Origin of the sequence: Brevibacterium sp. FAM 24630 (genome assembly GCF_049804075.1) — a bacterium.
Taxonomy (GTDB): Bacteria; Actinomycetota; Actinomycetes; order Actinomycetales; family Brevibacteriaceae; genus Brevibacterium.
In genome coordinates this window covers 1-56060 of record NZ_JBNBZD010000015.1, presented here as the reverse complement: position 1 = coordinate 56060, position 56060 = coordinate 1, and the positions used below count along the sequence as shown (strand labels likewise).

Genomic DNA, 56060 nt, shown 5'->3' with positions numbered 1-56060 from the left:
CGGTGGAAACTGAGATGAGCACCGAGGCGGCCCACAGGTTCGCAATCGGCATCGACATCGGCGGGACCGGGATCAAAGCGGCACTCGTCGACACCACGACCGGAAGACTGCCGTTCAAACGACTGCGGGTGCTCACCCCGAAGCCGGGCACCCCGACCGCAGTGGCTGAGACGATCGCCGTGCTGCTCGAGGACCTCACTCAGCAGGCCCTCGATCTCGAACTCGTCACCGATCGGGCAGAACTCGACTCTCTGCCCGTGGGCTGCGGCTTCCCCGGCGTGATCCGGCGCGGTCGCGTCGAATACACCGCGAACCTCGATCAGAGTTGGATCGGTTCGCACATCGACGCGGTCATCGGCGACCGCACTGGCAGGACTGTGTACTTCCTCAACGATGCCGATGCGGCCGGACTGGCCGAGATGATCTTCGGCGCCGGGCGCAGCCACCGGAAGAAGACCGTGCTCCTGACCACCCTGGGCACGGGCATCGGCACCGCACTGTTCACACAGGGACGGCTCGTGCCGTATACGGAGCTCGGTCATATCGAGATGAATGGTGCGGATGCGGAGACGCAGGCGGCCGAGTCGGTCAAGACCCGCCTGGGGCTGTCCTATTCGGAGTGGGCGGCACGCCTGCAGCAGTACTACTCGCTCGTCGAGCTGTTTGTGGCACCGGACGTCATCATCGTCGGCGGTGGGGTGTCGAAGTCGCATGCGCAGTTCCTGCCGCTCATCTCCACTCGCGCCAAACTCAAACCAGCGAAGCTGTTCAACAACGCCGGAATCGTCGGTGCGGCGATGATCGCCGTCAACGGCGGGCAGGCGAAGGTCAAGCGCGTTCGGTCCGAAAAGATGTGATGAGGACAGGCCACCGATACGCCGGGTTCTGTCGACGAGTCGGTCACCCTTCTCGCCTGACGGCCATCTGTCTGGGACCGATGTTGCCACCGGCCTCAAGCAATCCACCCGACAGCTCGGCGAGCCGCCTCGAACGCTGTCTGTCTGATCTTGCTCCGGATGGGGTTTACCCAGCAGCGTCGGTCACCCGACACTCTGGTGGTCTCTTACACCACCGTTTCACCCTTACCCAGTCGGAACTGGGCGGTCTGCTTTCTGTTGCACTGGCCCGCGGGTTGCCCCGGGTGGGTGTTACCCACCATCCCTGCTCTGGGGAGCCCGGACGTTCCTCAGCCCTCTGACGAGAGCCGCGGCCGTCTGGTGACCTGTCCTCAAGCAACCCAGTCTAGCGTCTTCGACGGACTCCGTGGCACAGCGTCTCTCCCACCTCCCCCGGGTCGAGGCGAACGTGACGAAGCTCATCCGATACCGCCTGCGATCGTGTCCGCTGGTGCTCCTACGATGGAAGGGTGAAGATCCTCCTGCCGCCCTCCGAGGGCAAGACGCCGGCCGCCTCCGGACCGACTCTCGACCTCGACGGTCTCTCGGCTCCGGACCTCACCAGCAAGCGCAAGCGCGTGCTCTCCGCGCTGCAGAAGACGTCGAAGAGCCGGGATGCACTCGAGTGCCTCGGCGTCGGCAGATCCCTGGCCGCAGATGTCGAACGCAATACGGTTCTCGACTCGATCCCGTGTGCCCCGGCCCTGCTCACCTACTCTGGTGTCCTCTATGAGGCGATGGGCTCGGACGAGTTGGTGGCTGCGGCCGAGGACGACGAGGCCCTGAGTGAACGTCTGCGCCACGTCCAGGTCTTCTCCGCCCTCTTCGGCCGGGTTCACGGCCTCGATGTCATCCCGGCCTACCGGCTGGCGATGAAGACCGAGCTGGGAACGCTGGGTCGGCTGACCTCGTACTGGAAGCCGATCCTTGCGAAGTCCTGTGCCCTCGAACCCGACGAGGTGGCCCTCGACTGCCGTTCGAGCGATTATCGGGCCGCGTGGCCCGGGCCTCATGACCGGGTCGTGCTCATGGGGGCGGTGACCGACAGCGACGGCAGACGTCGTGTCGTCTCCCACTGGGCGAAGTTCTATCGCGGGCAGTTCGCCGGCCGTCTCCTCGCCGACGAGCGCCCGCTGCCGCAGACGATCGAGGAGCTGGTGGCCCGTGCCGAAGAGTTCTACGAGGTCGAGTTCACTGCGCACACTGCGTCGAAGCCCGCGGCTCTGACAATCGTTCTGCGTGACTGAATCGCTCTGAGCGTGCAGCGCCGGGGCAGTGTGCAATGGCGCGGCAGCGGTCAGCTGCGCCGCAGCAGCACCGCTTCGCACTCCTCGCATGCGTAGGTTTCGTTCACATCGGCGCCGAGCATCGCGTTCCACGCGGCTCCACCGATCTCCTGCCCGCAGGCCTGACAGTTCGGCCCCGTGAGCAGTGCGGCTCCGGGGCCGCCCTGGCGCACATTCGCCTCGAAGGCCGTCACCACCTGCTGCGGAAGCTCACGTCGAGGCTGTTCGGATTCCGCTTCATTGACTGTGAGAAGTTCGCTCAGCTCGGCCTGCCGATTCTTGACGGCCGTTTGCACTTCGCGTCCGGCCGCCGTGACCTCGGCAAGCCTGTCATCGATGGCGGCGAGTCCCGCCTCGGCGGCTTCGAGCCGTTCCATCTCCTCGAGTTCGGACTCCTCGAGTTCGCCCACGCGCTGTTCATGCCCGGCGATCTCGTCCTGCAGATTCACCAGGTCCCGGCTGGTCAGTCCTGTGCCGTCGTTGAGTTCGACGCTCTTCTTCTCGATCTTCGCCCGCTGGGCCTCGATGAGCGCATTCGTCTCGGCGATCGCAGCACGGTGGGTTTCGACGACTTCGTTCGCTTGGGCCCGCTCATCGCCGAGTTCCTTGTGCTTGCGCACGAGCTCCTGCAGTTCCCCGGCTCGTTTCGGGTTCTCATGTTCGTGGCGCAGGGCGCGGCCCTGGGCAGTGAGTTCGATGAGGGTCGTCAGCGCGGCGCGCTGAGCATCGGTGATGAGCATCAAGTGTCTCCTCGTCAGTAGCGTTCGACCCAGGGGTCGGTGTTGACGGCCGAATGCTGCAGGGAGACGGTGAAGCCACGGGCGGCGAACTCCGCTTCGAGTGCTTCGGCCGCGGCGTTGAGCCAGACGGTCTCGGACGCCCAGTGGGAGACGTCGATGATTTCGAGTCCGCCTTCGCGCCGGTTTGAGGTGTCGAGCGCTTCGGTTGCCGGGTGGTGGCGCAGGTCAGCGGTGACGTAGACCTCGGCGCCATGGGCGCGAACCTCGTCGAAGAGGGAATCTCCGGCACCCCCGCAGACGGCGACTCGAGTCACTGTCGCAGCGGGATCTCCGGCGATGCGCACTCCTGTGGTGGTGCGCGGAAGCTGCGCTGCCAGACGTCTGGCAAGCTCTCTCACCGGGGTCGGCTGAGGCAGGTCACCGACACGTCCGATGCCCGTAGCAGGAAGGTCAGGCTCGGCGGAGGCGGCGATCCCAGCGGTGTGCGGTGTCAGGGGTTCGGCGTCGGTGATGCCGAGCAGAGAGATGAGGACATCGGAGACACCGCCGCGAGCGGAATCGGCATTCGTGTGCGCATTGAACAGTGCGATGTCGTTGCTGATGAGCGTGTGCACGGCCCCGCCCTTGAGCGTGGCGGCGTTCACAGATTTCACCGGTTTGAGCATGAGCGGGTGGTGGTTGAACACGAGATCGGCTCCGAGCACCACAGCCTCGGCGATGACCGCGTCCATCGGGTCGAGCGCCAGGAGGATCGAACGCACCTCGGAGTCGGGATCCCCGACCGCCAGGCCCACCGAATCCCAGGACTCGGCCAGGGCCGGCGGCCACAGCGCATCGAAGACGTCGACGCAGTCACTCACCTTCGGATGTCTCATGGCTCCACACTATTACATTCCCCGAGCGGGAATCCTCCGAGCTGGGGGCCCGGCAATGAGATCAACTTCACACATCGTCGAATTCGCCCATATATTGGAACCATGTCAGTTTCAGATACCGCAGCCGCCTCTCCGACCTCCAGCAACACTTCGACGATCTCCGATCTCATCCGTCGCAGCGCCGGCCGCTTCTCCGCGGCCACGGCGATCGAATTCTCGGATCGGAGGTGGACATACGCTCAGCTCGACGAAGCTGTCACGGCCGTCGCCCGGGAGCTTGTGCGCCTGGGCGTGACGAAGGGCGACCGAGTGGCCGCCTATGGCAAGAACTCGGATCTCTACGTCTTCCTCTACCTCGCCTGTGCCCGCACGGGTGCCATCCACGTGCCGGTGAACTATCAGCTGAAGAACGACGAGCTCGACTACATCCTCGACAACGCCGGAGCGAAGATCGTCTTCGCCGACGGCGACCTGCTCGACACCGTCACGGCCACTCCGACGGGTGGGAGCGCTCAGGTCATCGACTTCTCGACTCTCGTGCCTGTCGCCACCGCAGGTGACATCGCCCCGGTCGGCGCCGGTGAGTTCTCGGTCACCGATGCCGATGTCGCACAGCTGCTCTACACCTCCGGCACCACCTCGGCGCCGAAGGGAGCAGTCATGACACACCGCGCACTGATCCACGAATACCTCTCGGCGCTGCTGTCGCTCGACTTCACCGCGGATGATCGCTGCGTCCATGCGCTCCCGCTCTACCACTCCGCGCAGATGCACGTCTTCCTCATCCCGCTGCTGTCCGTCGGCGCCCACAACATCATCGTCCCCGCACCGGTTCCCGATGAGCTGCTGGCGATCTTCGAAGAACGCGAGATCAGCACATTCTTTGCCGCGCCCACGGTCTGGGTGGCACTGGCGAACAGTCCCGAGCTCGAGACCCGCAATCTCGACAGCCTCCGCAAGGCCTACTACGGCGCCTCGATCATGCCCGGACCGATCCTCGACCGACTCCGGGCACGCTTGCCTGAACTCGGGTTCTACAACTGCTTCGGGCAGTCCGAGCTCGGCCCCCTGTGCACGGTGCTGCGCCCGGAGGAGCACGACGATCATCCGGGCTCCGCCGGACGCCCCGTCATGTTCGTCGAGACCCGCGTCGTCGACTCGGCCGGCAACAACGTCGCCCCGGGCACTGAAGGCGAGGTCCTCTACCGCTCACCGCAGCTGTGCGAAGGCTATTGGAATCGTCCCGACGCCACCGCCGAGGCATTCGACGATGGCTGGTTCCACTCCGGCGACCTCGTCAAGGTCGATGAGGAGGGCTTCATCGAAGTCGTCGACCGTGTCAAGGACGTCATCAACACCGGCGGAGTCCTTGTCGCCAGCCGGCAGGTCGAAGACGCGATCTTCGAGCTGGCTCCGGTCGCCGAGGTGGCAGTGGTCGGCGTCGCCGATGAGAAGTGGATCGAAGCGATCACGGCCTTCGTCGTCCTCAGATCGGGACAGCCGGAACTGAGCGCTGACGAGGTCATCGCCCACGTCAAGAACCGTCTGGCGGGCTTCAAGGTGCCCAAACGAGTGGAATTCGTGGCCGAACTTCCGAAGAACTCTGCCGGCAAGATCCTCAAGCGCAGCCTGCGCGACGTCTGAGGACGTCTGCCGGTCGAGCCCACACGGCTCCGATTCGACGCAGACGGATTCGGCCTCGGAAAAGAGGGACGATCCTCAGACGTTCGCACCCTGAGCCGTGCCGGCCCCGCGCCTGCGGATGACTGGATCGCTGCGATCGGCACCCGCGGCGATGTCCGTGCCTGCATCGCCCTGCTGGTCCGCGGTGTCGTCCTGGCCGAGGACCGTGAAGCCGTTGTCACGGATCATCGCGAGGTCGTCGGCGGCGGCCTGCCCCTCGGCGGTGAGATAGTCGCCGAGGAAGATCGAGTTCGCCAGGTGCAGTGCCATCGGCTGGAGAGATTTGAGGTGGATCTCGCGCCCGCCGGCGAGACGGATCTCGCGATCGGGGCAGACGAAGCGTGCCGTTGCGACGATCTTCATGCACTGTGTCGGGGTGAGGTTCCATTGGCCTTCGAGCGGGGTGCCGTCGAAAGGCACGAGGAAGTTGATCGGAATGGAATCGGAATCGAGGTTCTTCAACGCGAAGAGAGCTTCGATGATCTGTTCGTCGCTCTCGCCGAGGCCGACGATGAGTCCGCTGCACGGCGAGAGTCCGGCGGATTTGGCGAGCTCGACGGTGTTCGTCCGGTCTTCGTAGGTGTGGGTCTTGACGATGTTGTCGTGGAAGGACTCGGCTGTGTTGATGTTGTGGTTGTAGGCATCGGCACCGGCATCTCTCAGTGCCTCGGCCTGCCCTTCGCGAAGGATGCCCAGACACGCGCAGACCTCGACGTCGGGGTTCTCGCCCTTGAGCCGTTCGACGATCTCGCCGACGCGGCCGACATCGCGGCGGCTGGGCCCGCGACCGCTGGCGACGAGACAGACACGTGCGGCTCCCCCGCCGATTCCCATGTTCGCCTGGTCCATCGCCTCCTCGGTGCTCAGCCACGAGTATTTGAGGATCTCGGCCGTCGATCCCAGCGACTGCGAGCAGTACGCGCAGGACTCCGGGCACATCCCCGATTTGAGATTGACGAGGTAGTTGAGCTTGATCGTCATCGCGAAGTACCGGCGGCGCAGCCGGGATCCGGCGGATACGAGTTCGAGGAGGTCTGCATCGGGCGTGGCCAGGAGGGCGAGTGCTTCAGACTCGGTGATCTGTCCTCCGTCCAGAATGGAATCGGCAAGTCGGTGGGGAGTCATGGTCATCATCGAATGGTCCTTTGCCTGACTGGAAGAAATCCTGGTTTGAAATCTGCCCAGGTCAACAGTCCTGAACAGTGTTCAATACGATAGCAGAGATGCCCTTCCTGCCACGTCTCCGGCCACTCACCCCCGGCGCCCGGACACCCCAATTGTCAGTGAGCGCATAGAATTCTTCCGGCGGCTGAGGCCACCTCCCGGACTCGGCGATGAATACGGAACAAGGAGCGCAATGACGGACTCGGAGCAGACGGGCACTCGGCAGCAGCCCGGAAGACAGCGCGGTTGGCGGCTGCACGGCGACGGGCGGACCATCCGCCCGGGAGAGCGTGTGCTGCCCGAAGAGCGTCTGAGCTGGCCGCGGACGATCAGCGTCGGTGCCCAGCATGTCGTCGCGATGTTCGGTGCGACGTTCCTCGTCCCGCTGCTCACCGGCTTCCCGCCGTCGACGACTCTGTTCTTCACCGCGATCGGCACCCTGCTCTTCCTGCTCATCACCAAGGGGATGATGCCGTCCTACCTCGGGTCCTCGTTCGGCCTGCTGGCACCGATCGGTGCGGTCACCGGGTTCTCGGCGACCGCCGGCGAGGACCTCGAACCGCACGCCATGGCCTTGGCGCAGGGAGGAATCATCTCTGTGGGAGTCACCTTGGCGCTCGTCGGGCTCGTCGTCCATTTCGTCGGGGTGCGGTGGATCGAACTGACGATGCCACCTGTCGTGACCGGTGCCATCGTCGCCCTCATCGGGCTCAACCTCGCACCGGCCGCGTGGGATTGGGTGCAGGAGGCACCTCTGACAGCAGTCATCACCATCGTGGCCATTCTGCTGGTCACCGTGGCGTTCCGGGGCATGTTCGGGCGACTGTCGATCCTCATCGGGGTGCTCATCGGCTACGCGGCGGCGTGGCTGCAGGGCGAGATCGACTTCACGACCGTCGACCAGGCCGACTGGGTCGGACTGCCCGCGTTCCATGCTCCGGCATTCGATCTCGGATACCTCGGCCTCTTCCTGCCCGTCGTCCTCGTTCTCATCGCCGAGAACATCGGGCACGTGAAGTCGGTGGCGGCCATGACGGGACGAGATCTGGACAAGCTGACGGGACGCACACTCTTCGCCGACGGATTCTCCACGATCCTCGCCGGCTCCGGAGGCGGTTCGGGAACGACGACCTATGCGGAGAATATCGGCGTCATGGCCGCTACTCGCATCTTCTCCACCGCGGCCTACCTGTGCGCTGCGGTCATCGCACTCATCCTCAGCCTGCTGCCGAAATTCGGCGAGATCATCGCCACCATTCCCCCGGGCGTCCTCGGCGGTGCGGCAACCGTCCTCTACGGGATGATCGGCATGCTCGGTGTGCGGATCTGGGTGGAGAACAGGGTCGACTTCGCCAATCCGATCAATCTCAACACCGCCGCGGTGTCCCTCATCGTCGCGATTGCGAATTTCACCTGGACTCCCGGCGGTCTCCAGTTCGAAGGAATCGCACTGGGCTCCGCCTCGGCGATCATCGTCTACCAGGTGATGAAGGCGATCGCCCGGTGGCGCGGAACGGATCCCGATGCCCTCGTCGAGACCTTCGCCGAGGCCGAACCGAGCGCGCAACCATCAGCGGACTCGGACCCAAGCTCGGGGGACGGTTCGTCAGCGGGCTCGGATCCGAGTTCGGGAGCTGCTCCATCGTCGGGCGTGGAGGCGAGCGATGAGCGGGAGTAGAGGCCCTCGAGCCGCTTTTCGTGCACTCCGCCATCAGGTTTCGTACCAGCCATCGGTTCGCAACCCGATGGCTGGTACGAAAAGTGATGATCACCACTTCCGGCTGCCGGAGACGACCTGCGGCACTGTGTCGAGCTGGAGATGCAGAAAGTGCCGCAACCTCGCCTGAGCGATGCTGCGGCACTTTCCCGTGGTCGGGATAGCGGGATTCGAACCCACGACCTCCTCGTCCCGAACGAGGCGCGCTACCAAGCTGCGCTATATCCCGTGACCAGGAACTACTATAGCGAGGGGAACGCGATCTGAAAAATCGGGACGAGCCCCAGACGAAGAATGAAAGGTATGTCTCATTGGCACTGACCGCCGAAAGCATCACGCACACCGCTTTGGACATCCTTTCGCGCTACGGTCTCGGCGACCTGTCCATGCGCCGACTGGCCCGTGAACTCGGGGTTCAGCCCTCTGCTCTCTACTGGCACGTCAAGGACAAACAGTCTCTTCTCGTCCTCATCTCGAAGAGCCTCAAAGCCGAGGTCGATGCCCGTTGCCCTGTCACGGCCGACCCTCTGGCCGCGGCACTGTCCATGCGCGAGATCCTGCTGAAGTATCGCGACGGTGCCGAGATCGTCCTGCTCGGCTATTCGATCGCCGCCGAGGATGTCGCTCCGCAGGCGCTCAACGCCCAGCGGCTGGGACCCGACGTCTCCCAAGGGGTCCTGACCCAGACTCTGGGTGCAGTGGCCGTCGAACAGAGTCGCGCACTGTTCGATATCGACCCTGCCGACGTGGCAGAGAATTTCGCGGCGAATGTCGCTCAGATCCTTCAAGGTTCGCCACCACGTCCCTGAATGCCGATCCTGCTGCCGAGACGACCGCGCCCCTGATGAGCCGCGGTTGCGATTCGTCGGAGCCCCACGGGTGTGGCATACTGATCAGGCGTTCTCGGAGTCTCCGATGACGCAGTGGGGCCTATAGCTCAGTTGGCTAGAGCATCTCGTTTACACCGAGAGGGTCGGGGGTTCGAGTCCCTCTGGGCCCACCAGCACAAACACTTACCCAGACACCATCGGCGCACGTCGATCCACTCCCCCGGTGCCCCCGAGCCCTCAACGTCTCATGTTCATCCTACGGGGCTTCGGATTGGCACCGAGACAATAACCGGCATAGACCAAGCCGAATTTCGCACCCCCTGGAGGAATCGACAGTGTCGCGCCCGTCTGCGGGCTGAGGACTCGTCGACAGCCACTGGAGCAGCTCACGATCGGAATCCTTGAGTCACATCCTCACTTCAGCTGATGTCCATTCTGATGGTGAGAATGAAGGCGGCGTCCTCGAGCGCGGTGACCGCGTGCCTCTCGGCTGGGATGGCGATGTGATCTCCGGTCGACAACTCCCATGACTCGTCCGTCGTCGTCAGACGCACAGAACCCTCGAGAACCTGCAATGTCGCTTCGGGCGGGGAATCGTGCTCGGCGAGTTCGGAGCCGGCAGCGAGGGCGAGCAGCACCTGCCGCAGATAGGTGCCGGTGAATATTCCTTTGGCTGCTCGACCGCTGCCGGCGCGGCGAGCTCTGCTGAGCAGTTCGCGGCTGAGTTCGGCAAGATTCTCGGACGTGAGCTTCTCGGTCATGGTGGTGCGGTTCCTTTCACATTGGTGAGTGGTGCTCGTGGTCCAGGGTCCAGATCAGCGTCTGCGCAGACGGGCGCGGCAGCTGGTCGGGGTGGCGAAGGGCTCGAGCGATTCGACGGCATTCGATGACTGTGCGGCTTCGAGGAAGCCGGTCATCATTCCGCGGTGGATCGCACACACCAGGCTCCCGTGCGTGCCGAGGAACTCGCGCAGCGGACAGTTGTGGAGGTCGATCTGATTCCCGTCGAGGCGGGCCGGCGCGAACCCGGCCGCATCCAGCGTGTCGATGAGTCCGTCGACGGCGGAGTCGGCCCGACTGCCCGCGCCTGCGGCTGCACCGCTCCCCCACTGATACCCCGCCTCCTCGGCCTCGCCCGCGGGATCGGGCGCGGACGCGACGCGCGAAAGAAGGATACGAGCGAGCAGATCGGCTCGGTGCGGCCCGGAGTCCGTGGCCGGCGTGAGGAAGTATCGGACCTCGGGCCGTCCGGGCCCATGAGCGGGCCGCGTGTGACGAACGACGTCACCGTCGCGTTCGAGGACTCCGAGGTGAAAGCGGACCGTGTTCGGGTGAACTCCGAGACTCTCGGCGAGTTCGACCGCTGTGGCACTGGATCGTCCTCGCAGCTGTCGAAGGATTTCGGCGCGCCGACCCCCTCGCGCAGCCGTCGAATCCGGCCGGCCGAGGGAATCGCCGCGTGGTCCCAGTCGAGTGTCCATGATGATAGTTTATCCAAGAGATATTCAGAACAAACCAGAGGAGCTTTCGTGTCCGAAGAAGCCGTCATCGACGTTCGCACCATCCCCAAGCCCGAACGCCACCCACTCATCATCGACGCCTACGAGAAGCTCGACGTCGGTGCTGGGCTGATCCTCGTCAATGATCACGTCCCCGAGGGCCTGCGCGTAGAGATGGTCCGCGAGTTCGCCGATGCCGTCGGATGGGAGCCGCTGGAGAGCAGCGAGGACGCCGTGCGGGTGCGCATCGTCAAGCAGGCGGCGACTCCGACTCCGCGGGTCGTCCTCGACGTCGCCGAGGTGGCCGGCACCGAGGCAGAGTCCGGTTCGGTCTGGCAGCTGCCGACTCAGCAGCGTGATCTCGACGCGAATGTCATCGCCCTCGCCCCGGGCGGAGAGATCCGCGAGCACACCGGACCGAACCTCGACGTCCTCATCCATATTCTCGACGGCGCCGGAACGCTCGAGACCGAAACCGGCACGATCGACCTGTCACCTGGCCAGATCGTATGGCTGCCGCGCCTCTCACGTCGCCGGTTCACCGCCGACGCCGAGAACGGGCTCAAGTACTTCTCCGTCCACCAGCGCAAGCAGGGCCTGACGATCTCCGCCCGGCCCTGAGCCTCCCCTCGTGGGCATCGCCGATGCCGACATGACGCGACTCAGATGTCCTCAGGCATCCACGCCGAGCCCTCCTCGACCCGATAGATGAGGTTCGTGCGCGTATGCGCTACCGCTGGATACCGGGTGAGGTAGTCGAGGACGAACGACTGCACCGCCTCGGTGTCGGCGGCGACGATGTGCAGCAGATAGTCATCCGCCCCAGCCATGTGGTACATCCGCACCACCCCGGGGAACTTCAGCGCTGCGGCCGTGAAGGCGTCGATATCGGCCCGGTCGTGCTTGGCCAGTCGGATCGAGACGAGAGCGTGCAGGCTGACACCGAGGGCACCGGGATCGACATCGAGCCGGAAGCCGCGGATCACGCCGAGGGACTTGAGGCGCTTGAGTCGCAGAGACACCGTCGACTCGGAGATGCCGACTTCCGCGGCCAAGGCGGCGCCCGAGGCGCGCGCATCGGCGTTGAGCGCCCGCAGGAGGCGGTGGTCGGTGACATCGAGTGAGACATTCTGCGACATGAGTCACATTCTTCCAGAGATTCTCGCAGGATTTCCATCACTGACGCCGATCATCGAAGTCTCTTGAGAATTCCTTGCGCGCAATAGGAGAACCATATTGAATGCGAGTATGACCTCAATGCATCCGGAGACCCGAATGGTCCATGGCGGAATGGAGGGTCTGGCGGAGGCCGGCGTCCATGTTCCTGCCATCGACCTGTCCACCACCAACCCGGTCAATGACGTCCGGACCGGAGGGGACTCATATGAGAACCTCGCGTCAGGGCACCGGCCGGGCGCCGGCGACTCGGCCGTGTACCAGCGGCTGTGGCAGCCCGGCGTGGCACGCTTCGAAACAGCACTGGCAGACCTGGAGAACACCGAGGAGGCCGTTGCCTTCGCCACAGGCATGGCCGCACTCACCGCGGCCCTCCTCGCCGCGGTCCAGGCCGGCACCCCTCACATCGTGGCCGTCCGCCCGCTCTACGGCGGCAGCGACCACATCCTCGAATCCGGCCTGCTCGGAACATCGGTGACCTGGGCCGAGGAAGACGGAATCGCCGAGGCCATCCGTGAGGACACCGGGCTCGTCATCGTCGAGACCCCGGCCAACCCGAGCCTCGACCTCGTCGACATCGGGGCCGTCGTGACAGCAGCCGGTGGGGTACCCGTCCTCGTCGACAACACCTTCTGCACCCCGGTGCTGCAGAGGCCCGTCGACCACGGTGCCGCCCTCGTGCTCCACAGCGCCACGAAGTACCTCGGCGGCCACGGTGATGCGATGGGCGGAATCATCGCCGCGAACTCCGAATGGGCCACCCGGCTGCGCCAGGTCCGCGCGATCACCGGCGCCCTGCTGCATCCGATGGGTGCCTATCTCCTCCATCGCGGACTGCGCACGCTGTCGGTGCGGATGCATGCGGCCCAGGACACGGCCGGAGAGCTCGCCCGCCGCCTGCAGTCGCGTCCGGAAATCGCCCGCGTCCACTATCCCGGCCTATCCGGGGGCGACCCGCGCGGACTCGTCGGCCGGCAGATGGACGGCGGCGGCGCGATGATCGCACTCGAACTCGCTGGGGGCTTCGAGGCCGCCCGAACCCTGGTCGAACACTGCGACCTCATCGTCCATGCCGTCTCACTCGGCGGTGCCGACACACTCATCCAGCACCCGGCCTCACTGACGCACCGCCCCGTCGCGGCCACCGCGAAGCCCGGCGACGGACTGGTACGGCTGTCGGTCGGGCTCGAACATGTCGATGACCTCGCACGCGACCTGTTCACCGCACTCGATGCGATCCGGAGTGCCGCCTGAGGCCCACCGGAGCACCGGCGCCCCTCGTGCCCGCCCCGGACGATCCCGGGGCGGGCACAGTCGTCTCAGTTCTGGCTTGACCTTGACGTCGCGTCAACTTCTAGGCTGTCAGGCATGGACTGGTCCATTCAGGAAACAGCACGGCTGACGGGAACGACGAGCAGGACTCTGCGTCATTACGACGCGATCGGTCTGCTGCCGCCGACGTACATCGCCGCCAACGGCTACCGCTGCTACGACGAAGCGGCTCTGGTGCGCCTCCAACGCATCCTGCTGCTCAAAGAACTGGGGCTGTCGTTGACGACGATCGCCGAGGTGCTCGACCGCACCGAGGACCCGGTCGAGGCGCTGACACGCCATGTGCTCTCGCTCGGACGCGAGCGGGATCGCATCGACCGGCAGATCGCATCCGTCACCGCGACGATCACGCATTTGAAAGCAGGTGAACCGCTCATGGCGGAAGAGATGTTCGATGGCTTCGACCATCGGCAATACGAAGAAGAGGTGACCGAGCGTTGGGGCGCCGACGCGTACCGACGCTCCGATGAATGGTGGTCCCGGAAGAGTCACACGGACAAACAGGTGTGGAAATCGCGGGTCGCCGTGCTCTCCCAGGATTGGATCGCCGCCGCAGAGGCGGGGGCGCGGCCCGAATCGGACCGCTGCCAGGAACTCGCCCGCCGTCATATCGAATGGCTGAAGGCGATTCCGGGCACCCCGGCCCATGATCCCGCAGGGGATCTCGCCGGCTACGTGCGCGGCCTCGGCCGAATGTACGTCGACGACCCACGACTCGGTGCGAACTACGGCGGGACCGCAGGCGCCGAGTTGGTCAGGGACTCACTCGACCGCTGGCTCGAGGCCCATCGGATCTGAGACGGCCCGCGACGGACCTCATCTGGTTCAGGGCAGTTCGGAGAGTGCCTGACGGATCTTCTCTGCAGGCACCTCCAACTGCTCCGGGGTCTGCATCGGAGCTCGATCGGAGATGTCGAAGTCGTCCATCGAGTTCGTCGGCAGCACGTGGATGTGCAGGTGGGGCACTTCATAACCGACGATGAGCAGACCGATGCGCTCGCAGTCGAGGGCCCTCTTCTGCGCTTCACCGAGCCTCTTCGCCACGGTCATGAGATGGTTCATCAGCTCCTGGTCAGCATCGATCCAGTGCGAGATCTCCTCACGCGGGACCACCATGAGATGACCTTCTGTCATCGGAGCAACGTCGAGGAAGGCGACGCACTTCTCGTCCTCATGGACGAAGGTGCCGGGAATCTCGCCATTGATGATCTTCGTGAACAGCGTGGCCATGTGGAGTCCTCCTTGCAGTCCCCGCGGAGCGTGGACCCGCCCGCGGAATGTGGCTCGAATTTCACAGGCAGGAGACGGCCGCAGCGAAATCCGCGCCGAAGTCGCGGGTCTCGGTGCGAGCGACCTGCCTGCCACTGACGATCGTACCTGTCGGGGCGATCACGAAGACCCCGCGCTCGGCGACGCCGTGGATCGGGTCGAAGACGCCGAAGGCACGGGCCGACTCACCGTGCGGCCAGAAGTCCGACAGCAGCACGATATCGGTGTCGGCGTGCCGGGCCCAGGCGGCCAGGGTGTACTTCGAGTCCACGGACACCACGACCACCTCGACAGCCCGCCCGCGCTCGCGCATCCGCTTCTGCCACACATCGAGTGCGGCGAGTTCGTCACCGCAGATCGGTGAGAACGCAAACGGGACGAAAACGAGCACGACCACGCGAGGTCGGGCCGCCTCGGTGAGGGTGAAGACCGATCCGAACTGATCGGGAAGGGCGAGATCCGGGGCCCGGTCACCGGGCCTGAGGATCATGAGAAGTTCTTTTTGCCTACGAGTCGGAAACCGGCCCAATCATCGGCGGCACTGACCGTCGACGTCACGTGCATCCCGGCGGTCGGAGCCGCCTCGGAGATGTCGGCTGGGCTGATGTGGCCGGGGCGGTTCGCCTTCGGGCTGAGCAGCCACACGACTCCGCCCTCCTTCAACGTGGCCTGGGCGTCGACGAGGCCGTCGATGAGATCATCGTCGTCCGATCGCCACCACATGAGGATCACGTCATAGACATCGTCCTCTTCGCCGTCGGCGATCTTGTCTCCGATGATGCTTTCGATCGCCTCGCAGAGTGCCTGGTCGACATCGTCGTCATAGCCGATCTCTTGCACATAGTCGCCCTTGCTGAAGCCGAGGTTGTGTCCCAGCTCGTTCGCGAGGGTCGAAGTGGAGGATGTCCTTTCAGAAGCGGAGTTGCTCATGCCTGTATTGTTCCGTCAACAGTGGTCAAGGTGCAAATGATGTCCGCGCCCGCGCGCCGCAAGCGCAGTCAAAGGGCATCTAAGCACGCATTTCCGTCAGGGAGATCACAAGTGAACGGCACAGCGAAGTTTGCCTGCCCGTACTAGGCTGACCTGTGTATCGGGTGGACCCTGGGCTCAGACATCCTGCGGACCACACTCCATCTGATGGACATGATCTCTACACCAATGAAGATCGTGGAGCTGAAGAGAGGACCACATCGTGGACAATCGGAATCAGGGCGGCCCCATTCTCAACGGCCTGCCCAGCCAGGTGCCCGACATCGACCCGGAGGAGACCGAGGAATGGCTGGCCTCCCTCGATGGCCTCATCGATGAGAGCGGTCGAACACGAGCACGCTACATCATGCTGCGCATGCTCGAGCGCTCACGGCAGAAACAGATCGGTGTCCCCAGCCTCACGGCCACCGACTACGTCAACACCATCGGACCCGAGAACGAGCCATGGTTCCCCGGCGACGAAGAGGTCGAGCGCCGCTACCGCCGTTGGAACCGCTGGAATGCCGCCATGCTCGTGCACCGGGCCCAGCGTCCCGGCGTAGAGGTCGGCGGACACATCTCCACCTACGCCTCGTCCGCGACTCTCTACGAGGTCGGGCTCAATCACTTCTTCCGCGGCAAGGACCATCCCGGCGGCGGTGACCACATCTTCTATCAGGGTCATGCCTCCCCCGGTATGTACGCTCGTGCCTATCTCGAGGGGCGGATGAGCGCCGAACAGCTCGACGGGTTCCGTCAGCAGCAGTCGCACTTCATCGACGGCAAGCCGCAGGGGCTGCCCTCCTACCCGCACCCGCACCAGCTGCCTGACTTCTGGGAGCACCCCACGGTGTCCATGGGTCTGGGGCCGATGAACGCGATCGCGCAGGCTCAGTTCGACAAGTACCTGCACAACCGCGGCGTCAAGGACACGTCCCAGCAGCAGACCTGGGCGTTCCTCGGCGACGGCGAACTCGACGAGCCCGAGAGCCGCGGCATGCTCCATGTCGCCGCTTTCGAAGAGCTCGACAACCTCAACTTCGTCATCAACTGCAACCTGCAGCGGCTCGACGGCCCCGTCCGCGGCAACGGCAAGATCATGCAGGAGCTCGAATCCTACTTCCGCGGTGCCGGCTGGAACGTCATCAAGGTCGTCTGGGGACGCGAGTGGGACGCCCTGTTGGCCAAGGACCGCGACGGTGCGCTCGTCAACCTCATGAATGTCACGCCCGACGGTGACTACCAGACCTACAAAGGCGAGTCCGGCGGGTTCGTCCGCGACAACTTCTTCGGCCGTGATCCGCGCACGAAGGCGATGGTCGAGAATTACAGCGACGAGCAGATCTGGAACCTCAAGCGCGGAGGCCACGACTATCGCAAGGTCTACGCCGCTTACAAGGCAGCCCTCGAACACACCGGTCAGCCGACGGCGATCCTCGTCAAGACCGTCAAGGGCTACTCGCTCGGACCTCACTTCGAGGCCCGCAACGCAACGCACCAGATGAAGAAGATGACCGTCGACGACCTCAAACTCGCTCGCGATCACTTCCAGATCCCGATCTCGGATAAGGAGCTCGAAGAGAATCCGCAGCTCCCGCCGTACTACCACCCGGGTGTCGACGCCCCCGAACTCAAGTACATGCAGGAGCGTCGTGCCGAGCTCGGCGGATACTCCCCCGAACGTCGCAGCACCCACATCGACCTCAAGATGCCTTCCGAAAAGGCCTTCGAGGCCGGGCGTCGCGGTTCGGGCAAGCAGCAGATCGCGACCACGATGGGCTTCGTGCGCGTGCTCAAGGACCTCATGCGGGAGAAGGAGTTCGGTCACCGGATCGTGCCGATCATCCCCGATGAGGCCCGCACCTTCGGCATGGACTCGTTCTTCCCGACGGCGAAGATCTACAACCCACACGGTCAGAACTACATTTCTGTCGACCGGGACCTGTTCCTCGCGTACAAGGAAGCCACTGACGGTCAGCTTCTGCACGTGGGCATCAACGAGGCCGGCGCGACCGCAGCACTGACTGCGGCGGGCACCTCGTACGCCACCCACGGCGAGCCGATGATCCCGTTCTACATCTTCTACTCGATGTTCGGCTTCCAGCGCACCGGCGACTTCTTCTGGGCCGCCGGCGACCAGATGGCCCGCGGATTCGTCCTCGGTGCCACCGCAGGACGCACGACACTCGTAGCCGAGGGCCTGCAGCACGGCGACGGCCACTCGCATCTGCTCGCCTCGACGTACCCCTCGGTCGTGTCCTACGACCCGGCTTACAGCTACGAGATCGCCCATATCGTCAAGGACGGCATCCACCGGATGTACGATCCCGCCGATGAACGCGACCCCGACGTGCTCTACTACATCACCATGTACAACGAGCCGATGGTCCAGCCGGCCGAGCCGGAGGGCCTCGACGTCGAAGGCGTGCTCAAGGGCCTCTACCTGCTCAAGAAGGGTGCCGACAACGGTGGGCCGAAGGTTCAGCTAATGGCCTCCGGTGTCGGTGTCCAGTGGGTCCTCGAGGCTCAGGAGCTGCTGGAGAAGGACTGGGGAGTCTCGGCCGATGTGTGGTCGGTGACTTCGTGGACCGAGCTGCGTCGTGACGGCCTCGACGCCGAGAACGAGCGGCTCAAGCACCCCGACGCCGAATCGCGTGTGCCCTATGTCAGCGAGAAGATGGCTGAGACCGAAGGCCCGGTCATCGCGACCTCGGATTACATGCGAGCCGTGCCCGACCAGATCCGCCAGTACGTGCCCAGCCACTTCACCTCGCTCGGCACCGACGGCTACGCGATCTCGGACACCCGTCCCGCGGCTCGTCGCTACTACCTCGTCGACGGTCCGTCTGTGGTCACCCAGGCGCTCATCTCCCTGGCCGACACCGGGAAGATCTCGGCTGAGAAGGCCGCCGAGGCGGCGAAGAAGTACCAGCTCGACGATGTCCGAGCGGGCAGCTCGGGATCGACCGAGGGAGCAGGAGCCTGATCTCCTGAGATTGCTCACGCGTTGAGCCCCGATATGGCCGGAGTCTCCAAGACTCCGGCCATATTTGTCTCAAATTCCCACTGGTTGTATGTCGCTGACAACGTATTTGTGAGTAATCATCTAAAGTCGTACTCATGATGTCTGATGCCGAGTCCGTGCGCCGTCGCGCCGAAACCGCCCGTCGACTGCGGGCGGGAGTCGGGGTCCTGTCGTCGGTGACGCTGCAGCGGCTTGAGACGCAGCTGCCCTGGTACCGCACGATGTCGTCCTCTGACCGGTCCTGGGTAGGCTTGCTCGCCCAGTCGGGCATCTCCTCATTCGTCGACTGGTACCGCAAACCCGATAAGAACCTGCGCGTGGTCTCCGACCTGTTCAAGACCGCTCCGCGCGACCTCGTCCGCGCCATCAGCCTGCAGCAGACACTGCAGCTGCTCAAGATCGTCGTCGAAGTCGTCGAGGAGCGCGTTCCGGACATCGCCCGTCCTGTCGAGCAGCCGGCCCTGCGCGAAGCCGTGCTCGTCTATTCGCGCGAGGTGGCCTTCGCCGCCGCCGATGTCTACGCCCGCGCCGCCGAAGCCCGCGGCAGCTGGGACGCCCGACTCGAGGCTATGGTCATCGACGCTCTCGTTCGCGGAGACTCCGTCGATGAGCTCGCCAGCCGCACCGCTGCCTTCGGCTGGCAGTCAGACGGCCCAGTGTGCGTCATCGTCGGGCGTGCCCCGCAGCGCTCGGCGAACAAGGGCCTCGACGGAATCCGGCGCAAAGCCAGCAGGTGGGCCGACGACGCCCTCGTCGGCATCCACGACAACCGGCTGCTCATCGTCCTGGGCGGGGTCACCGAAGTCGATGAGGCCGTCGAGGATCTGTCCGACTGCTTCGGTCCCTCCGAAGTCATCGTCGGACCCACGGTCCCGGCGCTGGCCGAGGCGGCCACCTCGGCGAAAGCGGCGATCCGCGCACTCAAGGCCGCCACAGCACGCCCTGACTCCCCGCGGCCGGTCAAGGCCGATGACCTGCTGCCCGAAAGGGCACTGGCCGGAGACCGGATCGCCTTGGGCGAGCTCATCGACCGCTATTACGCACCATTGACGTCGGGCACCGGGCAGCTGCTGAAGACCGTCAGCGCGTATGTCGAATTCGGATCCTCGCTCGAAGCCACGGCCAAGGCGCTGTCAGTGCATCCGAACACCGTCCGCTACCGTCTGCGCAAGATCACCGAAGCCATCGGACTCGACCCGACGACGTCTCGCGATGCGTTCGTCATCCACATCGCATTGGTCTATGGGCGACTGTCAGAAGACGGCGTATTGTCGAACAGCGACAAATCTCATTGAAATCGGTCCGACGTCCATTAGATTGGCATCTGGAACCCAACGAAAAGAGAACTGAGTGCTAGCAATCACCTGCCCGGGCCAGGGGGCCCAGAAGTCCGGCTTCCTCAACTCCTTCCTCGAGCTCGATACCTTCTCCGCACAGATCGACGTGCTCTCGACCGCCTCGGGGATCGACCTGCGCCTGCACGGCACCGAATCCGATGACGAGACGATCAAGGACACGGCGCTGGCACAGCCGCTGCTCGTCGCCTCGGCGATCGCCTGCGCCGCCGAGCTCGGTGTCAGCCCCGACGTCGTGGCCGGACACTCGGTCGGTGAGATCGCGGCCGCACAGCTCGCGGGTGTCTTCTCCCCCGCCGATGCCATGCGGTTCGTGTCGGTGCGTGCCACAGGCATGGCCGCCGCCGCTGCCGCCACGCCCACCGGTATGGCCGCCGTCGTCGGCGGACAGCCCGAAGACGTGTTCGCCGCCATCGAAGCCGCCGGTGCCAGCCCGGCCAATGTCAACGGCGGTGGACAGACCGTCGCCGCCGGTTCCCTCGCTTCGCTGCAGACCTTGTCGGAGAACCCGCCCGAGCGAGCACGCGTCATCGCGCTGCCCGTCGCCGGCGCCTTCCACACCGAGTTCATGGCTGCGGCGACCGAGGACCTCGCCACCACCGCCTCGGCGCTGGAGGTCACCGACCCGCAGGTGCGCATCCTCAGCAATTCTGACGGCAGCGCTGTTGCAGACGGCCGCGAATACGTCGACCGCCTCGTCAAGCAGGTCACGAACCCGGTCCGCTGGGACCTGTGCCAGGAGACCCTGCTCGACTCCGGAGTCACCGGAATGATCGAACTCGTGCCCGGTGGCACCCTCACCGGCATCGCTCGACGCGCCATGAAGGGCGTGGAGACATTCCCCATCAAATCAGCCGCCGACCTCGACGGCGCGCGTGAGTTCGCGGCAGCTCACGCCTGAGAATCGAAGGACAACACAATGCCAACACTGCAGACAGCCGAGCTCGGCACCTTCTCCCGCATCGCCGGGATCGGCGCCTACCGGGCAGAGAACCTCGTCACGAATGACGATATCGCCGGGCCGATCAACTCCTCGGACGAATGGATCCGTCAGCGCACCGGTATCGTCACCCGCCGTCGTGCCAGCAAGGACGTCGGCGTTCTCGACATGTGCGAGGAAGCCGCACTCGAAGCCATCGCCTCGTCCGGTCTCAAACCCGAGGACATCGGCGCGATCATCATCTCCACGGTGACCTTCCCCTACATGACCCCCTCGGCTGCCGCCGCCCTCACCGATCGCCTCGGCACCGGCCCGATCCCCGCATGGGACATCAGCGCCGCGTGCGCGGGCTACTGCTACGGCATCGGCCAGGCCGATTCGCTGGTGCGGTCCGGAGCCATGGACAACATCCTCGTCATCGGTGCTGAGAAGCTCTCGGACATCATCGATCCTGAGGACCGTTCGATCTCCTTCATCCTCGGTGACGGTGCCGGTGCGGTCGTCGTGACCTCGTCCGACGAGCCCGGCATTTCGAAGACCGTGTGGGGCTCGAAGGGCGAGAACTGGTCGACCATTCGGATGACCGAATCGCTCATGGATGTCCGCGACGACCGTGATCTTCCGTTCCCGACCCTGCGCCAGGACGGTCCGACCGTCTTCCGCTGGGCCGTGTGGGACGGCGCCGAGGTGGCCAAGGAAGCCCTCGCCGCTTCCGGTGTCGCAGCCGAGGATCTCGCAGCGTTCATTCCGCACCAGGCGAACATGCGCATCATCGATGAGCTCGCCAAGCAGCTCAAGCTGCCGGACTCGGTCGTCATCGCCCGTGACATCGCCGACAACGGCAACACTTCGGCAGCGTCGATCCCGCTGGCCACCGAACGTCTTCTGCGCGAACAGCCCGAACTCAGCGGCGGGCTCGCCCTGCAGATGGGCTTCGGCGCGGGCCTCGTCTACGGCGCGCAGGTCGTCCGCCTGCCCTGAGACACACCATTCACGGAAAACTCTCCGTGAATGTCCTAAGATATTCGGCGGGACACTCGTCGAAACGTTCCTCAAACGGTCGAAAAACCCTCGGCCGAAATCAGAAAGTAGGAAAGAAATGGCATTCACCGAAGCTGAAGTCCTCGCTGGGCTCGCAGAGATCGTCAACGAAGAGACCGGCCTGGCCGTTGAAGCAGTCGAAGCCGACAAGTCGTTCACCGATGACCTCGACATCGACTCGATCTCGATGATGACCATCGTCGTCAACGCTGAGAAGAAGTTCGGCGTGAAGATCCCCGATGACGACGTCAAGGATCTCGTGACCGTTCAGGACGCTGTCGACTACATCAACAAGGCGCAGGAAGCCTGAACCACAGCAGCCGAACACGGCCCGTCCACCGACGGGCCGTGTCCACACTATCGACGAGGTTTGTACCATGACAGCTAAAGTTGTCGTCACCGGCATCGGTGCGGTAACCCCCCTGGGCGCAGACGCCGAGGCCACGTGGCAAGCCATTCTGGCAGGCACCTCAGGGGTCCACACGATGGACAATGATTGGTCGGAGAAGTACGGCCTCGCCGTGGACTTCGCCGCCCAGGTCGACCCACAGGTCGTTCCCGACAATCTCAAGCGAGTCCAGGCGAAGAGACTCGACCCTTCGAGCCAATTCGCGCTGATCTCCGCCCGTGAGGCGATGGCAGATGCCGGCCTCGAAGAGACCGACCCTGAGCGCACTGCCGTCTCCTGGGCCACCGGAATCGGCGGCGTCTGGACTCTGCTCGATGCCTGGGACACGTTGCAGGAGGAGGGCCCTCGCCGGGTCATGCCGCTGACGGTCCCCATGCTCATGCCGAATGGTCCGGCCGCGGCAATCGGCATGGAGTTCGCAGCTCGTGCAGGCGTGCAGACTCTGGTCTCTGCCTGCGCGTCGTCGACCGAGAGCCTCGGCCACGCTTACGATGTGCTCGCGTCCGGCAGGGCCGATGTCATCATCGCCGGCGGTTCCGAAGCGGCGATCCATCCGATCACCCTGGCCGCGTTCAACTCGATGCAGGCCCTTTCACGTCGCACGGACTCACCCGAAGCAGCTTCGCGCCCCTATGACGTCGACCGTGACGGATTCGTCATGGGAGAGGGCGCGGGTGCGCTCATCCTCGAGACCGAGGAGCATGCGCGGGCGCGTGGAGCGAAGATCTACGCCGAGGTGGCCGGTTGGGGCATCTCGAATGATGCCTACCACATCACCGGCGGCGAACCTGAGGGCAAGCATGCGCTGGCTGCCATGCAGCAGGCTCTTGACGCCGGCGGACTGAGGGCAGCTGACATCAAGCACGTCAATGCCCATGCCACGTCGACTCCGGTCGGTGACATTCCCGAGTCGCTGGCGATCACCGAGCTCCTCGGCGACAATGTCGGCGAGGCTTTGGTTTCGGCTACGAAATCGATGACCGGGCACCTTCTCGGTGGCACCGGAGCCGTGGAGGCGATCCTCACGGTCAAGGCACTGCAGACTCGGAAGGCTCCCCCGACCATCAATATCGACGAAGTCGATCCGAAGGTCGTGGGCATCAACATCGTGCGCGACACTCCCGCAGAGCTGCCCACCGGTGACATCGCGGCAATCACGAACTCGTTCGGCTTCGGCGGTCACAACGCCGTTGTCGCGTTCCGCTCCGCCTGAGTCTCTGCCCAGCTGCAGACGGCGGCTACGGCACATTTCAGGTACGGCCTGTCTGCGGTTCAGTACGCTCTAGGTGCGGCTGTCTGAGCTTCGGCACACTCTAGGTGCGACGATCTGAGTTTTGGCACACTCTAGGGTGGATAGCCCAAGTTTGAAACTGGGCTATCCACCCTTAAGTGTGCCGTTTCCATTGGTGCCCGTCTCCGGCGAGGAATCGACACATCAACTCGGCAGCAATATCCGCCGATCCCAGGATGGGCGCTGCTGGTTCCCCGCGTGGAGACTGCGTGGCTCACAGCGCGCGAGCGGCTTTGCTCGCGCAGGTCGAAGGGCACACCCGAGGTAGGAAGGTGTGCCCTCAGACGGGTCGAACTCGATCGGAGTCTTTGCGAACTCCGCACGAACGACGTGTGAGTCGGTTCAGCCGACCTTGGTCAGCCACCGCACGGGTGCGCCCTCACCGGCGTGACGGAACGCGTCAAGTTCCTCATCCCAGGCTTCGCCCAAAGCGATGGCCATCTCTGAGGAGAACTTCGCGGGGTCGCCTGCTGCGCGTTCCATGACGGAGCGGATGCGATCTTCGGGAACGAGGATGTTCCCGGCAGTATCAGTCACAGCATGGTAGATGCCGAGATCGGGCGTGTGGCTCCACCGGCCACCGTCGACACCCGGTGAGGGTTCTTCGGTGACTTCGTAGCGGAGTGAGTCCCAACCGCGCAGTGCTGAAGCAATACGAGCCCCGGAGCCTGCGGGCGCGCGCCAGCAGACTTCTGCGCGCACAAGCCCAGGTGCTGCCGGCTGGGGCGTCCAGTCGAAGCGTGCTTGTGCGCCGATGGCCCCGCCCGCTGCCCACTCGATGTGAGGGCACAGCGCACGAGGTGCTGAGTGGACGAAGAGTACGCCCTGTGTCATATCCATTTCTGCCTCCTACCTCGGATACGTCTTCCCCTACGATCCGCAAGGAGGCACTGCCCACATGATAGTCCATGTTCGACCTGCAGCCAAGCATCGAAGACGCTGGTGGTGGCGGGTGTCTGTCAGTCTCGAGTGAACGGCGTGACGCTGTGGAGACGATCGCAGAGGAAAGGAGCAGAGTCGGCCGGTCCGAGACCATTCGGATGTTCCCCTGACTATGCGCACACCGTAAGTGAAAGCCGAGGCGGGTGGACGGTCTGTGCCCCCGGTCGGACTTGAACCGACGACCAAGGAATTATGAGTTCCCTGCTCTGACCAGCTGAGCTACGGGGGCCAGCCGAGTCAAGATTAGCACCAAGAATGCGCCCAGACCCACTTGTCCGATGCCGCCGCTCCGAGAACTTCGCGGACGTGTCTGTCCGACTCAGACCCCCTGAAACGAGGCCGAGGCGGTCAGTGGGGCAATACGGGTGAGCACGCTCCGAGCTGCGTCCACACAGGTGTAGCGATCTGTGGTGATGTAGACATCGAACACTGTCTGCCCGTCACTGCCGGGGTCATTGCGTTTGGAGGCAGCGACCATGCCCGACCAGTCCGGGCCGACGACAACGACTCCGTGTTCGTTGCGCATGGGATCCGAGGCATCGACGAGTCCGGTGCGCACACCGGGGATGGGCGGTCCGTCGAATCCGCCGGAGAACATCGCGGTCATTCCGACGGTGTCACGGATCTTCTCGTACCGCAGTCTGGTCGCTTCGGAGAAATCCTCGTCCTCCCCGAACACTCCGAGCGTGATCGTCGCCGTCCCGGAGGCCAGGGCACGCTCTTCGAGGGCTGCGATCTGAGCGATGAGGAGCTCTCGATTCATCACCAGCGGCTCCCGGCGCAGCCCCTGCGAGATCGAGTAGGGAGTGCCCAGTGCGGGCAGGTTGCGCGAGTAGTGCGAGACGAGAGCGTCTTCGCTCGGCTCGGAGAACGGCTGCGGCTGTTTCGTGGCCTCACCGAAGTACGGTCCGGACATGAACCGTGCGCCCAAACCCCGCACTCTGTCCAGATCGTCTTCGGTCGCCACACCGTCGGCGAGGATGACTGCTCCTGTGCGCTCGAGGTGGGCGTGAAGCAGCCGGTTGAGTTCAGCAAGGTGCGAGTCGCAGTCGATGCGCAGGACATCCGGGTGGAGTCCGACGACAGAAGGGTTGACCAAGGGAACGAATGAGGCGCTGCGCAGATCGGCCCCGACCGATGACATGCCCACGCCCCAGCCGAGCGACCGAGCCGAACGAACCGAGCGCAGCACCGAGGCGGGAGAGGACACCACGCGATGGGCGTCGAGTTGGAGGATGACGGAACGGTCGGGTTCACCGGTGCGGTCCTCGAGCGTGGCGAACGATTCGGCTTCGGCGTGGAGGAAGAGCCGATTCGACTTCGGCAGTCCGGCGCCTTCGGCCGTCCGCAGAGCCGTATCCCGCAGAGACGCATCGATGTCGCCGGTGATCGTCGATGAGCGCATCGCGCGGCGCAGATTCTCCGACTCCGCACGCCCCAGCTCCGGATCCCCTGTCGGAGCCTGCAGAATCTGATGTCCCACACGATGGAAGGTCAGGGCGTCGACGACGGGCGCGAAGTAGGTTTCGATGCCTCCGGAGCGGACGAGCTCTTCGAGCGCCGAATCGTCCTCGGGTACGGCCAGGGACACTGTGTTTCCTTCCGTGGGCTGTTGTGCGTTCACAGTCTTCCACATTCGCACACAGCGGATTGTCTAAATTCAGTAACATTATTGCGCTGACAGCTGAGGGTTTTCGGCGCTCGGCCGAGCCGCGGGCCGGCCTGTCTCAGCGTCGGCGCGAACCGCCTCGGCGAACCTCGACAAGGCCGACGATCCCGGCGAGGATGACGACGACGGCGATGGCTGCGAAAGCGCCGATCATGCCCATGTGCCAGTTGCTGACCGCGGTGATGGAGAACGCAAGCGCGGTCATGATGGCCAGACCCATCGAGGTGCCGATACGCTGCCCTGTCTGCAGCACACCACCGCAGGAACCCGCGTACTTCAGCGGCACCTCGTGCAGGGTCAGTGTCTGGTTCGGACTGATGACCATTCCCTGCGCCGTGCCGATGAACGCAAGGGTGAACAGCATCCACCATTCGCTGCCGATCCCCTGCGAGAGCAGCACGACGACGGCGATCGTCGCGAGGAGGCCGAACAGGCAGGTGACGATCCCCCACACGACGAGGCGGCGCCCGATCTGGAACACGAACCGACCCGACACGTCGGCGGAGACCGCTGACAGGAGTGCCGCGGGCAGCCCGATCATGCCCGCAGCCAGGGCCGAATGCCCCAGCCCCTGCTGCATATAGATCGCCACGAGGACCCAGACGCTGGTCACGCCGAGGAAGTAGAGGGTGATGATGATCGAGCCGTTGCTGAAGCTGGGAATGCGGAAGAGGTCGAGGTCGACCATCGGCGGTCTGCCGAGGCGGGCATAGCGACGTTCCCATTTCGTCCACACCCAGATCGCCGCCAGTCCCACCGGAAGCGCCAGCCAGATGAACCATCCGAGCGAGGATTCGACGAAGGGCAGGAGAATGAGGAGGACTCCGACGCCGAGTAGGAGCACACCGACAGGATCGAGGTCCTTGTCGTCCTTGGCGTCGGCGGCTCCTTCGGCCACGGCGGGGCGCCAGGCACCGCTGGGCAGCCACGCGCGAGCCAGGAGGAGGGAGACGACGGCGAAGGGCACGTTGACGAGGAAGGTCGCCCGCCAGCCGAGGTCGTTGCCGAACAGAGCGATCAGCGCCCCGCCGAGAACAGGACCGATCGCCACTGAGAGGCCCACGGTGGTGCCCATCATTCCGAACGCTCGGCCGCGCGGAGGTCCCTGGAAGTACTGCTGCAGAAGGCCGACGACCTGCGGGTTGAGCAGTCCGGAGCCGAAGCCCATGACGACGCGCGCGATATTGAGCGTCAGCGGATCCGGCGCGATGCCCGAGACGAGGGAGGACAGCCCGAAGAGTCCGACTCCGGCGATGAACAGCTGACCACGACCGAAGACATCCCCCGCCCGACCGGCGGCGACGAGGACGACACCGAACGAGAGGGCATAGCCGGTGAGCACCCATTGCAGCGCCGAGGTCGAGGCGCCGATGTCCGCGGCGATCGAGGGCAGGACGACATTGATGCTCGACACCGACAGCAGCGACATGAAGAGCGGAACGAGGCCGATGAGCAGGATTCGCTTCTGCGTCTGCGACATTCCCGTGCTCTCGCTCACATGGTCTCCTCTTCGCCCGCGTGGGAGAGGATCACTCGTCGACCACGCGGCTCTCTTCGTCTTTCAAGCTATAGACCACATCCTATGGTGCTCCTCCGAAAGTCTCGTCTGGATCCAGCTGATATGGGATTCGAAGTTCAGGAACGGAGCTGAGAGTTCGGCACCCACCCAAGAGCAGGTGCGATGTGTTCGGCGAAGGATTCGAGGATGTGCAGGTTGTAGTCGACCCCCAACTGGCTGGGAATCGTCAGCATCAGGGTATCCGCAGCCGCGATGGCCGCATCGGCTTTGAGTTCGTCGATGAGGCGATCGGGTTCGCCCGCATAGGTCCGGCCGAAGGTCGAGCGGGTGTCGTCGATGATCCCGATCTGATCGCCCTGGCCGGCACTTCGCCGACCGAAGTAGAGGTCGTCGAGGTCGGTGGTGATCGGGAAGATGCTGCGGGACACGGAGACGCGCGGGTTCCATCCGTGTCCCGCTTCCCGCCATGCCTCCCGATACCGGTCGATCTGCTCGGCCTGCAGGTCTCCGAATGAGGCTCCGGTCGCCTCGGTGAGCAGGGTCGAACTCATGAGATTCACCCCCTGGTGTGCCGCCCATTCGGCGGTCGCCGCGGAACCTGCACCCCACCAGATGCGTCGGTCGAGTCCGGGTGAGTGCGGTTCGACCCGCAGGCTGGCCCCGGGTCCGAACTGCTGCGGGTCGGCCGGAGCCAGCCGTTCACCCCGGACCGCCCGGAGGAAGCGGTCGAACTTCTCCCGGGCCATGTTCGCGGCTTTGGGTTCGCTCGGGTCCTCGTAGCCGAAGGATTCCCAACCGCGCAGAGCAGGTTCGGGCGATCCCCTGCTGATGCCCAGCGCCAGCCGCTGGTCGGAGAGCAGGTCGAGGGCGGCGGCCTCCTCGGCGAGGTAGAGCGGATTCTCATACCTCATGTCGATCACTCCGGTCCCGACCTCGAGGTGCTGAGTCCGGGCGGCGATCGCTGACAGCAGCGGCATGGGCGAAGCCGCCTGCGTGGCGAAATGATGGACGCGGAAGTAAGCACCATTGACACCGATCTCGTCGGCGCCGACGCCGATCTCGACCGCCTGCTGCAATGCCGCCTTCGCTCCATACCCCTCGGGAGCACTGCCGGTGCCGTAATGACCGAAACTCAAGAATCCGAAAGACTTCATACATCCGCCAACCTGGTTGATGCTCGAGGTATTCCCCTGCCCGGGCACGACGAAGGCCCCGTCCGAAACGGACGGGGCCCGGTCTGCTCCCCCGGCTGGGCTCGAACCAGCGACCCTTCGATTAACAGTCGAATGCTCTGCCAACTGAGCTACGGAGGAACGTCGCAGTCTCCTGCGGACGTGTGTTCCAGCTTAGCAAACACCGAGGCAGGCGAACAAAACGGCGATGAGTGCTTTAGCTCACAACCCCTGAGGGAAACCCCACCGCCCCGGTCGGTTAGCCGTACAGTCGTGACGAATACAGGCCATGGGCCCCCTCGCAGCGCAGGTGCACGGTAAACTCGAAGCGATCCTCGCACCTTCTCCATCCGCTCCGAACCCGGAAGATTCACCGTGACCACAGTGGCAATCGCCCTCGCCGTGCTGGCGGCCGTGGCCCTCGCCTATGGCGCTCTGTACCAACACGATGCCATCGCCGGTCAGGATGATTCCCACAACGGACTCAGCTGGGCTCATTTCACAGAACTGCTCGGCAACGGGCGCTGGCTGCTCGGTCTGCTCATCCTCGGTTTCGGCACGGCCGGCAATTTCGTGGCCCTGGCGCTTGCCCCGGTGATGGTCGTGCAGCCGATCGGTGCGTTCTCGCTCATCGTGTCCGTGCTCTTGGGCGTCCGTCACCGCGGGCTCAGGGTCAATCGACGGCTCGTCCAGTCCGTCGTCTGGTGCACGATCGGCGTGACGATCTTCGTCGGGCTCTCGGCCACGACAGCACGTTCGGAGGTCCACCTCGGCGCCGATGCCCTGCCGCTGTTCTGGATCACCGCCGTCGTCGTCGGTCTCGGCCTGGTCATCATGCTCGCTTTCCGTCATGCGCCTCAGCTCGTCCTCATCGTCGCCGCCGGACTCCTCTTCTCGTGCGTCGCCACGAACGCTCACCTCGTCAGCGTTCAATTCCTCCAGGCCGGTCTCGCCGAGGTCACCTGGGTGAATGTGGCAGGACTGCTCGCCGCAGTCGCTCTCGGCTCCTGGTTCGTTCAGAACGCGTACGCCGCCGGCCCTCCCGAAATGGTCATCGCCGGGCTCACCGTCATCGATCCGATCGGCGCCGTGATCCTGGGTACCGTGGTCCTCGGTGAGGCTGCCTCGGCTCCGCTGTGGCTGATCGCCGTCATCACGGTCACTGGATTGGTCGCCTGCGCAGGTGTCGTTGTATTGTCGCGGTATCATCCCGATGTCAAAGATCGAGAAGCTCAGCGCAGGGACGCCCGCCGTTCCAACACCATGACCGACACCGAGGAGAGCTGAATCCTGTCTGCGCACCGACCCACTCCAGCCCGCCGCATCCTCATCCCGGCAGAGACGTACGCGCCCGAGGTCAATGGTGCCGCGAAGTTCGCAGAACGTCTGGCCGCCGGACTCGCCGCGCGCGGCAATGATGTGCACGTCGCGTGTCCCTCTGCCACGGGCAAGCCCTCGGTCAGCGTCGAAGACGGAGTCACCGTCCACCGCCTGACCGCCCACCGTTGGCCGCTGCATCCGACCTGGATGATCTGCATGCCGTGGGAGACGAAACCCGAGATCTCCCGGCTGCTCGACAGCCTCCAACCCGATGTCGTCCATACTCAGGCCCATTTCGTCATCGGCCGCTATGCGTTCTCCGAATCGATCCGACGAGGCCTCCCGGTCGTCGCGACGAACCATTTCATGCCCGACAATGTGCGCCCGTACATCAAGGCTCCGAAAGCCGTCCTCGACGGCGGTACCGCGATCGCGTGGTGGGATCTGCGCCGGAAGTTCCAGTCCGCCGACTTCATCACCGTCCCGACGCAGCTGGCTGCAGATCTGCTCACCGAGAACGGGTTCACCTCCCCGATCCGGGCGGTGTCCTGCGGAATCGACCTCGAACGCTTCGCCCATCTGCGCGAACTCGAACCGCAGGCGCCCCGTTCCACTCCCCCACGGGTGCTCTTCGTCGGTCGCCTCTCCTCCGAGAAACATGCCGCAGATATCGTCGAAGCAGTCGCCAAGACCGACCCCGAAATCGGCCTCGAGGCCGACATCGTCGGCGGCGGTGACCAGGAAGAGCCCCTGAAGCAGCTGGCAGCCGAGCACGGGATCGCCGACCGGGTCCATGTCCTCGGCAAGATCAGCGACAAGGCTCTGATGGACGCCTACCAGCGCTGCACCTTCTTCTGCATGCCCTCGACAGCGGAGCTGCAGTCGATCGCCACTCTCGAGGCGCTCGCCTCACGCAAACCCGTGGTGTTGGCCGACGCCGTGGCCCTGCCTCATCTCGTCCGTGACGGGGTCAACGGCTACCTGTTCCCGCCGCACGACATCAACGCACTGGCCGATCGTTTCACCCGCATCTGCCGAATGGGCGACGCCGAACTCGATGCGTTCTCCAAGGCGTCGCTCGATGTCGTGGCCAAACACGATATCGAATACACCTTGGACACGTTCGAGGCGATCTACGACGGCGTCATCTCCGCGGCTGCGAACTCCTCCGCAGCCTGAGACCCACGACTTCAGGAGTCGGCCGGCGGGATGAAGACCGTCGGCGAGGTCGGCATCTCAGCGAAGTCGACGCCGGAGATCATATCGTCGATGTCCTTCCACCGCGGCCCCGTCATCGTCGGCGCCAAGGACTTCTGCATCCAGGCGAACACATCGGCAGCGGTCCAGCCGAGGCTGCGCAGCTGCTGATAGGTGACTGCACCGTCGCGTTTGGCCAGACGCTGACCGTTGTCGTTGAGCACCAGAGGCACATGCACCCAGTTCGGTTCGGTGATCCCGAGGAGTCGTGCGAGGTAGGCCTGCCGAGGTGCCGAGGAGGCGAGATCGTCACCGCGCACCACCTCGTCGACTCCGCTCGCTCCGTCATCGACGACCACGGTGAGGTTGTAGGCGAAGACTCCGTCGCCGCGTCGCAGCACGAGGTCGTCGACCGGGGCTACCACCCGGCCCAGCAGCGCATCATCGATGTGATGTGCACGGTTGTCGGCTCGCAGCCGCAGGGCCGGCTGCCGCCCGTTGTGTGCGAGTCTCTCCCGCTGCTGCCGCCGCTCGTCCTCGCCGAGGCGGCGGCACGTTCCGGGATAGGCCCCTGGTGGGCCGTGCGGTGCGCTCGGTGCTTGAGCGATGTCCTTGCGCGAGCAGTAGCATTCGAACACCAGCCCGGCGGCATCCAACTCCGCGATGGCTGCGGCATAGACATCATGACGCTGTGATTGGATGAGCGGCTCTTCGTCCGGGGTGACGCCGAGTTCGGCGAAGACGTCGAGCTGCGATTGTGCTGAGCCGGCTCTGACCCTGTCAAGGTCCTCGATGCGCCACAGGAAGCGGCGTCCCGTCTGCCTGGCACGGACATAGGCCAACAGCCCTGAGCGGAGGTTTCCGATATGCAGGTCGCCGCTCGGGCTCGGTGCGAAACGGCCTGCACCGGATGCTGGTTCGGGCCCTGTCACTGTGGGGCCGCGAGGTCACCGTACTGCGGGAACCGCTCGAGGTAGTCCTGGACATAGGAGCAGGTCGGCACGATTCGGCCGCCGCCGCTTCTGATCATGTCGAGGACTCGGGTGACCAGGGTCCGGGCGAAGCCGCGGCGGGAGAAGTCCTCGGAGATGATCGTGTGCTGAAGTTCCACGGTGTCCTCGTCGATCCTCTGATAGGCGAGGAAGCCGATGAACTCTGCCGGGGTGTCATCGGTGAAGAGCTCGAACCTTTCACGATCGATGTTCTTGACGACCTTGACCGGTGTGGGGCTGATTTCGGGCTGCGGCATTCTGCGACTCCTTCGTAGCCGACTCTCACTGTGAACGATACAGGGTGCCGGCAGGGCGGCGCCGCGGCCGCCGCCCTGCCGGCGTTGCCTGCTCTCAGTCGACGATCTGCGTAGTCAGTCCCTCCGCCTCGGTGTTCGCTGTGGTCTTGCGCTGCAGGCGGGCCTCGAGCCAGCGAGCGAACCCGGCGACGATCATATTGATGATGATGAACAGGACCGCTCCGACGATGAATGTCGGCAGCAGGTTGTTGTACTCACGGCCGATGAGGTTCACCTGGTAGAGCAGGTCCTGATAGGTGACGATGAAGCCCAGTGCCGAGTCCTTGAGGAGGACGACGATCTGGGCGATGATCGTCGGCATCATCGCGCGCAGGGCCTGCGGCATGAGCACGAGGCTCATCACCTGCCCGGGACGCAGTCCGATGGCCATCGCCGCTTCCCGCTGCCCGGTCGACACCGCGAGGATCCCGGCGCGGATGATCTCGGCCAACACCATGCCGTTGTAGAGGGTGAGGCCGAAGACGACGGACCAGAAGGGTCCGATCTCGTTGCCGAACATGAGGAACATCGCGAAGATCAGCAGCAGCACGGGCACGCCGCGGAAGAACTCGAGGACGATGGTGCCCGGAACTCTGATGACCCTTTTGCTTGAGAGCCGCAGCAGGGCGAACACGACGCCGACGACCATCGCCAGTGCCGAGGCGACGACGGCGACCTTGAGAGTCGCGAGCATGCCTTGGAGCAGCACCGTCTGGATCTGTGCGAAGGTGAACGGATACCACTTCTCGGGCTTGAGCTGGCCCGCGTCAGCGAACTTCCAGATGACGAACGCCACGAGCGCCAACAGGACGATCGCGGAGATGCCGGAGAGGATGATGTTGTTGCGTCGGGACTTCGGGCCCGGCTCGTCGAACAGCACTTGGGTGGGGGCGCTCATCGCAGGATCACCAGCTTCCTCTCCAGGTAGTCGAAGACACGGCCGAGCAGCAGAGCCAGGATCAGATAGGCCACCGCGGTGCCGAAGAGCAGCGGAATGACGAGGTCACCGCGGACTTCGATGGCATTGCGCATCGCCGAGATCAGCTCCCGGTTGTTGAACGCCGAGGCGATCGACGTGTTCTTGAGCATCGCGATGATGACGCTGCCCAAGGGCGGGATGACCGTGCGGAACGCCTGCGGCAGAACCACTTCGTTCAACGTCTGACCGAAGCTCAGGCCCACGGCTCGGGCGGCTTCGGCCTGCCCGACGGGGATCGTGGCGATACCTGATTTCAGGGTCTCTGCGACGAAGCAGGCGGTGTAGGCGATGAGAGCGATCGTGGCGTAGACGAAGGAGTTGAACGAACTCGTCGAACCGAACCGGATGTCGAGGAACGGCAGTCCGAACGCGCAGAAGAACATCACCAGGGTCAGCGGAGTGTTCCGGACGACGTTGATGTACGTCGATGCGGCGATCCGGAGCACCGGGGTCGGTGAGACCCGCATGGCCGCCAGCACTGTGCCCAGGACCAGAGAACCGACCAGGGCGACGGTGAAGAGTTTGATCGTTCCCCACGTACCGGAGAGGAACATCTGGAGCAGCTCCAGGAAATCCATAGCAGATTCCTTAATCGATGCGAGGACACCGGCTTCGGTGCCCTCGCATCATGTCAATCTGTGGACTGGGTCAGTAACGGTCGATCTCGGGCATATCGACCCCATCGGTGGAACCGAGGGTGTATTCGAATGCCTTCTTCCAATCGCCGTCGTCCATGCCCTTCTCCAGAGCATCGTTGACCGCGTCCCGCAGCGCCTTGTCGTCCTTGGGCAGACCGACGCCGTAGGGCTCCTCGGTGAAGGGCTTGCCGACGACCTTGAACTCACCTTCGAACTGCTGGGCGTAGCCGCGCAGAATCGCGTCGTCGGTGGTCACCGCGTCAACGGATCCCGACTGGAGATCGGTGACACACTTCGAGTAGGCATCGTAGGTGACGAGTTCGGCCTTCTTGTACTTCTCCTTGATGTTCTGCGCAGGCGTCGAACCGTCGACGGAGCAGACCTTCTTGCCGTCGAGGTCCTCGGGTCCGGCGATGTCGGAATCAGCGGCGACGAGCAGGTCCTGGCCCGCCACATAGTAGGGTCCGGCGAAGTCGACGACCTTCTTGCGTTCGTCATTGATCGTGTAGGTCGCGACGATCATGTCGACATTGCCCTGCTGCAGGAACGGCTCACGGTTGGCCGAGACGGTCTCCCTGTATTTGATCTCGTCGGGTGAGAAGCCGAGCTGTGCGGCGACCATCTTCGCGATCTCGATGTCGAAGCCCTCGGGCTCCTTCGAACCGGCCGAGACGTTGCCGAGGCCCGGCTGGTCGTACTTGACGCCGATGGTGATCTCGCCGGAGTCCTTCGCCGCCTTCCACGTCTTCGAATCCGCAACATCCGCGCTGTCGTTGACTTCGTATTCCGGTGCTTCGGCCTTGGCACCATCGCCGTCGGCCGGAGCATCCGGTGTTCCGCCCTGGCCGCAGCCGCTGAGCGCCAACATTCCGACGGCCACCGAGGCGACCGCCAATCTGAGCTTCTTCATTGTCTCTCCTTGTCAGTGAGGTGAATCGGTGTGAAAGGGGTGGGTTCAGTTCGTCAGGATCTTCGACAGGAAATCCTTGGCCCGGCTGCTCTGCGGGTGGGTGAAGAACTCCTCGGGTTCGGCGACCTCGACGATCTCCCCTTCGGCCATGAACACGACGCGGTGTGCGGCTTTGCGGGCGAATCCCATCTCGTGGGTGACCACGACCATGGTCATGCCCTCCTTCGCGAGACCTTCCATGACGTCGAGGACTTCATTGATCATCTCCGGATCCAGTGCCGAGGTGGGCTCGTCGAAGAGCATCACCTTCGGTTTCATCGCCAGCGACCGGGCGATCGCGACACGCTGCTGCTGTCCACCGGAGAGCTGTGCAGGGTATTTGTCGGCCTGATGGGCGACGCCGACGCGTTCGAGCAGGGCCATCGCCTGTTTGTCCGCTTCGGACTTCGACAGCTTCCTGACCTTGATCGGTCCGAGGGTGACGTTCTCGAGGATCGTCTTGTGGGCGAAGAGGTTGAACGATTGGAAGACCATGCCGACGTCCGAGCGCAGCTCAGCCAGCGCCGCGCCCTCGGCCGGCAGCTCCTTGCCGTCGATCGTGATGCTGCCTGAGGTGATCGTCTCGAGACGATTGATCGTCCGGCACAGGGTCGATTTGCCCGAGCCCGAGGGCCCGATGACGACGACGACCTCGCGTTCGGCGATGTCGAGGTTGACATTCTTCAGGGCGTGGAAGTCACCGTAGTGCTTTTCGACGTTCGTCATCGACACCAGTGGCTGTGATTCAACTCTCATGGAATTTGATCCTAGTGAATGCGGGCACACAAACGAAACTCATGCCCGGTCCGGGTTGAACTGCAACCGACTTGTGATCTCCAGTGCGATCCGGCTGCAGCTCATACCGGATCCCATTCGGTACTCAGACGGCGGCGTGCGCGATCTTCTCGCCCTCTTCCCGGAGGTCGACCTTGCGGATCTTTCCGGACACGGTCATCGGGAAGGAATCGCGGACCTCGACATAGCGGGGAATCTTGAAGTGGGCGAGCTTGCCGGAGCAGAATTCGCGGACTTCGTCGGCACTCAGCGAGTCGAAGCCGTCCTTGAGGATCACCCAGGCCATGAGCTCCTCGCCGTATTTCTCATCGGAGACACCGACGACCTGGACGTCGCGGATGGCCGGGTGGTGGTAGAGGAATTCCTCGACCTCTCGCGGGTAGACGTTCTCGCCGCCGCGGATGACCATGTCCTTGATCCGGCCGGAGATGTCGACATAGCCGTCGTCGTCCATGATGGCCAGATCACCGGTGTGGATCCACCGAGCCGCGTCGATCGTCTCCGCTGTCTTGTCCGGCTGCTCCCAGTATCCGAGCATGACCGCGTAGCCGCGGGTGCAGAACTCGCCCTTCTGCCCCCGCGGGACAGCCTGTCCCGTGACGGGGTCCGCGATCTTGATCTCAAGGTGGGGCATCACGCGGCCCACCGTCTGCGTGCGCTTCTCCAGAGAGTCATCGACTCGGGTCATCATCGACACCGGCGCCGTTTCGGTCATGCCGTAGCAGATGGCGACCTCCGACATGTTCATGTCATCGATGACTCGGCGCATCGTGTTCACCGGGCAGGGCGATCCTGCCATGACCCCGGTGCGCAGGCTCGAGAAGTCGAATTCGGAGAACCGCGGGTGTTCGAGTTCGGCGATGAACATCGTCGGCACTCCGTACAGCGAGGTGGCCTTCTCCTCGGTCACGGCGGACATCGTCGCCAAGGGGTCGAATCCGGGAGACGGCAGCACCACGGCCGATCCATGGCTGAGTGCGGCGAGGTTGCCGATGACCATGCCGAAGCAGTGGTAGTAGGGAACGGGAACGACGACGGTGTCGGCAGACGTGTAGGAGAGCATTTCGCCGATGAAGTACCCGTTGTTGAGGATGTTGTGGTGGCTGAGCGTCACGCCCTTCGGGAAGCCCGTGGTGCCGGAGGTGTATTGGATGTTGATCGGCTCGTCTGCCGAAAGGTCGTCGAGCACCTGCCGCAGTCGCACTCCGTACTTCGCATCCGCATCCTCCAGCAGCTGCCGCCCCTGCCCGATGAGGTGGGCAAAGGATTCGCGTTCGTCGATCTTCGCAGCCCCGATGAGGTCGTCGGGCACGGAGTCGAGGAACACGAGGTCGAGGGCGGGGACCTTCGCAGCGACCTCGGTGGCGATGGCGTGGAAATCCGAATGCGGAGGCGCTAAGACCTGCGAGATGAGCAGCGTCATCCCGGACTGTTCGACGACGTATTCGAGTTCATGGCTGCGGTAGGCGGGATTGACGTTGACGAGGATCGCGCCCATCTTCGCGGTGGCGTACTGGACGAGGGCCCATTCCGCGACGTTCTGCGCCCAGATTCCGACTCGATCGCCCTTCTTCACTCCGCGCCGGATCAGACCGATGGCCAGCGCATCGGTGTCGGCATCGAACTCGGCGTACGTCCACCGTCGGCTCGAGTACCGGTCGACGAGAGCCAGGGCATCGGGGTTCGCCTCTGCGATGCGCTTGAAGTGCTCTCCGATGGTGATCCCGAGCAGGGGTTCTGTCGATGTACCCGAAGAATAGGACAGTTCGGCCACGGCGTTGTGCTCCTTGAAATGTCAGTGACTCAATGTGACTGACTGCACACTATTCCGTCACGGTCCATTATGCAAAAGCTGCGCAGGAAGCTCTGCCCCGCGCCCGCTTCCCCGGGATCGACCCGCCCCACCTGGGAGGACAATGCCACAGCCCCATTCTCAATGAGGACGAGCTCGTCGGCCAATGACACGACGTCGTCGATGTCATGGGTGATGAGCAGGGCGCTGCGACCGGCGAGGAGCTCCGCGACCACCTGTCGGGTCTCGACGCGGACGTCCACGTCGAGTGCGGCCAGGGGCTCATCGAGCAGGAGCAGCTTCGGATCGACGAGGAGGGCACGGGCCAAGGCGATGCGCGCCGCCTGTCCCCCGGAGACGGCTTCGGGCCGTCGCTTCGCGCAATGACCGACGCCGAGGCGGTCGAGCATGGACTGCGCGCGTCGTCGAGCGGGACGGTGGGCCATGCCATGGGCGCGCAGTCCGAACGACACGTTGTCGATGACGTTCAGATGAGGGAACAGCAGCGGGTTCTGCGCGAGGTGGACGATGCCGCGCGCGTGGACGGGCGGCCAGTGTCCGGTGTCGAGGTCGAAGATCGTGTCGTCGCCGATGCGCAGGCTGCCGGAATCGGGCCGCATCGCACCGGTCAGTGTCTGGAACAGGCTTGATTTTCCGGCGCCGTTGCGCCCGATGATGGCAGTGGTTGCGCCGGAGGGAACGGCGAAGTCGAGAGCGATTCCGCGCTCAGCCAGACGAATCGATCCGCTCAGGCCACCGCCCTCCCCCGGTTCTGCCGGGGCCCGATCGCCGAGAGCTCGGTCGTGAGCTGTTGCCGGGGGCTCCGCCTCGATGCGGGTGTGTTTGAGTGCTTCCCTCGCGGCGCGGTCGTCGACCGGGCCGCTGGCGCCCGCCTCGGCGGCGGGGACGTCCTCGGAGAGAATTGATGGACCGGGCCGACGTCCGAGAGTGAGGCGGGGTGCGTGCGGCGACCGATAGGCGAGGACGATGATGATCACGGCGATGACGACGAGCAGCAGGGACAGACCGATCGCCGCCTGTGGGTCGGACTCGCGGACGAGGTAGATCTGCAGCGGCATCGTGCGGGTCACTCCGGACAGGGACCCGGCGAAGGTCAGGGTCGCACCGAATTCGCCGAGCGAGCGAGCGAAGCAGAGGACGGCTCCGGTCGTGATCCCATGCCGCAGCAGCGGCAGCGTCACCGTGAAGAACACGCGGTTCGGTCTCGCGCCGAGTTCGGCGGCGGTGAGTTCGAACCGGCGTCCCAGGGCCGTGGCGGCGGTCTCGACCGACATCACCATGAACGGCAGCGAGACGAAGATCTGCGCCATGATCACCGCCGAGGTGGTGTAGGCCAGGCTGAGGCCGAGTGCCTCCAGGCTCTCGCCCAGCGCTGCCGAACGCCCCCAGGTGTAGAGCAGCGCGAGGCCGCTGACCACCGGCGGAAGCACGAGCGGCAGGAGGATGAGGGTGCGCACGATTCGCTGCCCGGTGAATTGCCTGGTCGCGAGCAGGTAGCCCAGCGGGAACCCGAGGAGGACGCTGACGAGCGCCGAGATCACCGATGTCAGCAGAGACAGCCGCATCGCCAGGAGGGATTCCTTCGCGAGGACGACGTCGAGGAGCCCCTGCGGTTCGACGCGGGTGATCATCCCGATGATCGGCACGAGGAGGAAGACGATCCCAACTGCTGCGGGAATCCACAGCCACCCGGGAATCGTCGTATGCCCTCCCCCGGAATGCTTGGCAGCCATATCAGGCAGCGGCGAATCCGGCGTCGCGCAGCAGCTTCTGGGCGCTGTCGGAGCCGAGGAACTTCACGAACGAGTCGGCCTGCTCTTGATGCTCGCTGGCTCTGACGGTGGCGGCCGGGTACTTGTTGATGACCTTGTCCGCGCCGTCGAGGTCGACCTGCTCGACCTGGCCGTCGGCACGGGCGATATCGGTGACGTAGACGATTCCGGCGTCGGCCTGACCGGCGCTGACCTTGCCGAGGACATCGGTCACGGAATTCTCTTCGCTGACCGGGTCGAGTGCGACCTCGTTGAGCTCTGCCCACTTCTGGGTGGCGGCACCACAGGGAACCTGGGGCGCGCAGACGACGAGGTCGAGCCCGGGGAAGTCCGTCGAGCCCTCGACCGACTTCGGGTTGCCCTCGGCCACGGCCAGGGTCAGCGTGTTCGAGGCGAACATCGAAGGGTCTCCGGCAAGCAAGTCGTCGCCCTCCAACGTGTCCATGGTCTTCTCGTCGGCGGTGGCGATGACGTCGGCGGGGGCGCCCTCGGTGATCTGGGAGACGAGGTCCGAGGAGCCTCCGAAGGAGAACTTCACTTCCGGCCCGGCCGGGTCAGAGTTCTGGAACTCATCGGCGATGTCTTCGAACACCTCGGTCAGTGACGCTGCTGCGAAGACGGTGATCTCGCTCGGGGTGCCCGATGCGGACTGCGGATCGGAACCGGAGGAGCAGGCGGAAAGGGTCAGGGCAGCGACGATGCCGAACCCGAGCAGGGTTTTCTTCATACTCCCATTGAAACCGCATCTGCGGCATTATGTCGATCCGAGAGGCGAGATTGAGACATATTTTTCGATTCTTTTCCCGAAATGCGGCTTCAGTCGTGGTCTCGGGGCGATGTTGATCAGCTGTCGGGCACCGTGTCGATGGAGACCATCGTCGCCTTCACCGAGGCGGTCGCAAGGCTGCCCGGTTCGAGTTCGAGCTGGCGGCAGGCCTCCGCCGACATCAGGGACACCACTCGGAAGGGCCCGCACTGCAGGCTCACCTGAGCCATGACGCCGTCGATGACGACATGGGTGACGAGTCCGGCGAACCGGTTCCGTGACGAGCTCACGACTCCGCTGGGGTCGGGCAGGGCAGCTGCGGACGATTGTGCCAGCGCCGCGAGTTCGCTGCCTGAGACCACGGCACGATTGGAGGCGTCCTTGAGCTGAGTGAGACGGCCGTCGGCGACCCACCGGCGGACCGTGTCGTCGCTGACACCGAGGAATCGTGCGGCATCGCTGATGCGCAGCTGCGTCATTCGAGGGCCCCGACCCACTCGTCGCTGCCGTCGGCGAAGTGCTGGTGCTTCCAGATCGCCACCCGCGCCTTGACCTCGTCGATGAGTTCGGAGCAGGCGAGGAATGAGTCCTTGCGGTGGGCGGAGGCGACGACGGCGGCCAGCGCCACATCTCCGATGGTGAGGTCGCCGACGCGGTGGATCACGGAGAGGCGGACCTGCGGGTGGCGGGCGGCGATGTCGGCGGCCACCTCGGCGATCTGTTCCGCCGCGACGGGGTGGGCCTCATAGTGCAGGGACGCCACGCCGCGTCCCCCGTCGTGGTCGCGGATGACTCCGGAGAAGCTCACGACGGCTCCGCAGGTGTCAGTGAGGACTTCGGGTTCGAGCGCGGCGGTGGAGATCTCGGTCTCGACGACCCCGGTGGTGATGACCGTGCCGGGGGCGCTCATGTCTGCCTCGTCCAATCTCCGCTCCTTCCGCCTGACTTCGCGATGACCCTGATCTCGCCGATCACGGCCTGATTGTCCACGGCCTTGATCATGTCGAAGATCGTCAGTGCCGCAGTGGTCACGGCGGTCAGGGCCTCCATCTCGACCCCGGTCTTCGACACGGTCTTCACTGCGGCGGTGATGGTCACCGACTCGGCACCGAGTTCGAATTCGACATCGATTCCCGTCAGCGGCAGCGGATGGCACAAGGGGATGAGGTCGCTGGTGCGTTTGGCCCCCATCACAGCGGCGATGCGCGCCACGGGCAGGGCATCGCCCTTGGGCAGCCCCGCCTCGGCGATGAGGTCGATGACGTCGCTGCGGGTGGTGATGATCCCGGCCGCAACGGCGCGTCGTTTGGTCACGTCTTTGTCACCGACGTCGACCATCTGGGCGGTTCCGGACTCGTCGACGTGCGAGAGCTTCATGCGATCTTCCACGTCATCAGCCTATCGTCCACGGCTGAGAACGGATTGTCAGCTCCGGGCTCGTCGGGTGAGACGAAGACGAGATGGGTCGCCTCGGCATAGCTGTGGAGTAGGTGGGAGCGCGAGTCTCCGACGAATTCGAGGCCGGCCTCGGTCAGCCGGGCGCGACGGATCTGGAGCTTGCCGACCGGTGGCCGTTCGTCGAATCCGTGTGCCAGACGGTGGTGGGCGACCTCGCGGGGTGCCTCGTCGCCGGCAAGGCCGAGCAGGGCGGGACGGATGAACATCTCGAAGCTGATGAGGGTGCTCACCGGGTTGCCCGGCAGCGCCACCCACGCGTGGTCGGCCAGCCGCCCGCATCCCTGCGGACCGCCGGGCTGCATGGCGATGGGTTCGAACACGACGTCGGAGTCCGGGTCGAGTTCGGCGGCGAGTTTGACCACCTCATGGGCACCCTTCGAGATCCCGCCGGTGGAGATGACGAGGTCGGCCTCACTTCCCCGCACCCGGTCGAGGAGCAGCTGCGGATCATCGGGGACGAAGGCGACCTCTGTCTCCACCCCGAGCCGGCGCAGTCCGGCTGAGAGCGTCACGGAGTTCGCGTCGTTGATCCCGGCTGCCGCTTCGGCGGCGATCTCGTCGCCCGTGCTCACGACGAGCACCCTCGGCAGGGAGAGGACAGGCAGAGCGCCCACTCCGCAGGCGGCGGCCACGCCGAGGTGGGCGGGGCTGAGCATGGTGCCCGCGGTGAGCACGATCTGTCCGGTGCGGACGTCGCTGCCGCGGGTGCGCACGAACGCCCCGGGTCCAGGTGGGCCCGCCGGGGTCCCGGGCACCGGTGTCTCGGCCGGGCGGTCGATCGTGATGGCTGCGGCGCCGAAGGTTCCTGGTGCGGTGTCTTCGATCCTGATCACCGTATCGGTGCCTTCGGGAAGTGGGGCTCCGGTCATGATCTCGACGGCGGTGCCGGGTTCGACCTTGTCGCCGCGTGCTCCGGCGGCGACCCGACCGCGTACGGGGATCGGTCCGAGTCGAGTGGACCCGGCGGAGGACCTGTCGGCGGTGGCGGTGCCTGCGCCGGCCGCCATGGAGGCGGACGCAGCCGTGGACGCCGCTGCCAGTGTCTCGGCGGCCACGGCGTATCCGTCCATGCTCGAGTTGTCGAAGCCGGGGACGTCGATCGGTGAGGCCACATCGGCGGCAAGCCGGCGCGGGGCGTCGAGAAGTTCGCTCAGCGGCAGCGTCTGCGTTTCGGTCAGTGGAGCGATCGTCTCGAATACCCGTACACGATGCATCTTCGCAGTAGTCATGGGACGATGATAACGACACGCTTTCAAGGAGGATGACGAAATGGAGAAGATCGGCCTGCCGATGCCGGTGCTGAGAACTCCGACTGTCGATCCCGGCGAGGAGTTCACCGGACACAGCGAGGATTCGCTGCTCGACACCTATGGTCGTCGAGCCAGGGACCTGCGCATCTCACTCACAGACTTCTGCAATCTGCGCTGCACGTACTGCATGCCCGCCGAAGGTGTGGAGTTCATGTCTCGTGATGCCGCAATGTCGCGCGACGAGATCATCCGGTTCGTCCGCATCGGGGTTGAGAAGTTCGGCGTCGACCAAGTCCGGTTCACCGGCGGCGAGCCCCTGACGCGCAAGGACATCAACGAGATCATCGCTGGGGTCGCGGCACTGGAGCCGCGACCGAACATCGCATTGACGACGAACGCAATCGGACTCGACAAGAGGGCAGCCGGGCTCAAAGCCGCCGGTCTCGATCGGATCAACGTCTCGCTGGACACCATCGACCCCGACACCTTCGAGACCATGGCCAGACGTCCCTTCCTCCATCGTGTGCTCGAGGGCATCGACGGGGCGAAGGCCGCCGGCCTCGACCCGGTGAAGATCAACGCGGTCCTCCTGCCCGGAATCAACGATGCGCAGGCGCCCGATCTGCTCCAGTGGTGCCTCGACGAGGGCCTGAGTCTGCGGTTCATCGAACAGATGCCCTTGGACGCCGGCCATTCCTGGGATCGCGGAGCGATGATCACCGCCGCCGATATCTTCGCCCTGCTCGAGCCCCGGTTCGTGCTCACCCCCGATTCGGCTCCGCGAAACGGTGCCCCGGCCGAGAAGTTCCTCGTCGCCGACCGGAAGGATCCGGACACCGTGCTCGGAACCGTCGGCGTCATCGCTTCGGTGACCCGTCCGTTCTGTGCCGACTGCACGCGCACCCGCCTGACCGCGGAAGGGCGTGTGCGCACCTGCCTGTTCTCCCGCACCGAGGTCGATCTTCTCACTGCGATGCGCAACGGCGCCGATGATGAGTCGATCGCGAATCTGTGGAAGGGCGCTCATTGGAAGAAGCTCGCCGGCCACGGCATGGACACCGATGAGTTCGAACAGCCCCAACGCCCCATGAGCGCTATCGGAGGATAAGTGCCCACCATCACCGTTCGGTTCTTCGCCGCCGCCCGTGAAGCCTTCGGAGCTCGCGAGTCCCGCCTCAGTGCCGGTTCCGTCGACGAACTCGTCTCCGCCCTCGCCGAGGCGGCCGATCCCGAAGCGGCGACCGTGCTGTCGCGCTCGTCCTTCCTCGTCAACTCCGTGGCCGCGACCGATCGGTCTGCGCCTCTGTCCGACGGGGACACCGTCGACGTCCTCCCGCCGTTCGCCGGAGGCTGAGGCGGGCGGGTTCCGTCGTCAGTCCTGCTGAGCTGCGGGCTGTGACAGGTAGGCGAGATAACCGCCGTTGACCGACGTCACGGGCAGTCCAAGTGCCCGCAGCTGGGCGACGGCTTTTGCCGATCGCATCCCCGACCGGCAGTACAGGGCGACGCCTGTCTGTCGTGCGTGTTGCCGTCCGGACTGAGGCGATTGCTTCGCATTGGACGATTCCTCGGTCTTTGATCCGGTGGGCAGTCGGCTCGGGTCGGCGATGAGTTCGTTCATCGGAATGTGGATCGCGCCGGGCACCATTCCGCCGGTGACCTCGTCATCGTCACGGATGTCGACGAGGGTCGTGCCCGGGGCCAGTTCGGACCAGCCGAGCGCGGCCGCTCCCATGTCGGCGGTGTGCTGCGCGTAGTCGCCGCGATGGGAGTCAAGGTCCGTGATCGGCTGCCTGCCGGGGAGCCTGGAGACGGGGACGGTCTCCCACCCTGCGTCAAGGCTGCTGTGGACGGCCACCGCGTTGACCAGCGGAGTGCCGATCCCGGTGAGAATCTTGATCGTCTCCATCGCCATGGCAGAACCGATGCTCCCGCACAACGGCCCGAGGACACCGGCCACGGAGCAGTCGGGCACACTGCCGGGTGCCGGCACCTCCGGGTAGAGGTCGCGCAGAGTAGCGCCCCGGCGGGCGTCGAAGACGGCGACCTGACCGTCGAAACCGAGGATGGTCCCCCACACGAGCGGAATGCCGAGGATCTCGCAGGCGTCGTTGGCCAGGTATCGGGTGGCGAAGTTGTCGCTGCCGTCGATGACGACATCGACACCGGTCAGCAGGTCAAGGGCATTGTCCGGGGTGAGAAGGACCGCGTGGGTGCGGAGGTCGATCGACGAGTTGATTCCTGCCATCCGTTCACGTGCGGACTCGGTCTTGCGGGTGCCGATGGCCGCCTCGGTGTGGATGATCTGCCGATGGAGGTTGCTCAGTTCGACGATATCGGGGTCGATGACGGTGATCGTGCCGATGCCCACGGCGGCGAGGTAGCTGAGCACGGGGGCGCCGAGGCCGCCGGCGCCGATGACGAGGACATGCGAGTCGAGCAGGGCCTTCTGCGCGGCTTCTCCGAACCCGGATAGGCGGATCTGCCGGGCATAGCGTGCCCGAGCGGCGGGATCGAGACGAGGTTGTGACATGTCTTCCATCCTAATTCCCCGAGGCCCGGCGGTCCTGAGTCGGCCGACCGACCCCGTCTTCGGCGTTCACCAATGACCTGGTTTCAGCACTCGAGATAGTCGACGACCGCCCCCGGGAGCAGTCGTCCGGTGCCGCGGGGAATGCGAATGATCACTTCTGCCGCGGCGAAGTTCGGCAGTCGGGCTCCGTCCACGGCGCGGATCTCACCGGTGTCCGTGAAGGCACCGGGACGAACCATGACCGCATGCGGATGCTGGCCGAGTTCGGGTCCGGCGTAGAGGCCCTTCTTCCACCTCGCGCGCAGCGGCCGACCTTCCAACAGCGATCGGGCGAAGAGGTGGAAGGCGACGAACGCTCCCTGCGGAGTCCCCGGGAAGTGAAGCAGCGGCAGACGGCCGAGACGACCGTGTCCCTGCGGTGAGCCCGGTCGCATGCCCAGACGCAGAAAGGTCGAATGCTCACCTTCCAGTGTCTGCCGCACGACCTCGAAGGCTCCGGCGCTGATCCCACCCGTGGTGATGACGAGATCTGCCAGAGGTGGCAGTTCGTCGAAGACGGCCCGCAGTGCATTCGGGTCATCGCTGCATGTCGCTTCGATGGCTTCGGCTCCGGCCGAGCGGATCGCGGAGGCTAGCATCGGCAAATTCGAGTTGAGGATCAGGGCTCCGGCCGCCTCGGCGGCGGTGTCGCGCAGTTCGTCTCCGGTGACGATCACGCCGATGCGAGGCCGCCCGTCGACGTCGATCTCATCGATGCCGAGCATCGCGAGCGTGCCGACGCCGGCCGCGGTCAGACGGGGTCCGGCCGGGAGGATGACGTCACCGGCGGCGATATCCTCGCCCACCGCGCGGATGTTCCAGCCGTTCGCGACCTGCTGGGGCAGGGAGGAGATGCGGATCGTCTGCGGGGCCGCGCCGGTCTGGTCAGCATCGGTGAGTTCGACGGGAACGACGGCCTCGGCGCCGGTGGGGATCGGAGCTCCGGTCATCACACGCACCGCAGTGCCCGGGTGCAGCAGCGCGGCTTCGTGACCGGCGGGGGTGTCGCCGCTGACGCGGATGGCCGTGCCGCGCTGTGCCTCCTGCAGAGCCGGTCCGTCGAGGGCGAATCCGTCCATCGCCGAGGTGGCAAAGGCCGGCACCGCGCGCTCGGCGACGAGGTCGGCACGAAGGGTGCGGCCGATCGCCTCGTGCACGGCCACGGTCTCGGAGTGCACGCTGGGGGCGAGTTCGCCGATGAGTTCGGAGTAGTCCTCGGGGTCCAATGGTGTCCTTCCTTCGCTGACGATCCTACGCGGGGAGCTCACCGACTCGTCGACAGTGGTCGGATGAGATCGGGGCCGGCTCGTCTGCGGTTTCGTCTACAGTGTGGACCGTGGACACCGAGCATGCAGATTCCGTCGAGACCGCGCGCCGTGGCCTCCTCAGCTGGGAGGCGGCTGCGACCGCGCTTCTCGCGCTCGCCGCGGTCGTGCTCTTCGGGCTGGGCACCACCTTTCCGCAGGTCCGAGCCTTCGGTTATGTGCCGATGGTGGCGGGAGTCGTCATCACGTGGTCGGCGAACCGCCGCTTTGCCCGTGATCACAGCATCATCACCGCCTGTCTCGCGCTGATCTCCGCGATCTCCGTCGAGGCCGACATCTCGTGGACGAACATCGCGCGGATGGGTGTCGTCCTCTCCGCTGTCGTCGTCGGGCCGTGGCTCGTGACCCGGTATGTCTTCGATGATCGGACGATCCAGTTCCCCAGGCGTCGCGGCCGACCGTGGTCGCGGTTCGAGTGGGCGTGGCTGGCCTTCGTCGTCGTGGTGGCCTGGGCGGTGCTGCCGCAGTACTTCATGCGCACCGGCGTCTACCTCAACTGGCCGCCGCTTGATGGCTGGTCGGAGATTCTGCGGCTGTTCTTCGGTGTCAACGCCGTCGGCATCTGGGATGAGCTGTTCTTCATCTGCACGGTCTTCGCGCTGCTGCGCAAGCACTTCTCGTTCCGGACGGCGAACGTCTTCACCACGATCATCTTCGTCTCGTTTCTCTGGGAGCTCGGCTACCGGTCGATCGGACCGCTGCTCACGATCCCCTTCGCCCTCGTCCAGGCGTTCATCTTCACCCGCACGAAGTCCCTGCCCTACACCGTGACGGTGCATCTGCTCTTCGACGCTCTCGTCTTCCTCACGATCGTCCACGCCCACCATCCGCAGGCGCTGCCGATCTTCATCGGAGTGTGAGCCCCGGGGCCACGGCATCCATCACCGGTCGCGTGACAACCCCCTGCAGGACCACGCGGTTGTGCCGCAGCCGGTGACTGATGACCGCCGGGAACGCCGAAGGCTCCTCGAACCCAGCGGCGCGAGGAGCCTTCGAAGCGGACGACTGTCAGCGGATGCCGCGCAGCAGCTTGAGCATCGGCTTGGTCAGGGTCAGGGCCAGCAGACCGAGCACGATCGAAGTGCCGCCGATCGACAGCCAGTACGGGGCCTGGTTGTCAACCGAGAAGTATCCGCCGAGCACACCCGACAACGCCGTACCCACACCGGAGGAGAGGAAGAACACGGCGATCATCTGCGACTGGAACACCTTCGGCGCCACCTTCGTCGAGAACGACATGCCCACAGGCGAGATGAGCAGCTCACCGAAGACGAACACCGCCAGCGTCAGCGCAACCCACAGCAGAGGAGTCTCATTGGGTCCGGCCTCGGCGTAGGGCAGGAACATGAGGAAGCCGACTCCGATGAACACCAGCGAGAGTCCGGCCTTGACCGGGGTCGAGATCTGCTTCGGTCCGAGCTTCGTCCACATGATCGCGAACAGCGGGGCGAAGATGATGACGAAGAGTGCGGGAATCAGCTGGATCCAGTTGATCGGCATCTCCCAACCGAAGATCGACCGGTTGAGCTGGGTGTCCGAGTAGACGGTGAGCACACCGAAGATCTGCTGGTACATCGACCAGAAGATCACGCTGGTGAGGAAGAACGGGATGAATGCGATGACGCGGGACCGCTCATCAGGATTCGTCTGCGGCGAGGTGTACATGACGATGACGTAGCAGGCGGCCGCTCCCGCAGAGATGCCGGCGATCCACCAGTCGATGTTCTCGGCGTTGACCAGACCGGTCGTCCACAGCACGACTGCGACGATGACGACGGCCACGACGGCGCTGATGAAGAGGTAGAGCTTCGACTTCGGCAGCGGGTTGACCGCGACCCGGGACTCGGGAGGAAGATTCTTCCGACCGGTGAGGTAGATGATCAGACCCAGCGCCATGCCGACTGCGGCGGCACCGAATCCGTAGTGGAAGCCGATCTGCTTCTGCAGAATGCCCGTGAGCAGGGGTCCGAGCATCGCACCGATGTTCACGCCCATGTAGAAGATGGTGAACCCGGCGTCGCGTTTGGGGTCCTTCTCTTCGTAGAGCTCACCGACCAGCGCTGAGGCATTGGCCTTGAGTCCACCGGAGCCCAGGGCCACGAGGATGAGTCCCAGCGCGACTCCCCCGAACCCGGGAATGAGCGCCAGGCAGATGTGCCCGGTCATGATGATGATCGCGGAGTAGAAGAGGACCTTCTCGGCTCCGGCCAGACGATCGGCGATCCAGGCACCGAGGATCGTTGCGAGGAAGACCGCACCGCCGTAAGCGCCGACGATGCCGACCGCCGTGCCCTTGTCCAGGCCGAGTCCGCCCTCTGTGACAGTGAAGTAGAGGTAGATGGCGAGGATGCCGTTCATGCCGTAGTAGGAGAACCGTTCCCACAGTTCCAGGCTGAACAGCTGCATGAGCGGCAGGGGGTGTCCGAAGAAGCGGGTATCGCTGCGGACGACCTCGGTCGACGAGGTGGTTGAAGACATTGTGTGCTTTCCGTAGTGGTGTGAGACGCCACGTTCCGTGGTGCGTTTCACGGTGGACCAGCGGTCATATTACTCTCCGCCGAACCACCGGTCACACCTGGCAGACACTGGGACACGGCGTCCCAAAAAGCGGAAAGGACGAGTGACTCAGGTCTCGTTCTCACCGTCGAAGACGACCCTGCGTCCGGACCCAGAGCCCTTGCGCCGAGCCCTGAGGCGGATAGCGAGATTGAGTGTCCCGGCGAGGAGGACGATCGCCGAGGCGGCCACGGGCACAGCCATCGCCGTGGCGGTGCCCTGCTCCTCGGCGAGGATGCCGTTGATCGCCGAGGCGACCGACTGGCCGACGATGATCGCCGACCCGGCCATGGACATCACGGTGGCCGAGCGTCCCCGCGGTGCACGCTCGGCGGCGAGGCTGAACAGCGTGACGAGGCTCGGCCCGATCGCCGAGCCCATGAGCAGCAGCGCGAGGACGATGATCGGCATCGACTCGGTCGAGGCGAGCACGATCGAACCGGTGAGCAGGATCGGAGCGAAGCACAGCAGCCTGGCCCAGAGGGCGAATGAGGTCGGGAAGGCCGCCACCGAGATCGCGAGGATCGCCGAACCGATTCCCAGCACTCCGTAGACGAGCCCGGCTTCCTCCGGGCGTCCGATGTCGTTGGTCAGCGCTGTCAGCGCCGTGAGAGTCGACCCGAACACCATCCCGACACCGAAGACACCGAGCACGACGACGAAGACTCCCGCAGTGAACATGTCCTTCGCCGGCGCACGCTTCGCCGCCTCCGAGCTCATCGCAGACGACCGGGCCCGACCCGTCGGGTGCAGGGCGAAGGCGGAGACGAACAACAGCGTCATCACGATCGCCCCGATGATGGGAGCGACCGGATCGAACAGGGTGGCGAGGAGGCCGACGAGGAAGGGACCGAAGACGAAGATGATCTCGTCGGCAGCGGATTCGTACGCCATGGTGCCGTTGAGCACCTTCGGCCGGCGTGAGAGCGGCAGCGCTGTCATGATGATGTCGACGACGCGTGAGCGAGACATGGGCGCCACCTGCGGCGAGGTCGCGCCGATCGCGAAGGCCGCGATGAAGACGACGAAGTCGGGCAGGGGACTGAACACGACCCAGGCCATGAATGTCAGCGCGATGCAGTTGAGGAAGCCGACGATGAGCAGGACGTAGCGCTGTCCCCACCGGTCGGCCGCCGCACCGATGAAGGATCCGAACAGCGCGGTGCCCAGACCGACCATGGCCGAATTGATGCCGCCGAGGCTGAGCGATCCGCGGCCGGCGACGACGAGGGTAAGGACTCCGACGACGATCATCGCGAACGGCATCCGCGCGACGAAGGCGATCGGGAAATAGCTGCGCCCGACCACCGAGAACAGGGTCGGCGCGGACTGTTCGGGGGCAGGTGCCGGTGTATTGCTGTGAGTCATACCAATCCAGTTTCTCCTCTCGGCTGACCGAGAGGCCGTGCCGCCGTGGTGACCTGGATCAAATCACTCGGTAGATGCACTGAGGTCTGCGGACCAGAGGGCCCGGCCTTCAGGCTACTGGGTTTCGACTTCCGATTCGAGCAGATCGCAGATCTCAGCGTTTGAACTTCATCACCACGGCACAGACGTCTTTCCCATCCGCGACTCAGAAAGAACGCAGATCGGTCTGACAGGATGACGATTATGAATTTCTTCTCTCGCGTCATCGTCAACGCTTGCGCGATCTGGGTGGCGGCCTGGATTCTGCCGGGAGTGACGATCACAGGGAACCGCCTCGTCGAGGAGCAGACCGGGACGATCCCGGCCATGATCATCTCCTACCTCGTCATCGGACTCATCTTCGGACTGGCCAACGCCTTCATCAAACCGATCCTCAGCTTCGTCTCCGCCCCGATCACCTGTCTGACCCTCGGACTCTTCTCGATCGTGATCAATGCGATCATCCTGGCGCTGACGAGTTGGCTCTCCGGTTTCACACCCTTCGTGTTCACCATCGATTCGTTCTTCTTCTCCGCCATCTTCGCCGCGATCATCGTCTCGATCGTCTCGGCCCTCTTGGGCTGGTTGGTCCCGGACCGAAGCGCCGAACACGAACGGAGATGAGCAAAGTTCTCTACGCGATGTAGACTGGAGCCAAGCGTCAGCTTGACCACCAGAAACTTTGCCGGAGGAGACCATGTCCAATATTGCCGCCCCGAAGCGAACCCGCAACTCAGCATCGTTTGCCGATGTCATCGTCTTCGTCATCTCGTTCGCTGTCTTCCTGTTCGGCCTCTACCTCTTCGGTGCGGCCTTCTCTGCACCTGAGGGCACCGAATTCTGGGTCTTCTGGGGCGGCCTGCTGGCGTCCGGCTTCGCCTTCATCATTCCGATGGTCTACCACTGGGTGCGCGACCCACGCCCCTGATCTCCGACTGACACCCGAGAGGGGCCGTTGCGTACACACGCAGCGGCCCCTCTTCTGTGTTCCGGGCGGACTGAGGTCTCGCGAGCCGTCCGGTGCGTCCCCTCGCAGATGGTCGCGTGGCTCATGCGCGGCTGCGCACGAAGTCCGCAATCGCCGAGGCGGCCGCTTCCGAACGCTCATAGTGCACGAGGTGACCGACCCCGACCAGCTCGACGAAGGTCGAGTCCCGGAGGGCCGCGGCGAAGGATCGGGTGGCGTCGATGGGGACGATCGCGTCGCTGTCTCCGGCGATGACGAGTGTCGGCATCGTCAGCGCATCGGTCACCTCGGTGACGGTGTGGGACACCGAGGTGTCAAAGGCTTCCGCCAGTGAGGCGCGGTCGGAGAAGGCCGAGAAGTACTTCGCATGCTGATCATGGATATAGGAGCGCAGCCCTGGATCGTCCGTGGTGGCCATGACTTCGCTCATCACTCGTACGATGACCGGACTGGACAGCAGCGCCCGCCCGGCCCGCTGCGGCAGTTTCGCCCCGAGGTCGTAATAGGCCCTGGTCAGCGCGGTGGCGACCCGTGCCGATCCTTCGAGCGCCGGGGTTGTGATCGGGTTGATGAGGATGAGTTCCGGTGTCGCTTCAGGCTGCTGAGCGGCCAGGTGGCTGACGAGGATCGACCCGAAGGAGTGCCCGAGCACGATGGGCGCCCGTCCACCGGTGCGGACCACCTCGGCGACGAGTGCGGACAGGAAGTCGACGTACGACTGCAGCCCCAACCCGTTCTCCAGCGGCAGGGTCTCACCGAACCCCGGCAGGTCGGGGACGATGACCGGCCGGTCTCGGATCTCTCCGGCGATGAGATCCATGCCGTGATGGTCCCCGCGGAACCCGTGGATCATCAGCAGCGGTCGTTCCTGTTCGTCCCCGCCGTAGATCCACGCTGCCGTCTCGTGGCCGTCAGCGTTGAGGCTCAGACGCCGGGACTCGCGCAGTCTCAATGCGGTCGGACCGGGCTGACTGCTCCCCGTGGCACGACGACCACCGGGACCGGCAGGACTCGCAGCAGGCGTCGGGCGCGTGCACCGATCGCGACTCTGCCGCCGTGCCCGAGTCGGCTCGAACCGATGAACGCGAGCTCTCCGGGCAGCCATTCGATGCCTTCGGCGGCCTCCTCGATATCGGCACCGGCACGGGCCTTCACCGTCGCCCGACCCGCCTCGAACATCTCCGAGGCACGTTCGGCGAGGACCGCTCCCCCGTACTGTTCGGCGAATTCCGCCACCTCGGCGACTTCGTCGTCAACCAGCCCGTCGCCTGCGATGAGCGAGAGCAGGCGCAGGTCCACGTTGAGGCTGCTCGCCGATTGGACAGCGGCACCGATGAGGGACGAGGCGCCGGGGCGGGCACCGAAGAGCGCGGTGACCCGGGAGATCGGGCCGATATCGGACTTCTCCGGCGGGGCCAGGACGACCGGCACGGTCGAGGAATGCAGCAGCGCGGAGGCGACTGTGCCGATCCGCAGCTGTCGCATCAGGGTGGCCGCCCGGGCACCGATGACGATGCCCAGAGCTTCCTCGGCTTCAGCGACCTCCATGAGGCCCTTCGACTCATTGGAGGCGATGCGGATGACGCCCTTGGCTGAGACGTCGTCAGGGATGAGTGACATGGCTTCGTCGAGCCAGTCGTCGATCTGCTGTGCGACGATGCCGGCGCCGTCCTGCGGCACCGCACTGCCGGCCATGATCGTCGAGGACTCCGGTCGCACGATGGTGACGACCAGTTCGATGTCGATCGACCGGGCGATCGAGATGGCGAGAGCGATGGCATCTCGGCCCCGATCCGTTGCGATGTAGCCGACGACGAGCCGTCTCTTGGTGGCGGTCTCTGACATTCTCAACTCCCTTGAAGATGCGTGATGCACGGATGCGGATGCACGTCTGGTTCGATTCTACGTCGCCCGGTTCGACAGCATCGACTTCGAAATCCGCCGTCACCGATTTCCGAATGAAAAATTGTCGGAGAAAATAATGAACAAAACTTCCACAGGCATTCACTGCTGTGATAAATTCGACAGTGCAATTACGGATTCGCAGACAAAACCTTGATTGCACACTGACCATTGTGAACGCTGACGCAGTTCACGCGAGATCCACGACCAATGAGAGGAGCGCAGTTTCGATGATGATGACAACAATCGCAGGCCCCGGACTTCGACGGCATCGATTTGTCAATGCTGCCTGCCCGATTGGCGGACAAGGACTCGTCGGCTGACCCCAGCCGTCTTTCGCGTCTTTGCCACCGGTTGGCTTCTGACCACCGGCGCTCACTGAGCCGACCGGTTGCCTGGAATCCGGCATTGAGCCACTACGGCCTGTTCGCAGATCCACATGATCTGCCCGCCGCCGTTTCAGTATTCCCACGCCTGGCCTTCGCTGCCGCTTGACGACCCTGGCCGTATTTCGTCCAAGACCGTCGTGGGCTCACGATTGCTCTGCGGTCGTGAGCATGCTCAATCGGAATCCTGGAACACGTCCCCCTTGCGACCGAACAGTCCGCATTCATCGCATTCATTGCGAATAGCGCAGCTCGATTAGCGTGACCCGATCAGCGACGCCTTTTGCGAATGCATTCATTGATCGCCATTTCGGGATACCTCCTGCCTTTTTGCAGATATCCCTGTCTGAAATCACAGAGGAAGAATTGTGTCGACCGCATTTCCGTCCACCTATCCGCGCCGCTGGGCACTGAGCACTGGGATGAAACTCATCCGCTGGGCACGTCGTCCAGCCGTCACCGCTGAGACTCGTGCAGAGAGGTCCGCTCGCAAACAGGCCGCACGTCTCAAGGCGCACGCTCGCGACCAACGAATCCGCGAACTGCGCGAGCGTGACATCGTTCGCTACCTCAGCCAGGTCAAGCCCTACATCTGAGAGCAGGCGGCTCGAGCCCACCGGACTCGAGCCGCCTGCACCGGAGTGTGGGCAGCGTCACCTTCTCTCGATTTGGCCTGACACCCACATCTGGGTAATATTGTTCAGGCAAGCGGGGGTATGGCGCAGTTGGTAGCGCGTCTCCATGGCATGGAGAAGGTCAGGGGTTCGAATCCCCTTACCTCCACCGCAGAAGGGCCGAGATCCGAAAGGGTCTCGGCCCTTTGTCGTCCCCACCTAATTGCTACCTGGCGGGGTCCCAGCAACTTGGCGCCAGGTGGCTGGGACCCCGCCAGGATCCTTCTATGTCTGTCAAGCGGCTTTACCGATCGGGTTCGTGGCCTCGAGAATCCGATACACATGACGCGCCAAGCTACGCTTCATACACCGAATCGTCTCCTTCTTCGTCTTCCCCTCACTCAGCCGTTTAGCCATATATTCCTGGGACTTCTTCTGGTGAGAAAGCCGCGTGATGGCCACCATGTACAACGCAGAATTCAACCGACGATCACCACTACGATTCAGCCGGAACCTCACCACATTCCCCGACGACGCCGGGATCGGGCAGACCCCCGCCAACTTCGCGAACGCAGCCTCGGAACGCACCCGCCCATGATGCGACCACGCCAGGTAAAACACAGCCGCGCTGATCGGACCAATCCCCGGCTCAGCCAGCAACACCGCCCCCGGACTGTCCTTGACCAAAACCTCGATCCGCATGGCGTAGTCCCTGATCTCCGCATCGAGTTCGACGACGCGTTTGGCTAACCGGATAGCTTCCCGACGAGCCTCGGTCAGTGCCACAGACTCGTTCCTGATCCGCCACTTCGCCACCGTTTGGATCGTGACGATCGACAGTTTCCGACGCGCATCCATACCGAGGTCATGAGTACGCAACAGTGCGGTGAGCGCATTGATCGTGCGGGTCTTCTCCCGAGTCATGGACTCCCGCGCCTTGACCAAGATCCGCAGTCCCTGACGCGGCCCATCAGCCTGCCGGGGAAACCGCAGCCGCGACTCATCCATCGACAAGACCGTGCCAGCGATCCGTCGGGCATCGATCCGGTCGTCCTTGCCCGTGGCATACCGGTCGCGAGCATCCATGCTGGCGGCCTCGGCGACTGTGTACCCAGCCTCGGCGACATGGTCGGCAAGGATCGCTCCGTACGTGCCGATGCCCTCGATGACCCACAGGGTCTCGAGGTCCCCGCCGGTACGGCGGCCGGCCCACGTCAGGGCACGTTTGATGCCGGCTTTCGTCGTCGGGAATGCAGCAGTATCGACGTGCTCACCAGACTTGGTCAGCACACTGTAGACGTGGTTCT

The 56060-nt window shown here is 64.6% G+C and carries 56 protein-coding genes, 5 tRNA genes and 1 other RNA gene (1 of these 62 running past the window's edge); 25 read left to right on the top strand and 37 right to left on the bottom strand.

The window, feature by feature from the left end:
• Window positions 1-13, top strand: partial view of a type I methionyl aminopeptidase gene (gene map, locus ACPUD7_RS12255; RefSeq protein WP_135542380.1) — the 3' end only. Its footprint begins 896 nt before the window's first position; 13 of the gene's 909 nt are visible here — the last part of the coding sequence; its start codon lies beyond the left edge, outside the window; the stop codon is at window positions 11-13.
• A gap of 1 nt (window position 14) precedes the next feature.
• On the top strand, window positions 15-857 hold the full coding sequence (ppgK, locus tag ACPUD7_RS12250; protein WP_135542382.1) for a polyphosphate--glucose phosphotransferase: 843 nt from the start codon (window positions 15-17) through the stop codon (window positions 855-857).
• Between the two features lies 1 nt (window position 858).
• Here the strand turns inward: ppgK and rnpB are convergent.
• Window positions 859-1226, bottom strand: an RNA gene (gene rnpB, locus ACPUD7_RS12245) — RNase P RNA component class A.
• A 140-nt stretch (window positions 1227-1366) separates the two neighbouring features.
• On the opposite strand from rnpB, the gene ACPUD7_RS12240 reads away from it, so the two are divergent.
• On the top strand, window positions 1367-2143 hold the full coding sequence (locus ACPUD7_RS12240; RefSeq protein WP_425120054.1) for a YaaA family protein: 777 nt from the start codon (window positions 1367-1369) through the stop codon (window positions 2141-2143).
• A 50-nt stretch (window positions 2144-2193) separates the two neighbouring features.
• On the opposite strand, the gene ACPUD7_RS12235 is transcribed toward ACPUD7_RS12240, so the two are convergent.
• Both ACPUD7_RS12235 and ACPUD7_RS12230 read right to left on the bottom strand, forming a co-directional pair.
• Entirely contained in the window at window positions 2194-2922 is a 729-nt protein-coding gene (locus ACPUD7_RS12235; protein WP_425120053.1) for a DUF7581 domain-containing protein, read from the bottom strand.
• A 14-nt stretch (window positions 2923-2936) separates the two neighbouring features.
• Window positions 2937-3797: a Nif3-like dinuclear metal center hexameric protein gene (locus ACPUD7_RS12230; protein WP_425120052.1), complete on the bottom strand. Its 861-nt coding sequence runs from the start codon at window positions 3795-3797 to the stop codon at window positions 2937-2939.
• A 102-nt stretch (window positions 3798-3899) separates the two neighbouring features.
• Here ACPUD7_RS12230 and ACPUD7_RS12225 point away from each other — a divergent pair, with 102 nt between their 5' ends.
• Window positions 3900-5441: a fatty acyl-CoA synthetase gene (locus ACPUD7_RS12225; protein WP_425120051.1), complete on the top strand. Its 1542-nt coding sequence runs from the start codon at window positions 3900-3902 to the stop codon at window positions 5439-5441.
• A 75-nt stretch (window positions 5442-5516) separates the two neighbouring features.
• Here ACPUD7_RS12225 and bioB read toward each other — a convergent pair whose 3' ends face one another.
• On the bottom strand, window positions 5517-6611 hold the full coding sequence (bioB, locus tag ACPUD7_RS12220) for a biotin synthase BioB (protein WP_205683401.1): 1095 nt from the start codon (window positions 6609-6611) through the stop codon (window positions 5517-5519).
• Between the two features lie 226 nt (window positions 6612-6837).
• Between bioB and ACPUD7_RS12215 the strand changes: the two genes are divergently transcribed.
• Window positions 6838-8322 (top strand): uracil-xanthine permease family protein, encoded by a 1485-nt coding sequence (locus ACPUD7_RS12215; RefSeq protein WP_425120050.1) that lies wholly within the window; start codon window positions 6838-6840, stop codon window positions 8320-8322.
• Window positions 8323-8513: 191 nt separating this feature from the next.
• On the opposite strand, the gene ACPUD7_RS12210 is transcribed toward ACPUD7_RS12215, so the two are convergent.
• A tRNA-Pro gene (locus ACPUD7_RS12210) sits at window positions 8514-8590 on the bottom strand.
• Window positions 8591-8672: 82 nt separating this feature from the next.
• Between ACPUD7_RS12210 and ACPUD7_RS12205 the strand changes: the two genes are divergently transcribed.
• Together ACPUD7_RS12205 and ACPUD7_RS12200 are read left to right on the top strand one after the other, a co-directional pair.
• On the top strand, window positions 8673-9170 hold the full coding sequence (locus ACPUD7_RS12205) for a TetR family transcriptional regulator (RefSeq protein WP_425120049.1): 498 nt from the start codon (window positions 8673-8675) through the stop codon (window positions 9168-9170).
• A 117-nt stretch (window positions 9171-9287) separates the two neighbouring features.
• Window positions 9288-9364 (top strand) — tRNA-Val (locus tag ACPUD7_RS12200).
• A 246-nt stretch (window positions 9365-9610) separates the two neighbouring features.
• Here ACPUD7_RS12200 and ACPUD7_RS12195 read toward each other — a convergent pair.
• Window positions 9611-9952, bottom strand: coding sequence for a cupin domain-containing protein (locus ACPUD7_RS12195; protein WP_425120048.1), 342 nt, complete (start codon window positions 9950-9952; stop codon window positions 9611-9613).
• Between the two features lie 54 nt (window positions 9953-10006).
• Window positions 10007-10672: a helix-turn-helix transcriptional regulator gene (locus ACPUD7_RS12190; protein WP_135542399.1), complete on the bottom strand. Its 666-nt coding sequence runs from the start codon at window positions 10670-10672 to the stop codon at window positions 10007-10009.
• A gap of 48 nt (window positions 10673-10720) precedes the next feature.
• On the opposite strand from ACPUD7_RS12190, the gene ACPUD7_RS12185 reads away from it, so the two are divergent.
• A complete protein-coding gene (locus tag ACPUD7_RS12185; protein ID WP_135542401.1) occupies window positions 10721-11311 on the top strand; it encodes a DUF2249 domain-containing protein in 591 nt (196 codons plus the stop codon).
• A gap of 41 nt (window positions 11312-11352) precedes the next feature.
• Here the strand turns inward: ACPUD7_RS12185 and ACPUD7_RS12180 are convergent, their stop codons facing one another.
• Window positions 11353-11829, bottom strand: coding sequence for an Lrp/AsnC family transcriptional regulator (locus tag ACPUD7_RS12180; RefSeq protein WP_135542403.1), 477 nt, complete (start codon window positions 11827-11829; stop codon window positions 11353-11355).
• 109 nt (window positions 11830-11938) lie between these two features.
• Between ACPUD7_RS12180 and ACPUD7_RS12175 the strand changes: the two genes are divergently transcribed.
• The gene (locus ACPUD7_RS12175; protein WP_135542404.1) at window positions 11939-13120 is read left to right on the top strand and encodes a trans-sulfuration enzyme family protein; all 1182 of its coding nucleotides are present in this window, start codon (window positions 11939-11941) and stop codon (window positions 13118-13120) included.
• A gap of 114 nt (window positions 13121-13234) precedes the next feature.
• Complete coding sequence (locus tag ACPUD7_RS12170; protein WP_425120047.1) at window positions 13235-13996, top strand: MerR family transcriptional regulator; 762 nt, start codon at window positions 13235-13237, stop codon at window positions 13994-13996.
• 27 nt (window positions 13997-14023) lie between these two features.
• On the opposite strand, the gene ACPUD7_RS12165 is transcribed toward ACPUD7_RS12170, so the two are convergent.
• The 3 genes from ACPUD7_RS12165 to ACPUD7_RS12155 form a co-directional block, all read right to left on the bottom strand.
• Entirely contained in the window at window positions 14024-14428 is a 405-nt protein-coding gene (locus tag ACPUD7_RS12165; protein WP_135538435.1) for an HIT family protein, read from the bottom strand.
• Between the two features lie 61 nt (window positions 14429-14489).
• Window positions 14490-14957: a redoxin domain-containing protein gene (locus ACPUD7_RS12160; RefSeq protein ID WP_135538437.1), complete on the bottom strand. Its 468-nt coding sequence runs from the start codon at window positions 14955-14957 to the stop codon at window positions 14490-14492.
• Window positions 14954-15397, bottom strand: coding sequence for a DUF3052 domain-containing protein (locus ACPUD7_RS12155; RefSeq protein WP_135538439.1), 444 nt, complete (start codon window positions 15395-15397; stop codon window positions 14954-14956). Before ACPUD7_RS12155 ends, ACPUD7_RS12160 begins: the two co-directional genes overlap by 4 nt.
• A gap of 262 nt (window positions 15398-15659) precedes the next feature.
• Here ACPUD7_RS12155 and aceE point away from each other — a divergent pair, with 262 nt between their 5' ends.
• From aceE to ACPUD7_RS12125, 6 genes are all read left to right on the top strand, one after another.
• Window positions 15660-18422: a pyruvate dehydrogenase (acetyl-transferring), homodimeric type gene (aceE, locus tag ACPUD7_RS12150; RefSeq protein ID WP_425120046.1), complete on the top strand. Its 2763-nt coding sequence runs from the start codon at window positions 15660-15662 to the stop codon at window positions 18420-18422.
• Between the two features lie 134 nt (window positions 18423-18556).
• Window positions 18557-19756, top strand: a complete 1200-nt coding sequence (locus ACPUD7_RS12145; RefSeq protein ID WP_135538443.1) for a PucR family transcriptional regulator — start codon at window positions 18557-18559, stop codon at window positions 19754-19756.
• A 55-nt stretch (window positions 19757-19811) separates the two neighbouring features.
• Entirely contained in the window at window positions 19812-20717 is a 906-nt protein-coding gene (locus tag ACPUD7_RS12140) for an ACP S-malonyltransferase (protein WP_135538445.1), read from the top strand.
• 18 nt (window positions 20718-20735) lie between these two features.
• Window positions 20736-21737, top strand: coding sequence for a beta-ketoacyl-ACP synthase III (locus ACPUD7_RS12135; RefSeq protein WP_135538447.1), 1002 nt, complete (start codon window positions 20736-20738; stop codon window positions 21735-21737).
• Window positions 21738-21855: 118 nt separating this feature from the next.
• Entirely contained in the window at window positions 21856-22107 is a 252-nt protein-coding gene (locus ACPUD7_RS12130; RefSeq protein WP_025776743.1) for an acyl carrier protein, read from the top strand.
• A gap of 67 nt (window positions 22108-22174) precedes the next feature.
• Window positions 22175-23419 (top strand): beta-ketoacyl-[acyl-carrier-protein] synthase family protein, encoded by a 1245-nt coding sequence (locus ACPUD7_RS12125; protein ID WP_135538449.1) that lies wholly within the window; start codon window positions 22175-22177, stop codon window positions 23417-23419.
• Window positions 23420-23839: 420 nt separating this feature from the next.
• On the opposite strand, the gene ACPUD7_RS12120 is transcribed toward ACPUD7_RS12125, so the two are convergent.
• From ACPUD7_RS12120 to ACPUD7_RS12095, 6 genes are all read right to left on the bottom strand, one after another.
• Complete coding sequence (locus ACPUD7_RS12120; RefSeq protein WP_135538822.1) at window positions 23840-24331, bottom strand: DUF3145 domain-containing protein; 492 nt, start codon at window positions 24329-24331, stop codon at window positions 23840-23842.
• Window positions 24332-24594: 263 nt separating this feature from the next.
• Window positions 24595-24668 (bottom strand) — tRNA-Ile (locus ACPUD7_RS12115).
• 90 nt (window positions 24669-24758) lie between these two features.
• A complete protein-coding gene (locus tag ACPUD7_RS12110; RefSeq protein WP_425120045.1) occupies window positions 24759-26030 on the bottom strand; it encodes an EAL domain-containing protein in 1272 nt (423 codons plus the stop codon).
• A gap of 136 nt (window positions 26031-26166) precedes the next feature.
• A complete protein-coding gene (locus ACPUD7_RS12105) occupies window positions 26167-27588 on the bottom strand; it encodes an MFS transporter (RefSeq protein ID WP_425120070.1) in 1422 nt (473 codons plus the stop codon).
• A gap of 155 nt (window positions 27589-27743) precedes the next feature.
• Entirely contained in the window at window positions 27744-28781 is a 1038-nt protein-coding gene (locus ACPUD7_RS12100; protein ID WP_135538454.1) for an LLM class flavin-dependent oxidoreductase, read from the bottom strand.
• 86 nt (window positions 28782-28867) lie between these two features.
• Window positions 28868-28940: transfer RNA gene (locus ACPUD7_RS12095), tRNA-Asn, on the bottom strand.
• Window positions 28941-29174: 234 nt separating this feature from the next.
• On the opposite strand from ACPUD7_RS12095, the gene ACPUD7_RS12090 reads away from it, so the two are divergent.
• Both ACPUD7_RS12090 and ACPUD7_RS12085 read left to right on the top strand, forming a co-directional pair.
• Window positions 29175-30086: a DMT family transporter gene (locus ACPUD7_RS12090; protein WP_240689640.1), complete on the top strand. Its 912-nt coding sequence runs from the start codon at window positions 29175-29177 to the stop codon at window positions 30084-30086.
• Complete coding sequence (locus ACPUD7_RS12085) at window positions 30087-31298, top strand: glycosyltransferase (protein ID WP_425120069.1); 1212 nt, start codon at window positions 30087-30089, stop codon at window positions 31296-31298.
• Between the two features lie 11 nt (window positions 31299-31309).
• On the opposite strand, the gene gluQRS is transcribed toward ACPUD7_RS12085, so the two are convergent.
• The 13 genes from gluQRS to ACPUD7_RS12020 form a co-directional block, all read right to left on the bottom strand.
• Window positions 31310-32248 (bottom strand): tRNA glutamyl-Q(34) synthetase GluQRS, encoded by a 939-nt coding sequence (gene gluQRS, locus ACPUD7_RS12080; protein WP_135538458.1) that lies wholly within the window; start codon window positions 32246-32248, stop codon window positions 31310-31312.
• On the bottom strand, window positions 32245-32565 hold the full coding sequence (locus tag ACPUD7_RS12075; RefSeq protein WP_135538460.1) for a GNAT family N-acetyltransferase: 321 nt from the start codon (window positions 32563-32565) through the stop codon (window positions 32245-32247). Before ACPUD7_RS12075 ends, gluQRS begins: the two co-directional genes overlap by 4 nt.
• Window positions 32566-32659: 94 nt before the next feature.
• On the bottom strand, window positions 32660-33502 hold the full coding sequence (locus tag ACPUD7_RS12070; RefSeq protein WP_135538462.1) for an amino acid ABC transporter permease: 843 nt from the start codon (window positions 33500-33502) through the stop codon (window positions 32660-32662).
• Window positions 33499-34161: an amino acid ABC transporter permease gene (locus ACPUD7_RS12065; protein WP_135538464.1), complete on the bottom strand. Its 663-nt coding sequence runs from the start codon at window positions 34159-34161 to the stop codon at window positions 33499-33501. Before ACPUD7_RS12065 ends, ACPUD7_RS12070 begins: the two co-directional genes overlap by 4 nt.
• Window positions 34162-34231: 70 nt before the next feature.
• On the bottom strand, window positions 34232-35131 hold the full coding sequence (locus tag ACPUD7_RS12060; protein ID WP_425120043.1) for a glutamate ABC transporter substrate-binding protein: 900 nt from the start codon (window positions 35129-35131) through the stop codon (window positions 34232-34234).
• A 45-nt stretch (window positions 35132-35176) separates the two neighbouring features.
• A complete protein-coding gene (locus ACPUD7_RS12055) occupies window positions 35177-35905 on the bottom strand; it encodes an amino acid ABC transporter ATP-binding protein (RefSeq protein WP_205683323.1) in 729 nt (242 codons plus the stop codon).
• 145 nt (window positions 35906-36050) lie between these two features.
• Window positions 36051-37739 carry an AMP-binding protein gene (locus ACPUD7_RS12050; RefSeq protein WP_135538470.1) on the bottom strand — a complete coding sequence of 563 codons (1689 nt, stop codon included), beginning with the start codon at window positions 37737-37739 and terminating at the stop codon, window positions 36051-36053.
• A 29-nt stretch (window positions 37740-37768) separates the two neighbouring features.
• Window positions 37769-39511 (bottom strand): ABC transporter permease, encoded by a 1743-nt coding sequence (locus ACPUD7_RS12045; RefSeq protein ID WP_135538472.1) that lies wholly within the window; start codon window positions 39509-39511, stop codon window positions 37769-37771.
• A gap of 1 nt (window position 39512) precedes the next feature.
• Entirely contained in the window at window positions 39513-40277 is a 765-nt protein-coding gene (modA, locus tag ACPUD7_RS12040) for a molybdate ABC transporter substrate-binding protein (RefSeq protein WP_135538474.1), read from the bottom strand.
• Window positions 40278-40393: 116 nt separating this feature from the next.
• Window positions 40394-40795 (bottom strand): TOBE domain-containing protein, encoded by a 402-nt coding sequence (locus ACPUD7_RS12035; RefSeq protein ID WP_135538476.1) that lies wholly within the window; start codon window positions 40793-40795, stop codon window positions 40394-40396.
• Complete coding sequence (locus ACPUD7_RS12030) at window positions 40792-41241, bottom strand: molybdenum cofactor biosynthesis protein MoaE (protein ID WP_240689642.1); 450 nt, start codon at window positions 41239-41241, stop codon at window positions 40792-40794. Before ACPUD7_RS12030 ends, ACPUD7_RS12035 begins: the two co-directional genes overlap by 4 nt.
• Window positions 41223-41693 carry a cyclic pyranopterin monophosphate synthase MoaC gene (gene moaC / locus ACPUD7_RS12025; protein WP_135538828.1) on the bottom strand — a complete coding sequence of 157 codons (471 nt, stop codon included), beginning with the start codon at window positions 41691-41693 and terminating at the stop codon, window positions 41223-41225. Before moaC ends, ACPUD7_RS12030 begins: the two co-directional genes overlap by 19 nt.
• Complete coding sequence (locus tag ACPUD7_RS12020) at window positions 41690-43003, bottom strand: molybdopterin molybdotransferase MoeA (RefSeq protein WP_425120042.1); 1314 nt, start codon at window positions 43001-43003, stop codon at window positions 41690-41692. The genes moaC and ACPUD7_RS12020 overlap by 4 nt, the downstream gene beginning before the upstream one ends.
• A 40-nt stretch (window positions 43004-43043) precedes the next feature.
• On the opposite strand from ACPUD7_RS12020, the gene moaA reads away from it, so the two are divergent.
• Window positions 43044-44132, top strand: coding sequence for a GTP 3',8-cyclase MoaA (moaA, locus tag ACPUD7_RS12015; RefSeq protein WP_425120041.1), 1089 nt, complete (start codon window positions 43044-43046; stop codon window positions 44130-44132).
• Window positions 44133-44378 carry a MoaD/ThiS family protein gene (locus ACPUD7_RS12010; protein WP_425120040.1) on the top strand — a complete coding sequence of 82 codons (246 nt, stop codon included), beginning with the start codon at window positions 44133-44135 and terminating at the stop codon, window positions 44376-44378.
• Window positions 44379-44396: 18 nt separating this feature from the next.
• Here ACPUD7_RS12010 and ACPUD7_RS12005 read toward each other — a convergent pair whose 3' ends face one another.
• Together ACPUD7_RS12005 and ACPUD7_RS12000 are read right to left on the bottom strand one after the other, a co-directional pair.
• Window positions 44397-45557 carry a ThiF family adenylyltransferase gene (locus ACPUD7_RS12005; protein WP_425120039.1) on the bottom strand — a complete coding sequence of 387 codons (1161 nt, stop codon included), beginning with the start codon at window positions 45555-45557 and terminating at the stop codon, window positions 44397-44399.
• Window positions 45558-45640: 83 nt separating this feature from the next.
• The gene (locus tag ACPUD7_RS12000; RefSeq protein ID WP_425120038.1) at window positions 45641-46822 is read right to left on the bottom strand and encodes a molybdopterin molybdotransferase MoeA; all 1182 of its coding nucleotides are present in this window, start codon (window positions 46820-46822) and stop codon (window positions 45641-45643) included.
• 110 nt (window positions 46823-46932) lie between these two features.
• Between ACPUD7_RS12000 and ACPUD7_RS11995 the strand changes: the two genes are divergently transcribed.
• On the top strand, window positions 46933-47781 hold the full coding sequence (locus tag ACPUD7_RS11995; RefSeq protein WP_425120037.1) for a CPBP family intramembrane glutamic endopeptidase: 849 nt from the start codon (window positions 46933-46935) through the stop codon (window positions 47779-47781).
• Window positions 47782-47929: 148 nt separating this feature from the next.
• Here the strand turns inward: ACPUD7_RS11995 and ACPUD7_RS11990 are convergent, their stop codons facing one another.
• The gene (locus tag ACPUD7_RS11990; protein WP_425120036.1) at window positions 47930-49399 is read right to left on the bottom strand and encodes a peptide MFS transporter; all 1470 of its coding nucleotides are present in this window, start codon (window positions 49397-49399) and stop codon (window positions 47930-47932) included.
• Between the two features lie 147 nt (window positions 49400-49546).
• Entirely contained in the window at window positions 49547-50845 is a 1299-nt protein-coding gene (locus tag ACPUD7_RS11985; RefSeq protein WP_425120035.1) for an MFS transporter, read from the bottom strand.
• A 243-nt stretch (window positions 50846-51088) separates the two neighbouring features.
• Here ACPUD7_RS11985 and ACPUD7_RS11980 point away from each other — a divergent pair, with 243 nt between their 5' ends.
• Together ACPUD7_RS11980 and ACPUD7_RS11975 are read left to right on the top strand one after the other, a co-directional pair.
• Window positions 51089-51508, top strand: a complete 420-nt coding sequence (locus ACPUD7_RS11980; protein ID WP_425120034.1) for a phage holin family protein — start codon at window positions 51089-51091, stop codon at window positions 51506-51508.
• A 73-nt stretch (window positions 51509-51581) separates the two neighbouring features.
• Window positions 51582-51812 (top strand): hypothetical protein, encoded by a 231-nt coding sequence (locus ACPUD7_RS11975; RefSeq protein WP_425120033.1) that lies wholly within the window; start codon window positions 51582-51584, stop codon window positions 51810-51812.
• A gap of 121 nt (window positions 51813-51933) precedes the next feature.
• Here the strand turns inward: ACPUD7_RS11975 and ACPUD7_RS11970 are convergent, their stop codons facing one another.
• On the bottom strand, window positions 51934-52803 hold the full coding sequence (locus ACPUD7_RS11970) for an alpha/beta fold hydrolase (RefSeq protein WP_425120031.1): 870 nt from the start codon (window positions 52801-52803) through the stop codon (window positions 51934-51936).
• On the bottom strand, window positions 52800-53696 hold the full coding sequence (locus ACPUD7_RS11965; protein ID WP_425120030.1) for a universal stress protein: 897 nt from the start codon (window positions 53694-53696) through the stop codon (window positions 52800-52802). Before ACPUD7_RS11965 ends, ACPUD7_RS11970 begins: the two co-directional genes overlap by 4 nt.
• An 811-nt stretch (window positions 53697-54507) precedes the next feature.
• On the opposite strand from ACPUD7_RS11965, the gene ACPUD7_RS11960 reads away from it, so the two are divergent.
• The gene (locus ACPUD7_RS11960) at window positions 54508-54735 is read left to right on the top strand and encodes a hypothetical protein (protein ID WP_135538499.1); all 228 of its coding nucleotides are present in this window, start codon (window positions 54508-54510) and stop codon (window positions 54733-54735) included.
• Between the two features lie 114 nt (window positions 54736-54849).
• Window positions 54850-54922 (top strand) — tRNA-Ala (locus tag ACPUD7_RS11955).
• Between the two features lie 125 nt (window positions 54923-55047).
• On the opposite strand, the gene ACPUD7_RS11950 is transcribed toward ACPUD7_RS11955, so the two are convergent.
• A partial coding sequence (locus ACPUD7_RS11950; RefSeq protein WP_425120029.1) for an IS110 family transposase occupies window positions 55048-56060 on the bottom strand: 1013 nt, incomplete at its 5' end.

Excerpts from the sequence above, each read along its gene's own strand:
- bioB (WP_205683401.1), bottom strand. The coding sequence starts at position 6,611 with ATGACCATGACTCCCCACCGACTTGCCGATTCCATTCTGGACGGAGGA.
- ACPUD7_RS12100 (WP_135538454.1), bottom strand. The coding sequence starts at position 28,781 with ATGAAGTCTTTCGGATTCTTGAGTTTCGGTCATTACGGCACCGGCAGT.
- ACPUD7_RS12230 (WP_425120052.1), bottom strand. The coding sequence starts at position 3,797 with ATGAGACATCCGAAGGTGAGTGACTGCGTCGACGTCTTCGATGCGCTG.
- ACPUD7_RS11965 (WP_425120030.1), bottom strand. The coding sequence starts at position 53,696 with ATGTCAGAGACCGCCACCAAGAGACGGCTCGTCGTCGGCTACATCGCA.
- ACPUD7_RS12225 (WP_425120051.1), top strand. The coding sequence starts at position 3,900 with ATGTCAGTTTCAGATACCGCAGCCGCCTCTCCGACCTCCAGCAACACT.
- ACPUD7_RS12170 (WP_425120047.1), top strand. The coding sequence starts at position 13,235 with ATGGACTGGTCCATTCAGGAAACAGCACGGCTGACGGGAACGACGAGC.
- ACPUD7_RS12155 (WP_135538439.1), bottom strand. The coding sequence starts at position 15,397 with ATGAGCAACTCCGCTTCTGAAAGGACATCCTCCACTTCGACCCTCGCG.
- ACPUD7_RS12070 (WP_135538462.1), bottom strand. The coding sequence starts at position 33,502 with ATGAGCGCCCCCACCCAAGTGCTGTTCGACGAGCCGGGCCCGAAGTCC.
- ACPUD7_RS12105 (WP_425120070.1), bottom strand. The coding sequence starts at position 27,588 with ATGTCGCAGACGCAGAAGCGAATCCTGCTCATCGGCCTCGTTCCGCTC.
- ACPUD7_RS12120 (WP_135538822.1), bottom strand. The coding sequence starts at position 24,331 with ATGACACAGGGCGTACTCTTCGTCCACTCAGCACCTCGTGCGCTGTGC.
- ppgK (WP_135542382.1), top strand. The coding sequence starts at position 15 with ATGAGCACCGAGGCGGCCCACAGGTTCGCAATCGGCATCGACATCGGC.
- modA (WP_135538474.1), bottom strand. The coding sequence starts at position 40,277 with ATGAAGAAAACCCTGCTCGGGTTCGGCATCGTCGCTGCCCTGACCCTT.
- ACPUD7_RS12215 (WP_425120050.1), top strand. The coding sequence starts at position 6,838 with ATGACGGACTCGGAGCAGACGGGCACTCGGCAGCAGCCCGGAAGACAG.
- ACPUD7_RS12160 (WP_135538437.1), bottom strand. The coding sequence starts at position 14,957 with ATGATCCTCAGGCCCGGTGACCGGGCCCCGGATCTCGCCCTTCCCGAT.
- ACPUD7_RS12125 (WP_135538449.1), top strand. The coding sequence starts at position 22,175 with ATGACAGCTAAAGTTGTCGTCACCGGCATCGGTGCGGTAACCCCCCTG.
- ACPUD7_RS12045 (WP_135538472.1), bottom strand. The coding sequence starts at position 39,511 with ATGGCTGCCAAGCATTCCGGGGGAGGGCATACGACGATTCCCGGGTGG.
- ACPUD7_RS12175 (WP_135542404.1), top strand. The coding sequence starts at position 11,939 with ATGACCTCAATGCATCCGGAGACCCGAATGGTCCATGGCGGAATGGAG.
- moaA (WP_425120041.1), top strand. The coding sequence starts at position 43,044 with ATGGAGAAGATCGGCCTGCCGATGCCGGTGCTGAGAACTCCGACTGTC.
- ACPUD7_RS12020 (WP_425120042.1), bottom strand. The coding sequence starts at position 43,003 with ATGACTACTGCGAAGATGCATCGTGTACGGGTATTCGAGACGATCGCT.
- ACPUD7_RS12235 (WP_425120053.1), bottom strand. The coding sequence starts at position 2,922 with ATGCTCATCACCGATGCTCAGCGCGCCGCGCTGACGACCCTCATCGAA.
- ACPUD7_RS11985 (WP_425120035.1), bottom strand. The coding sequence starts at position 50,845 with ATGACTCACAGCAATACACCGGCACCTGCCCCCGAACAGTCCGCGCCG.
- ACPUD7_RS12075 (WP_135538460.1), bottom strand. The coding sequence starts at position 32,565 with ATGCCGCAGCCCGAAATCAGCCCCACACCGGTCAAGGTCGTCAAGAAC.
- moaC (WP_135538828.1), bottom strand. The coding sequence starts at position 41,693 with ATGAAGCTCTCGCACGTCGACGAGTCCGGAACCGCCCAGATGGTCGAC.
- ACPUD7_RS11990 (WP_425120036.1), bottom strand. The coding sequence starts at position 49,399 with ATGTCTTCAACCACCTCGTCGACCGAGGTCGTCCGCAGCGATACCCGC.
- ACPUD7_RS11975 (WP_425120033.1), top strand. The coding sequence starts at position 51,582 with ATGTCCAATATTGCCGCCCCGAAGCGAACCCGCAACTCAGCATCGTTT.
- ACPUD7_RS11980 (WP_425120034.1), top strand. The coding sequence starts at position 51,089 with ATGAATTTCTTCTCTCGCGTCATCGTCAACGCTTGCGCGATCTGGGTG.
- ACPUD7_RS12065 (WP_135538464.1), bottom strand. The coding sequence starts at position 34,161 with ATGGATTTCCTGGAGCTGCTCCAGATGTTCCTCTCCGGTACGTGGGGA.
- ACPUD7_RS12060 (WP_425120043.1), bottom strand. The coding sequence starts at position 35,131 with ATGAAGAAGCTCAGATTGGCGGTCGCCTCGGTGGCCGTCGGAATGTTG.
- ACPUD7_RS12165 (WP_135538435.1), bottom strand. The coding sequence starts at position 14,428 with ATGGCCACGCTGTTCACGAAGATCATCAATGGCGAGATTCCCGGCACC.
- ACPUD7_RS12035 (WP_135538476.1), bottom strand. The coding sequence starts at position 40,795 with ATGACGCAGCTGCGCATCAGCGATGCCGCACGATTCCTCGGTGTCAGC.
- ACPUD7_RS12180 (WP_135542403.1), bottom strand. The coding sequence starts at position 11,829 with ATGTCGCAGAATGTCTCACTCGATGTCACCGACCACCGCCTCCTGCGG.
- ACPUD7_RS12190 (WP_135542399.1), bottom strand. The coding sequence starts at position 10,672 with ATGGACACTCGACTGGGACCACGCGGCGATTCCCTCGGCCGGCCGGAT.
- ACPUD7_RS12195 (WP_425120048.1), bottom strand. The coding sequence starts at position 9,952 with ATGACCGAGAAGCTCACGTCCGAGAATCTTGCCGAACTCAGCCGCGAA.
- ACPUD7_RS12145 (WP_135538443.1), top strand. The coding sequence starts at position 18,557 with ATGATGTCTGATGCCGAGTCCGTGCGCCGTCGCGCCGAAACCGCCCGT.
- ACPUD7_RS12005 (WP_425120039.1), bottom strand. The coding sequence starts at position 45,557 with ATGTCACAACCTCGTCTCGATCCCGCCGCTCGGGCACGCTATGCCCGG.
- ACPUD7_RS12135 (WP_135538447.1), top strand. The coding sequence starts at position 20,736 with ATGCCAACACTGCAGACAGCCGAGCTCGGCACCTTCTCCCGCATCGCC.
- ACPUD7_RS12130 (WP_025776743.1), top strand. The coding sequence starts at position 21,856 with ATGGCATTCACCGAAGCTGAAGTCCTCGCTGGGCTCGCAGAGATCGTC.